54 protein-coding genes (1 of these 54 running past the window's edge) are annotated in these 57671 nt (G+C 42.6%); 48 read left to right on the top strand and 6 right to left on the bottom strand.

The window, feature by feature from the left end; all coding sequences use genetic code 11:
* The 3 genes from IJE10_08140 to IJE10_08130 form a co-directional block, all read right to left on the bottom strand.
* Window positions 1-748, bottom strand: the beginning of a protein-coding gene (locus tag IJE10_08140) for a DNA translocase FtsK 4TM domain-containing protein (protein ID MBQ2968069.1). It extends 1673 nt beyond the left edge of the window; 748 of the gene's 2421 nt are visible here — the first part of the coding sequence; its start codon is at window positions 746-748; the stop codon falls past the left edge of the window.
* Window positions 749-818: 70 nt separating this feature from the next.
* Window positions 819-1004 carry a hypothetical protein gene (locus IJE10_08135; protein MBQ2968068.1) on the bottom strand — a complete coding sequence of 62 codons (186 nt, stop codon included), beginning with the start codon at window positions 1002-1004 and terminating at the stop codon, window positions 819-821.
* Window positions 998-1636: an ATP-dependent Clp protease proteolytic subunit gene (locus IJE10_08130; protein MBQ2968067.1), complete on the bottom strand. Its 639-nt coding sequence runs from the start codon at window positions 1634-1636 to the stop codon at window positions 998-1000. Before IJE10_08130 ends, IJE10_08135 begins: the two co-directional genes overlap by 7 nt.
* Window positions 1637-1754: 118 nt before the next feature.
* Between IJE10_08130 and metA the strand changes: the two genes are divergently transcribed.
* The 41 genes from metA to IJE10_07925 all read left to right on the top strand — a co-directional run bounded on the left by metA (window position 1755) and on the right by IJE10_07925 (window position 42658).
* Window positions 1755-2696, top strand: coding sequence for a homoserine O-succinyltransferase (gene metA / locus IJE10_08125; GenBank protein ID MBQ2968066.1), 942 nt, complete (start codon window positions 1755-1757; stop codon window positions 2694-2696).
* 68 nt (window positions 2697-2764) lie between these two features.
* Window positions 2765-3010, top strand: coding sequence for an AbrB/MazE/SpoVT family DNA-binding domain-containing protein (locus tag IJE10_08120; protein ID MBQ2968065.1), 246 nt, complete (start codon window positions 2765-2767; stop codon window positions 3008-3010).
* A gap of 101 nt (window positions 3011-3111) precedes the next feature.
* On the top strand, window positions 3112-3879 hold the full coding sequence (locus IJE10_08115; protein ID MBQ2968064.1) for a polysaccharide deacetylase family protein: 768 nt from the start codon (window positions 3112-3114) through the stop codon (window positions 3877-3879).
* Between the two features lie 2 nt (window positions 3880-3881).
* The gene (locus IJE10_08110; protein MBQ2968063.1) at window positions 3882-4607 is read left to right on the top strand and encodes a WecB/TagA/CpsF family glycosyltransferase; all 726 of its coding nucleotides are present in this window, start codon (window positions 3882-3884) and stop codon (window positions 4605-4607) included.
* A complete protein-coding gene (locus IJE10_08105; GenBank protein ID MBQ2968062.1) occupies window positions 4604-5368 on the top strand; it encodes an FAD-dependent thymidylate synthase in 765 nt (254 codons plus the stop codon). Before IJE10_08110 ends, IJE10_08105 begins: the two co-directional genes overlap by 4 nt.
* Window positions 5368-6039 carry a thymidylate kinase gene (locus tag IJE10_08100; GenBank protein MBQ2968061.1) on the top strand — a complete coding sequence of 224 codons (672 nt, stop codon included), beginning with the start codon at window positions 5368-5370 and terminating at the stop codon, window positions 6037-6039. Before IJE10_08105 ends, IJE10_08100 begins: the two co-directional genes overlap by 1 nt.
* A 20-nt stretch (window positions 6040-6059) precedes the next feature.
* The gene (locus IJE10_08095; GenBank protein MBQ2968060.1) at window positions 6060-6599 is read left to right on the top strand and encodes a DJ-1/PfpI family protein; all 540 of its coding nucleotides are present in this window, start codon (window positions 6060-6062) and stop codon (window positions 6597-6599) included.
* Window positions 6600-6615: 16 nt separating this feature from the next.
* On the top strand, window positions 6616-7125 hold the full coding sequence (locus IJE10_08090) for a 5-formyltetrahydrofolate cyclo-ligase (protein MBQ2968059.1): 510 nt from the start codon (window positions 6616-6618) through the stop codon (window positions 7123-7125).
* On the top strand, window positions 7112-8215 hold the full coding sequence (gene mltG, locus IJE10_08085; protein ID MBQ2968058.1) for an endolytic transglycosylase MltG: 1104 nt from the start codon (window positions 7112-7114) through the stop codon (window positions 8213-8215). The genes IJE10_08090 and mltG overlap by 14 nt, the downstream gene beginning before the upstream one ends.
* 102 nt (window positions 8216-8317) lie before the next feature.
* Window positions 8318-8878, top strand: a complete 561-nt coding sequence (locus IJE10_08080; protein ID MBQ2968057.1) for an O-methyltransferase — start codon at window positions 8318-8320, stop codon at window positions 8876-8878.
* Window positions 8879-8881: 3 nt separating this feature from the next.
* Window positions 8882-10096, top strand: coding sequence for a U32 family peptidase C-terminal domain-containing protein (locus tag IJE10_08075; GenBank protein MBQ2968056.1), 1215 nt, complete (start codon window positions 8882-8884; stop codon window positions 10094-10096).
* A gap of 49 nt (window positions 10097-10145) precedes the next feature.
* Window positions 10146-11753, top strand: coding sequence for a penicillin-binding protein 2 (locus IJE10_08070; GenBank protein MBQ2968055.1), 1608 nt, complete (start codon window positions 10146-10148; stop codon window positions 11751-11753).
* Between the two features lie 7 nt (window positions 11754-11760).
* Window positions 11761-12546, top strand: a complete 786-nt coding sequence (gene proB, locus IJE10_08065) for a glutamate 5-kinase (protein ID MBQ2968054.1) — start codon at window positions 11761-11763, stop codon at window positions 12544-12546.
* Window positions 12547-12560: 14 nt separating this feature from the next.
* Entirely contained in the window at window positions 12561-13793 is a 1233-nt protein-coding gene (locus tag IJE10_08060) for a glutamate-5-semialdehyde dehydrogenase (protein ID MBQ2968053.1), read from the top strand.
* A gap of 12 nt (window positions 13794-13805) precedes the next feature.
* A complete protein-coding gene (rmuC, locus tag IJE10_08055; GenBank protein MBQ2968052.1) occupies window positions 13806-15044 on the top strand; it encodes a DNA recombination protein RmuC in 1239 nt (412 codons plus the stop codon).
* Window positions 15045-15584, top strand: coding sequence for an NUDIX hydrolase (locus IJE10_08050; protein ID MBQ2968051.1), 540 nt, complete (start codon window positions 15045-15047; stop codon window positions 15582-15584). It begins immediately after the preceding gene.
* An 11-nt stretch (window positions 15585-15595) separates the two neighbouring features.
* Window positions 15596-15961 (top strand): cell division protein ZapA, encoded by a 366-nt coding sequence (gene zapA, locus IJE10_08045; protein ID MBQ2968050.1) that lies wholly within the window; start codon window positions 15596-15598, stop codon window positions 15959-15961.
* The gene (gene dut, locus IJE10_08040; protein ID MBQ2968049.1) at window positions 15958-16404 is read left to right on the top strand and encodes a dUTP diphosphatase; all 447 of its coding nucleotides are present in this window, start codon (window positions 15958-15960) and stop codon (window positions 16402-16404) included. The genes zapA and dut overlap by 4 nt, the downstream gene beginning before the upstream one ends.
* Complete coding sequence (locus IJE10_08035; GenBank protein ID MBQ2968048.1) at window positions 16401-16754, top strand: NusG domain II-containing protein; 354 nt, start codon at window positions 16401-16403, stop codon at window positions 16752-16754. Before dut ends, IJE10_08035 begins: the two co-directional genes overlap by 4 nt.
* A complete protein-coding gene (locus IJE10_08030) occupies window positions 16741-17265 on the top strand; it encodes a Gx transporter family protein (protein ID MBQ2968047.1) in 525 nt (174 codons plus the stop codon). Before IJE10_08035 ends, IJE10_08030 begins: the two co-directional genes overlap by 14 nt.
* Entirely contained in the window at window positions 17243-18061 is an 819-nt protein-coding gene (mreC, locus tag IJE10_08025) for a rod shape-determining protein MreC (protein ID MBQ2968046.1), read from the top strand. Before IJE10_08030 ends, mreC begins: the two co-directional genes overlap by 23 nt.
* Before the next feature lie 3 nt (window positions 18062-18064).
* A complete protein-coding gene (locus IJE10_08020; protein MBQ2968045.1) occupies window positions 18065-18568 on the top strand; it encodes a hypothetical protein in 504 nt (167 codons plus the stop codon).
* A complete protein-coding gene (locus tag IJE10_08015) occupies window positions 18568-20598 on the top strand; it encodes a hypothetical protein (protein ID MBQ2968044.1) in 2031 nt (676 codons plus the stop codon). Before IJE10_08020 ends, IJE10_08015 begins: the two co-directional genes overlap by 1 nt.
* A 12-nt stretch (window positions 20599-20610) precedes the next feature.
* Window positions 20611-21390, top strand: coding sequence for a septum site-determining protein MinD (minD, locus tag IJE10_08010; GenBank protein MBQ2968043.1), 780 nt, complete (start codon window positions 20611-20613; stop codon window positions 21388-21390).
* Window positions 21391-21866: 476 nt separating this feature from the next.
* Window positions 21867-22505: a site-2 protease family protein gene (locus IJE10_08005; GenBank protein MBQ2968042.1), complete on the top strand. Its 639-nt coding sequence runs from the start codon at window positions 21867-21869 to the stop codon at window positions 22503-22505.
* A 22-nt stretch (window positions 22506-22527) separates the two neighbouring features.
* On the top strand, window positions 22528-24363 hold the full coding sequence (locus IJE10_08000) for a TIGR03960 family B12-binding radical SAM protein (protein ID MBQ2968041.1): 1836 nt from the start codon (window positions 22528-22530) through the stop codon (window positions 24361-24363).
* Window positions 24356-25015 carry a DUF2344 domain-containing protein gene (locus IJE10_07995; GenBank protein ID MBQ2968040.1) on the top strand — a complete coding sequence of 220 codons (660 nt, stop codon included), beginning with the start codon at window positions 24356-24358 and terminating at the stop codon, window positions 25013-25015. Before IJE10_08000 ends, IJE10_07995 begins: the two co-directional genes overlap by 8 nt.
* Window positions 25016-25083: 68 nt before the next feature.
* Window positions 25084-28188: an isoleucine--tRNA ligase gene (locus IJE10_07990; protein MBQ2968039.1), complete on the top strand. Its 3105-nt coding sequence runs from the start codon at window positions 25084-25086 to the stop codon at window positions 28186-28188.
* A 10-nt stretch (window positions 28189-28198) separates the two neighbouring features.
* A complete protein-coding gene (locus tag IJE10_07985; GenBank protein ID MBQ2968038.1) occupies window positions 28199-28702 on the top strand; it encodes a Fe-S-containing hydro-lyase in 504 nt (167 codons plus the stop codon).
* A 25-nt stretch (window positions 28703-28727) separates the two neighbouring features.
* On the top strand, window positions 28728-28937 hold the full coding sequence (locus IJE10_07980) for a DUF1858 domain-containing protein (protein MBQ2968037.1): 210 nt from the start codon (window positions 28728-28730) through the stop codon (window positions 28935-28937).
* Window positions 28937-29863 carry a tRNA dihydrouridine synthase DusB gene (gene dusB / locus IJE10_07975; GenBank protein ID MBQ2968036.1) on the top strand — a complete coding sequence of 309 codons (927 nt, stop codon included), beginning with the start codon at window positions 28937-28939 and terminating at the stop codon, window positions 29861-29863. The genes IJE10_07980 and dusB overlap by 1 nt, the downstream gene beginning before the upstream one ends.
* Window positions 29864-29899: 36 nt before the next feature.
* A complete protein-coding gene (locus IJE10_07970; GenBank protein MBQ2968035.1) occupies window positions 29900-30619 on the top strand; it encodes a UMP kinase in 720 nt (239 codons plus the stop codon).
* Between the two features lie 21 nt (window positions 30620-30640).
* Window positions 30641-31195: a ribosome recycling factor gene (gene frr / locus IJE10_07965; GenBank protein ID MBQ2968034.1), complete on the top strand. Its 555-nt coding sequence runs from the start codon at window positions 30641-30643 to the stop codon at window positions 31193-31195.
* The gene (locus IJE10_07960; protein MBQ2968033.1) at window positions 31176-31907 is read left to right on the top strand and encodes an isoprenyl transferase; all 732 of its coding nucleotides are present in this window, start codon (window positions 31176-31178) and stop codon (window positions 31905-31907) included. The genes frr and IJE10_07960 overlap by 20 nt, the downstream gene beginning before the upstream one ends.
* 18 nt (window positions 31908-31925) lie before the next feature.
* Complete coding sequence (locus tag IJE10_07955; protein ID MBQ2968032.1) at window positions 31926-32729, top strand: phosphatidate cytidylyltransferase; 804 nt, start codon at window positions 31926-31928, stop codon at window positions 32727-32729.
* 9 nt (window positions 32730-32738) lie between these two features.
* On the top strand, window positions 32739-33884 hold the full coding sequence (locus IJE10_07950) for a 1-deoxy-D-xylulose-5-phosphate reductoisomerase (protein MBQ2968031.1): 1146 nt from the start codon (window positions 32739-32741) through the stop codon (window positions 33882-33884).
* Between the two features lie 3 nt (window positions 33885-33887).
* Window positions 33888-34892 carry an RIP metalloprotease RseP gene (gene rseP, locus IJE10_07945; protein MBQ2968030.1) on the top strand — a complete coding sequence of 335 codons (1005 nt, stop codon included), beginning with the start codon at window positions 33888-33890 and terminating at the stop codon, window positions 34890-34892.
* 11 nt (window positions 34893-34903) lie between these two features.
* Window positions 34904-35941, top strand: coding sequence for a flavodoxin-dependent (E)-4-hydroxy-3-methylbut-2-enyl-diphosphate synthase (gene ispG / locus IJE10_07940; GenBank protein ID MBQ2968029.1), 1038 nt, complete (start codon window positions 34904-34906; stop codon window positions 35939-35941).
* A 14-nt stretch (window positions 35942-35955) separates the two neighbouring features.
* Window positions 35956-39933, top strand: a complete 3978-nt coding sequence (locus IJE10_07935; protein MBQ2968028.1) for a PolC-type DNA polymerase III — start codon at window positions 35956-35958, stop codon at window positions 39931-39933.
* Window positions 39934-40036: 103 nt separating this feature from the next.
* Window positions 40037-40654 (top strand): single-stranded DNA-binding protein, encoded by a 618-nt coding sequence (locus IJE10_07930; GenBank protein ID MBQ2968027.1) that lies wholly within the window; start codon window positions 40037-40039, stop codon window positions 40652-40654.
* Window positions 40655-40816: 162 nt separating this feature from the next.
* On the top strand, window positions 40817-42658 hold the full coding sequence (locus tag IJE10_07925) for a DUF4234 domain-containing protein (GenBank protein MBQ2968026.1): 1842 nt from the start codon (window positions 40817-40819) through the stop codon (window positions 42656-42658).
* Between the two features lie 48 nt (window positions 42659-42706).
* Here IJE10_07925 and IJE10_07920 read toward each other — a convergent pair whose 3' ends face one another.
* Both IJE10_07920 and IJE10_07915 read right to left on the bottom strand, forming a co-directional pair.
* Window positions 42707-43708 carry a hypothetical protein gene (locus IJE10_07920; GenBank protein ID MBQ2968025.1) on the bottom strand — a complete coding sequence of 334 codons (1002 nt, stop codon included), beginning with the start codon at window positions 43706-43708 and terminating at the stop codon, window positions 42707-42709.
* Between the two features lie 194 nt (window positions 43709-43902).
* Window positions 43903-45036 carry a glycoside hydrolase family 27 protein gene (locus IJE10_07915; protein MBQ2968024.1) on the bottom strand — a complete coding sequence of 378 codons (1134 nt, stop codon included), beginning with the start codon at window positions 45034-45036 and terminating at the stop codon, window positions 43903-43905.
* Window positions 45037-45199: 163 nt separating this feature from the next.
* Here IJE10_07915 and IJE10_07910 point away from each other — a divergent pair, with 163 nt between their 5' ends.
* Window positions 45200-47527 (top strand): glycoside hydrolase N-terminal domain-containing protein, encoded by a 2328-nt coding sequence (locus IJE10_07910; protein MBQ2968023.1) that lies wholly within the window; start codon window positions 45200-45202, stop codon window positions 47525-47527.
* Between the two features lie 27 nt (window positions 47528-47554).
* On the opposite strand, the gene IJE10_07905 is transcribed toward IJE10_07910, so the two are convergent.
* On the bottom strand, window positions 47555-48298 hold the full coding sequence (locus IJE10_07905; protein ID MBQ2968022.1) for a helix-turn-helix transcriptional regulator: 744 nt from the start codon (window positions 48296-48298) through the stop codon (window positions 47555-47557).
* A 153-nt stretch (window positions 48299-48451) separates the two neighbouring features.
* Between IJE10_07905 and IJE10_07900 the strand changes: the two genes are divergently transcribed.
* The 6 genes from IJE10_07900 (at window position 48452) to IJE10_07875 (ending at window position 57448) form a co-directional block, all read left to right on the top strand.
* Entirely contained in the window at window positions 48452-53239 is a 4788-nt protein-coding gene (locus IJE10_07900) for a hypothetical protein (protein MBQ2968021.1), read from the top strand.
* Window positions 53240-53364: 125 nt separating this feature from the next.
* Entirely contained in the window at window positions 53365-54204 is an 840-nt protein-coding gene (locus IJE10_07895; GenBank protein MBQ2968020.1) for a YitT family protein, read from the top strand.
* Window positions 54205-54346: 142 nt separating this feature from the next.
* Window positions 54347-55522 (top strand): aminopeptidase P family protein, encoded by a 1176-nt coding sequence (locus tag IJE10_07890; GenBank protein MBQ2968019.1) that lies wholly within the window; start codon window positions 54347-54349, stop codon window positions 55520-55522.
* Complete coding sequence (locus IJE10_07885; GenBank protein MBQ2968018.1) at window positions 55515-55889, top strand: hypothetical protein; 375 nt, start codon at window positions 55515-55517, stop codon at window positions 55887-55889. The genes IJE10_07890 and IJE10_07885 overlap by 8 nt, the downstream gene beginning before the upstream one ends.
* A 9-nt stretch (window positions 55890-55898) precedes the next feature.
* Entirely contained in the window at window positions 55899-56699 is an 801-nt protein-coding gene (locus IJE10_07880) for an AAC(3) family N-acetyltransferase (GenBank protein MBQ2968017.1), read from the top strand.
* A 14-nt stretch (window positions 56700-56713) separates the two neighbouring features.
* Window positions 56714-57448, top strand: a complete 735-nt coding sequence (locus tag IJE10_07875) for a creatininase family protein (GenBank protein MBQ2968016.1) — start codon at window positions 56714-56716, stop codon at window positions 57446-57448.
* Window positions 57449-57671 lie beyond the last annotated feature (223 nt).

Raw genomic sequence — 57671 nt, 5'->3', positions numbered from 1 at the left:
AGTCAGAGTCATCCTCGTCGCTCAGCTCAGGAACGGCAACAAAAGTGTTTTCGTCTGTTTCGGTTAAAATGCGACCGGCATACTCGCGAGGCTTTTTGCGTTCTTTTTCCTGTTGCTCCTGCACTTTTCGTTCAGCGTGCTTTGCACGGGCTTCTTTTAAATAGGATGCCGCATTTTCCAGAAGATCCTTTACCGAAATATGGAACAGTAAAATGCTGAGAATGGAAATAACACAAATGTATACAATGGCGGTGCCGACTCTGCCGATGCTTAAGGTTTCGGCGAAGAAACGGTAAAGAATACCACCGATGATGCCACCACCGGTAAGCTCGGTTCCCGCTGTAAAAAAGCCGGGAATTGCCTTTATGTAGGAATCATAATCAGGAATTTTCGAACTGAAAAAGTGTATGGTGGCAGAAAGCATAATCATAAGTCCGAGTGTGTAAATGAACTTGCTTTTATGCTTCTTAATTTCCTTTTCAAATAAAAGATTGGTTGCAAGTGCTAGCATATAGAAAGGGCAAAGGTATGCAGTAAAGCCAAAAAATCCAAAGAACAGATTTTTGAAAAATTCACCTACTGCCCCCGTTCCGTCTCCTGCAAAAAATGACGCCAGCAGAAAAAGACCGACCGCTACAATACATATAGCGGTAATCTCAGGCGAAAAAGGAATGGATCGCGGTGCTTTCTGCTTTCCTTTTTTGTTGTTATTATTGTTGCTCGTTTGTGAACGTTTTTTGCGTGCCATATGAATTCCTTTCCGGTTTGTAACCGTTTGTAAATAGATATATCCAGTATAGCACAGAAACGAAAAAAAATCAAGATTTTTCCGCTAAATCGCCGATGTTGTAGTCTAAATATTTTTTCAGGTCTGTAGAGATGATTCTTTGGATTTTGTTTTCGCTGTCCAGTTCTAAAATACCGCCACGGACAGGTCGGAAAGTTTTGGGTGTCCGCTCGGGCGGGAAAATAGTGTCCATCGGCATAATACTGTAAATCAGCATTTGTGCTTACCCCCAATCATTTCGTGTAATTTGCAAAGGGCATCCCGAATGTTGCCGACAGAATCCATAATGCCGTGCTTTACGGTTTCTTCGCCGAATAAAACCGTACCCACATCGTTTGCAATATCCTTGGTTTCGAACATCAGTTTTTTAAAATCTGCTTCTTTTATTTTTGAGTTTTCAGCGATAAAAGAGATAATACGGTCCTGCATCTTATCAAAATAGTCAAACACCTGCGGAACACCGATAATCATGCCGTTCATACGGACAGGATGGATGGTCATGGTGGCAGAGCGGGCGATAAATGAAAAGTCTGCTGCAACCGCCAGGGGTACACCGATGGAATGTCCGCCACCCAAAACCAGCGAGACGGTAGGCTTGCTCATGCCGGCAATCACTTCTGCGATGGCAAGACCTGCCTCTACATCTCCGCCAACCGTGTTTAATAATATCAGAAGTCCTTCGATTTCTTCATCTTCTTCAATGGCAACTAATTGTGGAATGACATGTTCATATTTGGTGGTTTTGTTCTGAGAGGGAAGTATGGTGTGTCCCTCAATCTGTCCGATGATGTTCAGACAATGAATTTTTCCTTTCAAGTCGGTGATACCGTTATCTTTGTTCTGGCTCATATTTGACTCCTTTTTGTAATTTATATACTTATTTTTTTCGCTTTTTATGTAAAAACACTTGAAATTTTTAGCAAAATGAGTATAATGAAAGAAACAGACATAAAAAAGGAGATTGTTTATGCCTATTAAAATTCCGGACAAATTACCGGCAGTGAAAGTACTGCGTGAAGAAAATATTTTTGTTATGACCGAGAAACGGGCATCCAAACAGGATATCCGTCCGCTTAAGGTGCTGATTTTAAACATCATGCCCACCAAGATTGTGACCGAAACACAGCTTTTGCGTTTGTTAGGGAATACACCCATTCAGGTGGAGTTTGATTTGATTCAGACCGCCTCGCACCAGTCCAAAAATACACCGCCCGAGCATTTGGAGCGCTTTTACAAAACCTTTGCGGATGTGAAAAATCAAAACTATGACGGTATGATTATCACCGGTGCACCGGTGGAAAACTTAGAATATAACGAAGTAACCTATTGGGATGAAATTTGCGAAATCATGGAGTGGAGCAAGCATCATGTGACCTCTACATTGCATATTTGCTGGGGTGCACAGGCAGGTATGTACTACCATTACGGTATACAAAAGCAGGCTCTGCCGAAAAAGCTTTCGGGTGTGTACAAGCATAAAACACGCGCCAAAAACGTTAAGCTTCTTCGAGGCTTTGACGATAGCTTTATGGCACCGCATTCCCGTTATACAACCATTCCGAAAGAAGATATCGAAGCATGTTCTGAATTGAAAATTCTTGCAGATTCCAAAGAGGCAGGTGTGTATCTTGTGATTGCCAAAAACGGCAAGCAGGTATTTGTATTCGGTCATTGTGAGTATGATGCAGACACGCTTTCTAAAGAGTATTTCCGCGATTTAGATAAGGGGATTAATCCGGATATTCCCGAAAATTATTTCCCGGATGACAACCCGTCAAAAACACCCAAAATGACCTGGAGAGCACATGCGGCACTTTTGTTTAACAATTGGGTGAACTATTATCTGTACCAGGAGACACCTTATGACTTAAGCCGTATCAACGAGTCGAACGGAAAAGGAAAAAAGTAAATCTTGACAGTTTTTGCCGGATATGGTAAAATATTCCTGTACTTTAAGAGAAAGGGAGGAATGGGAAAATGAAACCGACCGGCATCGTAAGACCAATTGATGAACTGGGCAGATTGGTTCTTCCGAAAGAATTGCGTAAAAAATTCAATATTTCTCCTAAAGACAGTGTAGAATTCTGGGTGGACGGAGATTGTGTTGTGCTGAAAAAATATGAGCCTGCCTGCATCTTTTGCGGAGAAGGTAAAAATATGGTGCAGTACGAAAATCGCAACATTTGTTCTGCATGCCTGAAAAAAATAACCAAAATCAAATAAAATGCTTTTTTTCGAAAGAAAAAAGGCATTTTTTGTTGCAAAATTCTTATGTTTATGTTATACTGAATTTGTATGTATTTTAAATAAAGATGTGGTGAAAAATGAGAAAAATTCTTGCACTTTTATTGATGGTGCTTTGCCTGCCTCCTGTAGTGGTGCAGGCTGAAACCGTCGTGCCCGTACTGATGTATCACAATCTCAACGAAACCTATGCACCTGAAAACGCAAATATTGAAATGAAGCCTTCTGAATTTGAAGAGCAGATGGTTGCACTTTTAAATGCAGGCTATACACCGATTTCGCTTTATCAGTACGCGCGTTTTGAAGCCGGGGAGGAAACACTTCCCGAAAAGCCGGTTATCATAACCTTTGATGACGGATATCTGAATAACTACACCCATGCGTTTCCGATTGTCAAAAAGTACAATATTCCCATTACGATATTTGTGATTACCCAGTACATGGGGATGCGGGACGGTGTAACCTATCCGCATTTTACCTGGGAGCAGGCAAAAGAAATGCAGGAATCGGGCTTGGTTGAAATTGAAAGCCATACCTGTGCACACAGCGATTTTATGTTGGCAGACCGGGAAACGATTTTAAAAGAGCTTCGCTTGTCCAAATATTTAATTTACAAGCATATCGGAAAAGAAGCAAAGTTTTTAGCATATCCTTATGGAAACTACACACCTGAAGTACAGAAAGAAGCTCGGAATGCCGGATATCTCGGTTGTGTGAAGGTCAAAGCCGTAACGCCGGGTGTGAACCGTAAGGGTGATGATATCTATGCGCTAAAGCGCATTACGGCAAGCGGTGGCGTAAGCGGTGCCGAACTGATTCGGTGCATTGAAGAAAATAAGAGGTGGTAAACATGAAAACAAATATTTTTGGTGTTTTATTTGATAATTTTACAATTTCCGAAACGGTAGAAAAAGCGGTTTCATTTGAAAATGCTCCGTTTGTACTGTATACTCCGAACCCGGAGATTGTGCAGATTGCAAAAAAAGAGCCGGAGTTTTGTGAAGTGTTAAATACTGCAAACGTAGTAACGCCCGATGGTATCGGTATTGTGTATGCTTCCAAAATTTTAGGCGGACATATTAAAGAACGCGCGGCAGGCTTTGATATTTGTTGCGGTATACTGGAAAAACTTGCACAAAAGGGCGGATCGGTCTACTTGTTTGGTGGAAAGCCCGGTGTGGCAGAGCAGGCAAAGGCAAAGGTGGAAGAAAGCTACAAAGGCATTACGGTTTGCGGTGTGGCAGACGGCTATTTTGATGCTGAAAAGGAAAAACAAATTGTTGCTGACATCTCTGAAAAGGCACCCGACTTATTGCTGGTATGCCTTGGGGCGCCCAAGCAGGAAAAATGGATTGCACAAAATAAAGATATTTTGAATGCGAAAATTTTAGTGGGTGCGGGCGGAACGATTGACGTGCTTTCGGGTAACACAAAGCGTGCACCTGAAATCTTTATCAAGCTTGGTCTGGAGTGGTTTTACCGTTTGCTTTGTGAACCCAAGCGCATCGGCAGAATGATGCAGTTACCGCTGTTTTTACTGGAAGTTGTTTTTAAGAGAGGAAAGTTGAGAAAATGAGAGTTGAACTTTTACAATATACACCCAATTGTGAAAAATTGATTGCGGCAAGTGCAAAGCTTTGCTATTCCAGTGCAGGCATTGATGGGTTGCTGGACAATCTGGAAAAAGATAACACAGAGAAATTTTTGAAAATGCTGGTTTCTATCGGACACGAAAGTCCGATTGAGCACGCCAGCTTCACCTTTGGGGTAGAGGGTGTTTCCAGATCTCTGACCCATCAGTTGGTGCGCCACAGAATCGCAAGCTACACACAAAAATCCCAGAGATATGTAAAAGAGGGACAGTTTGAATATGTGATTCCGCCTGAAATTGCGCAGGATGAAGAAGCCAAAAGGGTGTTTATTCAAACTATGGAACAGGAACAGCAGGCTTATGATGAACTGACAACAATTTTGCAAAAAAAACATAAAGCAACCTTCATTGCAGAAGGCTTAGACGAAAAGGAAGCGGAGAAAAAGGCTGAAAAAAAGGCGATTGAAGATGCAAGATATGTATTGCCGAATGCCTGCACAACCGCAATCATTATGACCTTTAATGCAAGAAGTCTTTATAATTTCTTCGAACATCGTTGCTGTGAGCGCGCCCAGTGGGAAATCCGCGAAATGGCAAACGAAATGCTTCGTCTGGTAAAAGAGGTAGCGCCTATTCTGTTTGAAAAAAGCGGACCGCCGTGCCTGAAAAAAGCATGTCCCGAGGGGAAAATGTCCTGTGGGAAAATGCTTGAAAAACGCGCAATGTACTTAAAGGAGACGAAGTAATGGGCAAACTGATTGTAATTGAAGGGTTAGACTCCAGCGGGAAGCAAACCCAGACCGAGCTTTTGGTTAAAGCGCTTTTGCAAGAAGGGAAAAAAGTAAAAAAAGTTTCTTTCCCTTGCTATGACGAGCCATCTTCTGCACTGGTAAAAATGTATCTGGCAGGAGAGTTCGGGCAGGATGCGGAAAGTGTCAATCCGTATGCTGCTTCTTCCTTTTACGCGGTAGATCGTTTTGCATCCTTCAAAAAGGATTGGGAAGCATTTTATAATGACGGCGGAATTGTGGTTGCGGACCGCTATACTACCTCCAATATGATTCATCAGGCAGGAAAAATCAAAGATACAGCAGAGCGGGACGCGTATTTGCATTGGCTGTTTGAATACGAGTTTTCGTATCTGAAATTACCCGAGCCGGATGTGGTTCTGTTTCTGGAGATGGAGCCATCCTTTTCGGAAAAGCTTATGGCAGAGCGTGCCAATAAGATTACCGGAAGCATGGAAAAGGATATTCATGAAAATGATAAGAATCACCTGCGCAACAGCTATGAAAGCGCAATCTATGTGGCACAGAAATTCGGTTGGCAGCGGGTGCAGTGTGTGAAGCAGGATGCGCTTCGCACCATTGAAGATATACACGTTGAAATTTTGAAAAATGCTTTAAAGTATTGCTGACAGAAAGGCGGTCAAAGGGAATGGTATATACAGTTTTGGCAGAAGGCTTTGAAGAAATCGAAGCGCTTACGGTGGTGGATATTTTACGCCGTGCTAATGTTGAGGTGAAAATGGCATCTGCAGACGGCACCATGATTGTACAGGGGGCGCACGGCATTGAAGTGAAGGCGGACTGTGCCTTAGAGGATGCAGAGGTTTCTGAACTTTTGTTTCTGCCCGGCGGAATGCCCGGTGTGTTGAATTTACAGAAAACAGATGCTGTGATTGAATTGATTGAAAAATATGCAAAAAGTGAAAACGGATATATAGCAGCGATTTGTGCGGCACCAAAAATTTTAGGAGAAATGGGTCTTTTGAAGGACAAGCATGCGGTTTGCTATCCGGGCTTTGAAGAAACTCTGCTGGGGGCAACCGTTCTGAAGGATGCAGTTGTACAAGAAGACAGAATCATTACTTCGCGCGGTGCAGGTACTGCGGCGGCACTGGCTTTTCACCTGGTTTCGCTTCTTAAGGATGATGAAACGGCTGAACAACTGAGAAACGGTATGATTTATGCGTAAAGCGGAACTCAGGGCCTTGATGAAGGCGAAGCGTAACAGTCTCAGCGATGCAGAGGTGCAAAGTAAAAGCCTTGCCGTGTGTGAAACGGTTAAGCAAATGTACCCGAATCGAGATATGTACGTATGTGCTTACGCATCCATACAGAATGAAGTGGATATTTCTGCACTTTTTACGTTTTATAAAAACGTTTTTCTGCCGGTAACCGAGGGGGATACAATTTCTTTTTACCGATTGAGTGAAACATTAACAAAAGGCTTGTTCGGGGTGCCCGAGCCCGAACGGGATGCGATGCTTACCTGTGAGCCGGATGTTGTGCTGGTTCCCGGTGTTGCATTTGATGAGCAACAAAACAGGACGGGCTATGGAAAAGGCTATTACGACCGCTTCTTGAAAAACAAAGCCTGCGATGCTGTGGGCATCGCATACGATTTTCAGGTGGTCGGAAGAATAGAAGATGTTCATGAATCTGATATGAAGATGAACAAAATTATAACAGAGAGAAGGGTGATTGATGGAACAGAATAAGAATTTACCGGAAGAACATATTAGTGAACAACCGGAAGAAATGGTAAACGACCCAATTATGGAAAAGTACCTTTCCAGAAAGAAGAAGAAAAAGAAGAAATTTCAGCATTTGAAAAACATACTCCTGATTGTTTTGATTTTGGCGATAATACTGTTGGTTATTGAGTTTTCCGGCATCGGCAGAAAAAGAAATACGACTGTTGAAATCCCGGAGGGGGTTGGAACGCGGTATATTGCACAGCTTTTAAAAGAGAACGACTACATTGGAAATGATGTTCTGTTTACAGTCTATTCCGTGTTGACCGGCAGAACATACAAGGAAGGACCGCATTTTATTGCAGACACCGGGTATGCCAATATTGCAGATGCCTTAGAAACCGACACCTTTGTGGAAACAGTAAACATGACCTTTTATGAGGGTATGGAGCTTCGTGAAATTAAAGCAAATTTAGTGGAAAAGGGGCTTTGTACAGCGGAAGAGTTTGATACTTATGCAGATAAAGCCTATTACGAATTTGAATTCTTAAAGGAAATACCTGACAGAGAAAATGAATTGGAGGGCTATTTGTTCCCGGATACCTATAATTTCTCTTTTGAAGAGGGTGCGAAAAGCATCATCAACAAAATGCTTGCAAACTTTGATAAGAAAGTATATCAGCCCTATAAACAAGATATTAAAAATCAACATCTTTCTTTGGATAATGTAATTATTATGGCATCCGTGGTGGAAAGAGAAGCAGCAGACAAAAATGAGCTGGATCTTGTCAGCGGTGTGTTCTACAACCGTTTAAATAAAAAAGGTGAAGGGTACGGCAAGCTGGAATCCTGTGCTACTGTGCAGTACATCTTGCAGGAACGTAAGGATGTGCTCACCATAGAGGATACAGAGATAGATTCTCCGTATAACACCTATAAATATTCCGGGCTGCCGGTAGGCCCGATTGCTTCTCCGGGATTGGGTGCAATTGAGGCAGCAATTTTCCCGGCGAACACCGACTACTTGTTTTTTGTGGCAGACGGAAACGGAACCCATTATTTTGCAGAAACATTTGCAGAACATCAAGAAAATACGAGAAAGGCCGGATTGTAATTGGCAGGAGAGAAAATCAATTTAGATTACATAACCGAATATCTGCATACGCTTTTTCCGCCGAAGGATGATTTTCTGGCGGAACTCGAAGCGTATGCAAAAATGCACGATGTACCGATTATTCATCCTGAGGTGCGGGCGCTTTTGCAGTTTTTGTGCAAGCTTTCAAAGCCGTGCCGTATTCTGGAAGTGGGTACAGCTATCGGTTATTCTGCCATTGTGTTTGCAAGAGAACTTCCTGAAAACGGACGGCTGATTACCGTTGAACGCGAACCGGAAATGACTTCTCTCGCGCTTTCAAATATTGAAAAGGCAAATCTGAACGAAAAGATTCGTGTGATTGAAGGGGAAGCGTTAGAAGTGCTTTCTTGTCTTAACAGCAAGTTTGACTTGGTGTTTATTGATGCGGCTAAAGGTTATTATCACGAATTTTTTGAACTGATTTTACCGCTTATGAATGACGGCGGACTGATTGTATCGGACAACGTTTTGTACAAAGGCATGACCGCATCGGATGATTTGGTGAAAAGACGGCAGAAAACTATTGTAGGCAGAATGCGGGAGTATCTGGAAATGCTGTGCAATCATCCTAAACTGACTACTTCGGTTTTACCATTAGGCGACGGTGTGGCATTGTCTTATTATGCAGAGAAAGGGAAATAAACCATGAAGCGACCTGAAATTTTAGCTCCTGCAGGGAGTCTTTCAAAATTAAAATTTGCATTTACTTACGGTGCCGATGCGGTGTATGTGGGTGGCGAAGCCTTTTCGTTGCGCGAAGCTGCTGAGAATTTTACCATGGAAGAACTGGCTGAAGGAATACAGTATGCCCATGAACGGGGAAAAAAGGTGTATATTACAGCCAACATCTTACCGCATAATAAGGATTTAGAACCGTTCAAGCAGTACATTAAAGAAGTGGCGGACATGGGTGCCGATGCGGCAATCATCAGCGATTTGGGACTTTTTGATCTGGCAAGAACCATTGCGCCGGAGTTAGATATTCATATCAGTACCCAGGCAAACAACGTAAACTATGCTTCGGCAAATGCCTGGTATAAAATGGGTGCAAAACGCATTATTGTTGCCCGTGAACTTTCAATTGAAGAAATTAAAGAATTCCGTGCCAACGTGCCGGAGGATTTGGAATTGGAATGCTTTGTACATGGTGCAATGTGTATTTCTTACTCGGGCAGGTGTTTGCTTTCCAACTACATGACCGGCCGTGACAGTAACCAGGGTGCCTGTGCGCATCCCTGCCGTTGGAAGTATTATTTGATGGAGGAACAACGTCCCGGAGAATACATGCCTGTTTTTGAAAATGAACGGGGTACTTTTATTTACAACTCCAAGGATTTGTGTATGATTCACCATTTGAAAGAGCTTGTGGATGCGGGTATATCCAGCCTGAAGATTGAAGGCAGAGTTAAGACTGAATACTATGTAGCGACCGTTACCAAAGCCTATAAGGATGCTTTAGACGATGCTGTAAACGATAAGCCATTTAATGAAAACCATTATAAAGAACTGGAAAAAATCAGTCATCGGGAATATACAACCGGATTCTTTTTCGGAAAGCCTGACGGCAATCAGCAGATTTATACCAGCAGTTCTTATAAACGGTTGTATGATTTGGTGGGAATCGTAGAGGAATATGACGAAAAAGAGCAGATGCTGTATGTGCAACAACGCAACAAGTTTAAAGTAGGGGACGTGCTTGAAATTCTGCGTCCCGAGGGTGAAGCTTTGTCTTTTACGGTGAAAGAAATGTTCAACGAAAAAGGGGAGTCAATTGAATCTTGCCCCCATGCTATGATGAAGCTTAAGATTCCCTGTGGCGTTTCATGCCCAAAAGATTCCATATTGAGAAAAGAAAAATAAAGGATAGCCTTCTGTGTTTTGTTAAAAATAAAACACGGAGGGCTTTTTTATGAAACGAATATGGTGGATGTTTTGTGTTGCACTATTCTGTTTTGTCGGATTGGGAATCCGTCTTTACGGTCTTATGATTACCGAAGGTGCAATTTATAAAAGTATGGCAGAAAAGCAACAAAGCTATCAGATAGAATTGAATCGCGGAAGAGGCAATATTTATGACAGAAATTTGCTGAGCTTTACAGCGGTAGGCAAGAAAAAAGTTCTGGTTGTGGTAGAAAGCGGAAACGAAGTTCGCGACTTTAATTTGCTTTCGGAGATAGACCGCGAAAAGGCGCCGCAATATTTTAAAATGCTTCAGAAAGACGGAATTGTGTATATAGATGTGCAGTGGGACTTTGATAACGACAGGATTGAAAACCATCCGAATGTATGCGTAATTGAGGACACCAAGCGGTACGCAGATGAAGGTAATGGTGCGGTAACAATCGGTTACCTGCAGGATACAAAAGGTGCCAGTGGAATTGAGTTTGCCTGCGAAGAATATCTTGAAAATGGTGACGGATATACGGTAAATGTCTGTAAGGATGCATTCGGCGGTTTATTGCCCGGACTTAGCTTTGCAATGGAGAAAACAGATGGTAAGCTGTTAAAGACAACCTTAAACAAAAAATACACCAGAATTTGTCAGGATGCACTGGAAAATGTTTCGGGAGCGGCGGTGCTTTTGGATGTGCAGACGTTTGATCTGATAGCAATGGTTTCTTCGCCTACATTTAATCCGAATTTTCTAGAGGGATATTTGCAGGATGAAGCTTTACCGTTACTGAATCGGGCGACTGCCATGTATGATATGGGGTCCATTTTCAAGATTGTGGTACTTGCCGCGGCACTGGAAGAAAACGCAGTCTCTCCTAAGGATATTTTTGATTGCAATAGCGAAAAAATGGTGGGTGATGTGCGATTTTCGTGCAAAAATCACCCAAATTTGAAAAAAATGTCTGTAGAGCAGGCGTTCCTGCATTCTTGTAACTCAGTTTTTATTGACATTGGGCAAAAAACGGAGTATAATAATATATTGGATATGGCTAAATCTTTTGGACTTGGAGAGAATTTAATTCATCCGGTTGACTTTCCGCAAAACAAAGGTGTTTTGCCGGATGAAACAGAATATTATGCGGCGGATTTAGCAAATATTTCCATCGGACAGGGGAAATTACTCGGAACAGCAGTACACGGTGCGGTTTTAAGTGCTGTTATCGCAAACGGTGGTGTACGCAGGCAGATAAACTTAACGGACAGCCTTCTGAATGCAGATTTAAGTTTTTATAAAAGCCTAAGAAAATCAGGAGAGATCCGTGTACTTTCCGAAAAAAATGCCAATATCATAAAAAACATGATGATTAAAACCGTAAAAGACGGAACGGGGCAGAATGCATATTCGGAAAAGGTAAGCTGTGGCGGAAAAACCGGAAGTGCACAGACGGGAATCCGCATTGGTGATACCGAATATGTTCATGGCTGGTTTACCGGCTTCTTTCCGGCAGAAAAACCAAAGTATGCCCTTTGTATATTTGTAGAAAACGGACGATCGGGCGCGCAAAGCGCAGCACCGATTTTTAAAGAAATTCAGCAAAAAATAGCACAGACGGAGGATTTATAACAAAATGATTCGTAAGGCATTAAAAGAAACAAAGCGTGTAGTGGTAAAGGTAGGCACCTCTACACTTACATATGAAAACGGAAAACTGAATTTAAGACGTATTGAACAGCTGGTACGCGTGCTCTCTGATTTAAAAAACAGAGGCATGGAGGTTATTCTGGTTTCCTCGGGTGCAATCGGTGTCGGCGTTGGAAAGCTTGGTCTTAAGCACAAGCCGACCATTACAATGGAAAAGCAGGCAGCAGCAGCTGTGGGACAGTGCGAGTTGATGTATTTGTATGATAAAATCTTTTCAGAATACGGTTATTCTACTGCGCAGGTTCTTTTAACCAAGGATGTTATTGAAAACAAAGAACGAAAACAGAATGTTGTGAACACATTTATTACATTACTCCGGATGGATGTGGTGCCGGTTGTGAATGAAAATGATGCCATTTCGGTTGAAGAAATTGAGTTTGGCGATAACGATACTTTATCTGCGGTTGTTGCGTGCCTTACCGACTCCGAAACGCTGGTTATTCTGACGGATATTGACGGCTTGTATTCCGAAAATCCGAAGGAAAATCCGGATGCGGAACTGATTTCGGATGTATACGAAATTAATGAGGATTTGAAGAAGATAGCAGGTGGTGCAGGCAGTAACCGCGGTACGGGCGGAATGATCACTAAGGTAATGGCTGCTGAAATTGCCACAAAATCCGGTATACATACGGTGGTTTGTAACGGTGCCGACCCCGGCATTTTGTACAGCTTATTTGACGGTGAAAATGTAGGTACCGTCTTTCATGCATAATTTGGAGGTAGAATATGGAAAAAATCGGACAACTGGCAAAAAGTGCATCAAAATCAGTGGGCAGAGCATCTACTGTGCTCAAAAATGAAGCTTTAACCAAAATTGCAGAAGCGTTGCTAAAAAATGAGCATGATATAATCATTGAAAACGCTAAAGATGTTATTCAGGCGAGAATCAACGGTATGAAGGATTCTTTGATTGACCGTCTGGCGCTGAATCATGACCGCATTCAGGCAATCGCAGATTCTGTACTGGATATCGTAAAGCTGGATGACCCGGTAGGAGAAGTGCTTTCTATGACCAAACGTCCCAACGGCTTGCTGATTGGTAAAAAGCGCGTACCGATGGGGGTTATCGGCATTATATTTGAAGCGCGTCCCAATGTAACGGTGGATGCGGCGGCGCTTTGCTTAAAAGCCGGCAGTGCCGTGATTTTGAAAGGTGGCAGCGATGCTATTTTTTCCAACAAAGCCATTGTGCAGGTGATGCGGGATGCTATAAAGGATATTTTAGACCCGAATTGCATCCAGCTGATTGAAGATACATCCCGGGAAAGCACCATGAAGCTTATGAAAATGAATGCTTTTGTGGATTTGCTGATTCCTAGAGGTGGAGCAGGACTTATCCGTGCGGTTGTGGAGAATGCTACGGTGCCTGTCATTGAAACCGGCACGGGCAATTGTCACATTTATGTGGATGAATCTGCAAATACAGACATGGCACTTGAAATTTTAATGAATGCCAAAACCCAGCGAACAGGGGTATGTAATGCGGCAGAAAGTCTTTTGGTGCATGAAAAAATTGCAGATGTATTTTTGCCGAAAGCAATTACGGCTTTAACCGATGCAGGCTGTGAAATCCGCGGTTGCGCACAGACACAAAAATATTCAGATGTGGTTTTGCCTGCAACCGAAGAGGATTATGCAACCGAATATCTGGATTTGGTGATATCCTGTAAGGTAGTACCGGATTTAGAATGTGCAATTGACCACATTAATGCAAACAGCACAGGACATTCTGAATGTATTGTAACCAATAATTACGACAACGCAAACCGTTTCTTGGATGAAATTGATTCCGCGGCGGTTTATGTAAATGCGTCCACACGTTTTACTGACGGAGGTGAATTCGGATTTGGTGCGGAAATGGGCATTTCAACCCAGAAAATGCACGCACGCGGACCGATGGGCTTAAAGGAAATCACCACAACTAAGTATATTATTTACGGAAACGGACAAACCCGTTAAGGAGAAAGAAAAATGGAGATTGCAATTTTAGCGGCATTACTGCTTTTGATAGTCCTGGTGCTTGTTCTGCTTTTGAAAAACAGCAAAAAAGAGGATTATAAGACAGAAATCAATGCTATCCGAAAAGAAACAGTGGGTGAGGTAAACTCGTCCATGCAAACCTTTTCGACCCTTATGACCAATACAAATTTGCAAAACGCATCGGCACAGACAGAACTTTTAAAGCAGATGGACAAGCGGATTTCTGATTTTGTGCTGGAAAATGAGCAAAAACTCGAAAACATCCGTCGTACCATGGAAAGCCGATTAACTGTTTTGCAGGAAGAAAACAATAAACGTCTTGATAAAATGAATGAGACGGTGAACGAAAAACTGCAGAAAACCCTGGAGGACCGCATTGGTCAATCCTTTAAAATGGTTAGCGAGCGGTTGGAGCAGGTATATAAAACTTTAGGCGAAATGCAGTCTTTGGCAACCGGTGTCGGCGACTTGAAAAAAGTGCTTTCCAATGTTAAAACCCGTGGTATTTTAGGAGAAATTCAGCTTGGAAGTATTTTAGAGCAGATTATGCCTCCTGAACAGTATGCGACTAACGTGGCAACCAAAAAAGGCGAGAAAAACGTGGTGGAATATGCGGTGATTTTACCGGGCGACGGGGATCACACGGTGTATCTGCCCATTGATGCAAAGTTTCCTGCAGACGCGTATTCTAATCTGATGGATGCATATGATTCCGCGGATTCTACCCGAATTAATGAAGCGGCGGTTATGCTGGAAAGACGTATTAAAAGCTTTGCAAAGGATATTTCAGATAAATATATTGCACCCCCTGAAACTACGGATTTTGCGATTATGTTTCTGCCTACGGAAGGATTGTATGCAGAGGTTTTGCGCAGAAACCTTTCGGAAGTGCTTCAGCGGGACTATAAAGTTATTGTAGCAGGCCCCACAAATATGGCGGCAATTCTGAACAGCTTACAGATGGGCTTTCGTACTCTTGCTATTCAGAAACGCTCGGGTGAAGTGTGGGATGTGCTTGGTGCGGTCAAGACGGAATTTGATAAATTTGCGACGGTGCTTGAGTCGGCTCAAAAACGTATTGAAATGGCAAACAATGATTTGGACAAACTTGTGGGCACGCGTACCCGCGTTATTCAAAGAAAGCTTAAGTCTGTAACTGCATTACCCGAGTCGGAAACTGTAGAGCTGCTGGGCAAAGATGTGTTTACAGATTCGGAAGAGGTGGAATAAATGGAATTATTTGAAAAAATACAGGCTTCTGATACCAAATACAAGGGGAAAGTTTTAACCCTCCGTGTTGACCGTGTCGAGCTTCCGAACGGAGACAATGCCTGCCGTGAGGTGGTTGAGCACAATGGTGCTGTTGGTGTTGTACCCATAACCGAGGATGGAGAAATCATTCTGGTGCGTCAGTTCCGGGCGGCATCCCGCAAGGTTATGCTGGAGATTCCTGCAGGAAAGCTTGAAAAAGGCGAAGACCCTTTGGCGTGCGGTCTACGTGAACTGGAAGAAGAAACCGGTTTTAAGGCAGGCAATATTGAAAAACTTATCACATACTATTCTTCGCCGGCGATTCTTGAGGAGGTGCTTCATCTTTATATTGCGACGGACCTTATTCCCGGCAAGGTTCACTTAGATGAAGATGAGTTCTTAGAGTGTATCAAAATACCTGTTGATGAAATGAAACAAAAGATAATTAATGGTGAAATTCAGGATGCAAAAACGGTTATCGGCGTGTTACTTGCATCGGAAATTTTATGTAAAAAGTAGGAGAGAAAGCTATGAAGGATACGATGAAAACCACAATTCGTTTACTGGGTAACGACTATACCATTACCTGCACCGATAGTGAAGAATATGTGCACAGAGTGGCATTTTATGTAGACAAAAAGCTGACTGAAATCACGGGACGCAATTCCAGACTCAGTACCAATATGGCGGCAGTTTTAGCATCTGTTAATATTGCAGATGAACTTTTCAAGGTGCGTGAGGAGCTGGAAAAATTACAAAATGCACACGAAACCCTTCTTGAAAAAAACAAAGATAATGAGAAAATGATTACCGCTCAAAAACGGGACAATGAAGTTTTGAGACAGGAAATTCAGAGACTTAAAATAGAAATTGCGAAGCTTGAGGTGAGACAATGAGTAAAATCACGGTCAGAATCAAACGTCTCAGAGACAATGCGGAATTACCTTTTTATGCGACAGAAGGCAGTGCCGGGATGGATTTAAAAGCTGCATTGGAAGAGCCTTTGTTGCTGAAAAAGGGTGAAACGCAGTTTGTACCGACAGGAATCGCCATTTCTATTCCTGATGCCTCTTACGGTGCGTTCATTTTTGCCAGAAGCGGTCTTGCGTGCAAAAACGGCATTGCACTTGCAAACAGTGTAGGTGTTATTGACAGCGATTATCGCGGAGAAATCAAGTGTGCACTGATTAATCTCGGCACATCTGATTTTACGATTTATCCCGGTGACCGAATAGCACAAATGGTATTTATGCCTGTTTCGCAGGTGAATCTGCAGGAAGTTTCCGATTTAGATGAAACAGAGCGGGGAATCGGCGGATTCGGATCTACCGGCGTATGAAAAAATGGGATTTTTTTGTATGCGGTCTGGTTTTGTTTGTTGGTATCGGTCTGCTGTTTTCACTTGGTGGAAAGCAAAGCGGTTCTAAAATTGAAATTTATGTAAACGGAGAGCTGAACAGTGTATATAGCCTGTCCAAAGACGCTGTGGTAAACATTCAATCCGAATTCGGAGAAAACACCGTAAAAATTGAAAACGGACAAGCAAGCGTTGTTAACACCACTTGCAAAGACAAGCTTGAAATGGATGCCGGTGCGATTTCCAAATGTGGAGAGAGTTTGATTTGCTTGCCCAATCGTTTGGTTATCACGGTTTCAGGGGAAGGAGCGGTGGACGGTGTCAGCTACTAAGAAAAATCTGACTTGTGCCTGCCTTGTTACGGTTGGTTTGATTTTAGGATACATAGAAAGCACCTTTTTTCCTGTTATACCGCTTTACGGATTGAAAATCGGTTTTTCCAACCTTGCTGTTTTAGTGGCGCTATTTGCTTTCGGAGCAAAATATGCCTTAGGGGTAGGTTTGTTAAAGGCGGTACTCAGCGGATTTTTGTTCTCGGGAGCCATGAGCATTTTTTACGGTGCTGTTGGCATTTCTTTTGCGGTGCTTGGCATGTGTATGCTAATGAAAACAGGTAAATGCAGTATTTTGGGCATCAGTGTTTTGGGCAGCAGTTTGTTTCAGGTGGGACAGATTGCGGTGGCATGTTGTTTTTTGCAGTCTTCAGCTCCGCTGTATTATCTATCATATCTGTTAATCGGAAGTGTTCCGTGCGGTTTGCTTTGTGGAGGTATTGCTTGGCTGATTGGACGGAAAACACGACTTTTGAAGGAGTTTATATATGAAAAGAAAGATGAATGTTAAAAAGAAAAGATTGCTTTGTATTATATTAGCGGTTGTATTACTTGTTGCATTGATTCCGCCGCTTCGTAATTTTGTTCTGAATATCGGGGGTACAATCATCTCACCGTTTACATCTGCCATGAACAGCGGAAGCAAAGGTGTTTCCGGGTTGGTTTATTCCATAACCCATGCCGGGGGTGTACACAAACAGAATCAAAAGCTTCAATTACAGCTTTCTACATTGGAAAATGAGCTTGCCGCGTATGAAGGCTTAAAGCGTGAGAATGAACGTCTGAATAAGTTGCTTGCACTTCGGGAGGCGTATACTAAGCTGGATACTGTGGCGGCAGAAATTATTGCAAAGGAAGACGGGAACTGGTTCAGTACCTTTACCATCAATAAAGGTAAAGGGGATGGTATTAAATCTAACCAACCGGTCATTTCCGGCAACGGTCTTGTAGGACGTACTGCCGAAGTTGGACCGAATTGGGCTAAGGTTGTGGCGGTTATTGATACCGAGCATGCGGTAAGCGGTAAGGTGGCAAGAAACGGCGACTATGTTCTGGTTGAAGGGCATATTACCCTGATGCATGACGGAAAATGCCGGATGACAAACATTACCGAGGATGCCGATATTGTTGCAGGTGATACCATTATCAGTTCCGGCATGGGCGGTGTGTATCCGGAAGGGATCGTAATCGGAACTGTTGAATCCTTTGAAAAGTCCGAAACCGGGTCCGGAAGCTACGCTATCATAAAGCCTGCGGTGGATTTCCAACGGGTACAAGAGGTGCTTGTCCTCAAAACGGAGGCATAAGGTATGAAAAAAATAATTGTGATTGCCTTTACGATTTTTCTGACTCTTTTGCAGGTTACGTTTACCCATCACATTTGCTTTGGATGGTATAATTATGGTTTGATGCTCACTGCGATCATAGTACTGACCTCTTTTGATTATGTCTTAGGTTATATCGGTGCGGCGGTCTGCGGTTTTTTCATGGATTGCCTGTTGGGCGGGGTTGATTTTGTGTATCTTATCATTTCTCTTGCATCGGCATTGGCGGTTCATTTGGCAACCAAATATGCATTCAGACAAACTTTGCTTACCGTACTGATTTTTACGTTTGTGTTAACCTTTGCAACAGAACTGGTTCAGTACTGGATTTTTATTGTAGGCGAGCAAACCGGTGCAGTTGCGTATGCACTGACAAAATTGATTTTTCCGCAGGCATTTATAAATACATTTTGTGCTGTATTTGTGTATGTTCTCTATGCGTGGCTGTTCAGAAAACTGAATTATGACAAAGGAGGCTTAGGACGCTGATGTATAACAAAAACGATACAAGTCGGGCATATGTGCTGCTTTTTATTGCAGGTATTATGTGTTTATTATGTGTCCTCAAGCTGTTTCAACTGCAAATTATAGAAGGAAAACGGTATCGGGAAGAAGCGGAACAAAAAAAATATCTGACCATGACGGTGGAAGCTCCGCGCGGTGAAATACTTGACCGCTACGGTAATGTTCTGGTTGGAAACCGAACCTGTTTTTCGGTGCAGATAAAGCCGTCCGGCTTGTCATCAGATGAACGGGCGGATGTGATTGCGCGTGTAATTCGTTTGATTGACAAGGAAGGCGGAACCGTACGAGATTCGTTGCCTATTACAAAGGAAGCGCCTTTTTCTTTTACCATGACAGGGAAGGGTGCAAAAAAGCGATTGAAGGAATGGAAAGCAGAATACGGTATCGACCCGAATGCCACGGCGCAGGAGGCGATATTGTTTTTGGCAGATAAATACGATGTAAAGCCCGGTCTGAGTCTTGATTTGAAAAGAAAAACCGTTGGTGTAATTTATGAAATTCGCCTTCGTGGCTATTCAGAAGAAAATCCTTATACGATTGCGTCGGATGTTTCCATGAATACCGTTGCGATTGTAAAGGAAAATAACTGGGAGTATCCTTCTATTGTGGTGGCGCAGGAACAAATCCGATATTATCCGAATCAGGAGCTGGCGGCACATATTTTGGGCAATGTTGGGCTGATTTATCAGGAGGAATACGAAAAACTCAAGGATGAAGGCTATTCCATGGATGCGATTATCGGCAAGCAGGGTATAGAATACACCTATGAGTCTGATTTGCGTGGTTTTGACGGCATGCGCAGTGTAGCACGCATGAGCGGTGAAGGGGAACAGATTGTAGAATCCAGAGAACCGATACCCGGCAATGAAGTGTTGCTGACTTTGGATGTGGAAGTGCAATCGGTTATGGAGAAAACCTTAAAAGCTACCATTGAAAGTGCGCAGCAAAGCGGTTATATCGATTGTAATGCAGGCTCTGCGGTTTGTCTGGATGTAAATAGCGGTGAAATTTTGGCAATTACGTCTTATCCGGGTTTTAATCCTGCAGAGTACAATGCCAAATACGAAGAATTTTTAAACAATCCTGCAAATCCTTTATGGAACAGAGCTTTAGCAGGTACCTATTCTCCCGGCTCTACTTTTAAACCTCTGACGGCTATTGCGGCACTGGAGGAAGATAAAATCGAAGCGGATGACCTGATTGAGGATAAAGGAAAATATACCTATTATAAAGATTATCAGCCGTCCTGTTTAGAATGGCGGAACACCGGCGAAGGACACGGTTATGTAAATACAGCGCTGGCCTTACAGGATTCCTGTAACTATTACTTTTTTGAGGTAGGCAGACGTCTTGGTATTGACAGTCTTGCTGATTATGCGAAAAGATTCGGGTTGGGTCAGATAACAGGTATTGAAATCGGAGGAGAAGCAGAAGGACTTGTTGCATCCCGGGAAGCCCGTGAAGCAAACGACGGAATCTGGTATGCCGGCGATACTCTGCAGGCGGCCATCGGTCAGTCGGATAATCTGTTTACACCGATTCAGATGGCAAATTATACGGCGACCATCGCCAATGGCGGAACGCGTTATCGTCCACATTTACTCAAAGCGGTAAAGAAAACAGGCACAGGTGAGATTTTGCGACAAACCTCGATAGAGGTTGTGGATAAAATAGATATATCCGACGAAAACTTAAATGCTGTAAAAAACGGTATGAAAAAAGTTACAGAAGAGGGAACCGCTAAAAGCGTGTTTAAGGATTTTGAGATTGCGGTTGGCGGTAAAACAGGTACCGCGGAAGTGCTAAACGGCTCGAGTAACGGTATTTTCATAGCATTTGCACCTTTTGATAAGCCGGAAATCGCGATTGCAATTGTTCTGGATCATGGTGGTCACGGTTCGACTGCGGCACCCATTGCAAGAGCGGTTTTTGAAACGTATTTTGAAAATCAGAAAGTCAGCGACACATATGAACCGCATATGCTGTTGCAATAAGGAGAGATTTTTTTGGGAAAAATCATAGCGGCCGTCTCCGGGAAAGGCGGCACAGGTAAAACGACTACAGTTGCAAATCTTGGATTGTCCTTTGCAAAATTACAAAAGAATACTTTGGTTGTGGATCTGGATATCGGACTTCGCAATTTAGATCTGGCGCTGGGACTTCAGAATGAGGTTGTGTATGATGTGCTGGATGTTGTAAGCGGAGCGTGCGAAGTGGAGGATGCGTTGGTGCAGAGCGATAAATATCCTTTGCTTTCTTTTCTTGCGGCTGCGCAATTTAAAGAAAAGAATGCGGTTTCTGATGCGGAAATGCAATTCTTTGCAGAACAGGTTCGTGAAAAATTTGATTATATTATTTTAGATTGTCCTGCAGGCATCGGCGAAAATGTGTGTGCGGCGATAGCGGTATCGGATACAGTCCTGATTGTTGCCAATCATGACCCGTTTTCCTTGCGCGACGGGGACAGAATCGCAAGTGTTGTTTGTGATGAATATGATGCAGAATTAAAGCTTCTGGTCAATCGGTTTAAAACGGAACTGGTGCGTCGTGGGAAAATGCCGAACATTTTACAGGTTGTGGAAAATATGGCGGTACAGCTTGTGGGTGCGGTGCCGGACAGTGATTCGGTGCTTTTGTCCGGTTACAACGGTCAGCCGATTGCTTTGAATGAAAAGGATTCGGCAAGCAAAGCGTATTTAGAGGCGGCAAAACGTCTGAACGGAGAACATATTCCGCTCGTGGATATACCTGTGAAAAAAAGATTTCTGCGTAAAAAGAAAATCTGAATAAACAATACTGTTTCGCATATATTGATAACAGGAACGGAGGCTTTTGCGATGCGGAACAGACACAGAAGGTATACAACTAAAAGAGGGGCAAAAAACGAACAGGCATTTGCGGTGAAAACCGTTGTACAAAGTATAACAGCATTGCTTATATTTCTTGTGATATGGGGAATATCTGTGAGTGAGCACCCGCGGGTGCAGATGGTGTGTGATAAGATTAAACATTATCTGACCTATACAGTGGATGTGCGGTCTGTTTTTCAGCCGATTACTGAAAATAACAAAGGGGATTGATGCGTATGTACATGAATCCTCTTTTTTTATGCCTGCTTTTTTTAAGCTTCTGCATGGGTATCGGAGTTGAAGTTTGTTTGGTTTTTGCCGTAGCATTTTTACATGAATGCGGACATATTCTGGCAGCACATCTTACGGGTACAGCCGTTTTGAGAGTCAGCTTTATGCCCTGGGGCGTTTGTATGGAAGCAGAACCTTTTAAAAATGAACGGGCTGAATGCCTGACGGCGTTGGCAGGACCTTTGACAAATCTTTTGTTGCTTGGTGTGCAGTTTTTTTGGCAAAATGAGCTGTTTATGTTGTCCAATTTATTTATGTTTCTCATCAATCTATTGCCGGTTTTGCCATTAGATGGGGGAAGGATACTTAAAGCTATTCTCACAGAAGAGGTGGGAAAAGAAAAAGCCATCCGCATCATGCATGTAACAGCATTGATTTTAACAGTTCTATTGTTTGGTATTGGGGTAGTACTGTTTTATAAAACAGGTGTGAATTTTTCTGTTCTTATCATTGCGATCTTTTTGGCATGTAGTGAAAAAGAACCGCGAATTTTATCTTTTGGTAGCCGTCGTGAAATTCAAAAAATCACCCATTACGCGGTTTTTGCGGAAACTAAAGCAAACCGTGTATTGAAATTCAATTCCAAAGCAGGAGAGGTTATGTTCGATATACTGGATGGAAAATGTGCCTTTTTAGGGTCTGTGACATTGCGTCAGGTTATGGAAGCGATGGCGAATTTCGGCTATGAAATTAATTTTGCTGAAATTTTACAAAAACAATTGCAAAATGATACGTTTTGTAGTACAATAGATACTGTATAATAGTGTATGACCGGAGGTACAAATGCGAATCGAAGATATAGAAAAATTTTTACTGGATGTACAAAAGCCTGCCCGCTATATCGGCGGCGAAATGGGAAGCATAGTAAAGGATTTTGATAAAGCTTCCTGCAAAGTGGCTTTTTGTTTTCCGGATACTTACGAAATCGGTATGTCTCATTTGGGTATGAAGATTTTATACCATATGATTAATGAACGGGAGGATAGTCTTTGTGAACGTGTGTTTGCACCATGGATTGACATGGAAGAAAAGATGCGTTCGCATAATATTCCGCTGTATTCTCTTGAAAATAAAAAAGCGGTTTCCGATTTTGATCTGGTGGGCTTTACACTGCAGTACGAAATGTGCTACACCAATGTTTTGAATATGCTGGATTTAGCAAATATTCCGCTTCTTTCAAAGGAGCGAACAGACGGCCCCTTTGTTTGTGTGGGCGGTCCCTGCTCATATAATTCTGAGCCGTTAGCAGATTTTGTGGATTTTGTCATGCTCGGTGAGGGCGAAGAAATTTTCAATGAAGTCATTGACCAATACGTTGAATGGAAAAACAATGGCGAAGAACGTGAAACTTTTTTGGAACGTATTGCAAAGCTTGACGGTATCTATGTACCAAAATATTATGACGTGACTTATCATGCGGACGGAACGGTGGAAAAAATTGCAAAGAACCGTGATTTTGCGGCAGATAGACCGCAAAAGCGTATCATTCACGACATGTCAAAGGCATATTATCCCGAAACGCTTGTAGTTCCGTTTACAGAGATTGTGCACGACAGAATCATGCTTGAAATTTTCCGTGGCTGTACCCGTGGGTGTCGCTTCTGTCAGGCAGGCATGATTTACAGACCCGTTCGGGAAAAATCGGTTGACCGTATCACAGAGCTTGCGGAAAAGCTTATAAAAAATACAGGATATGATGAAATGTCCCTTTCATCATTGAGTACAAGTGATTATTCGAAGCTGGAAGAAATGATGTCCCGTCTTTTAGAAGTGACACAGGAAAAAAAGGTAAGCCTTTCCTTGCCGTCTCTTCGGGTGGACAACTTCTCTATGGACTTAATGAAAAAGGTGCAGGCGGTTCGCAAAACAGGTCTTACCTTTGCACCGGAAGCCGGTACACAGCGTTTGAGAGATGTTATTAACAAAGGCGTTACCGAAAACGACCTGATGAATTCCTCAGCCTTGGCATTTTCCAATGGTTGGAATACGGTAAAGCTTTATTTTATGATGGGTTTGCCTACTGAAACTATGGAAGATGTTATGGGCATCGGAGAACTTGCAGAAAAGGTTGTGGATTGTTATTATAATTGCGTGCCAAAGGGCAAAAACCGTGGTGTGAAAGTTACGGTTTCCACGTCTGTTTTTGTACCGAAGCCCTTTACGCCTTTCCAGTGGGATCCTCAGGAGAAAATAGCATCTGTTGTGGAAAAACAGCAGAATTTAAAGCACTCTATCCGTAAGCGTCAGATTGTATACAACTGGCATGAAAGCAAAGTGTCTTATCTGGAAGCGGTGTTTGCACGCGGTGACAGAAATCTTTGCAAAGTGCTTTTAAAGGCACATGAAATGGGTTGTAAATTTGATGGTTGGGATGAAACCTTTAGCTTTGAACGATGGATGGATGTGTTTAAGGCTTGTGGTGTTGACCCTGATTTTTATGCAACCCGTAAGCGTGAATTTGATGAAATTTTGCCCTGGTCACATATTGATGTAGGCGTAAGTGAAGCGTTTTTAAAACGGGAAAGAGAAAAGGCAGAGCAGGGAATTACAACTCCCGATTGCCGAAAGGGCTGTACCGGATGCGGTGCAATTGCGCTGGGAGGTGGACACTGTGTATAAATACCGATTGACTTTTTCTAAAACAGGCTACGCAAAATATGTGTCACACCTGGATTTGATGCGCATGTTTCAGCGAGCGTTTAAACGCGCAGAACTTCCGATATCCTATTCCCAGGGCTTTAATCCGCACCAGAAGATATCTATCGGTTTTCCGTTGCCTTTAGGGGTCACGGGTACAAAAGAATACATGGATATTGAACTGGATGAGAAGCTTTCGTTTGCAGAGCTTTGCGGACGGTTGAACGAAGCGCTGCCGCCTGATATACGAATTTCCGAAGCTTCCGAACCGCAACAGAAAACCAGTTGCTTACAGCTTGCAGCCTATACGGTTTATGTGGAACTGAAGAAGGAAATTCCGGAGCTTAAGAAAAAGATTGAAGCCGTTTTGAATCAATCCGAAATTTTGGTGGACAAGAAAACCAAAAAGGGAATTGCGGAAACGGACATCAAGCCCTCTATTGCAAATGCAGAGGCTTCTGTAAACGGCAAGATTTTGGACATGCTTCTTGTTTTGTCCTGTGCAGACGGCGCAAGCTTAAAAGCGACGGTTGTGCTGGATGCACTTAAAAAATACATCCCTGATTTTGAGATGGAATGTGTCCGGATAAACCGCGACGGTTTATTTTTAGAAAATATGACAGAAATTTGCTAAAAAACCTTTACAAATGAGCAAAAATAGAGTAAAATAGAATGAATAACAATTTAACGGAGGTAAAAATCGTGTATAAAAAAGTACCAACCGGTTTGAACTTTGAAGAGAGAGAACATGATATTATTAAATTCTGGCAGGATAAAAAGGTTTTCCAGCGCAGTACCCGTCCCGAGGGTGCACCTGTGTTTACCTTCTATGACGGACCCCCGACCGCAAACGGTAAACCGCATATCGGCCACATTTTAACCCGCGTTATGAAGGATATCGTACCACGCTATAAAACCATGAAAGGGTACCGTGTATTGCGTAAAGCGGGCTGGGATACCCATGGCTTGCCGGTTGAACTGGAGGTCGAAAAGCTTCTCGGTATTGACGGCAAACCGCAGATTGAAAAATACGGCGTTGAGCCTTTTGTAGAAGAATGCAAAAAAAGCGTTTGGAAATACGAAAGTCTCTGGAAGGAAATGAGTGACCGTGTAGGCTTCTGGGCGGACATGGATGACCCGTATGTAACCTATCACAACGAATACATCGAATCCGTATGGTGGGCATTAAAGCAAATCTGGGATAAAGACCTGCTTTATAAAGGTCATAAGATTGTTCCGTATTGCCCCCGTTGCGGTACTGCACTTTCCAGCCACGAAGTAGCACAGGGCTATAAGGATGTCGAAGAGGTGTCTGTATTCGCACGCTTTAAAATTAAAGACCAGGATGCATATTTCTTAGCGTGGACAACCACACCCTGGACACTTCCGTCTAACGTAGCACTTGCTGTAAATCCTGACGAAACCTATGTAAAGGTTAAGTTTGAAGGTTTAACTTATATTATGGCAAAGGTACTTGTACCGTCCGTTCTGGGTTCTGAAGTGGAAATTTTAGAAGAAATGACAGGTACAGACCTCAAAGGCGTGGAATATGAACCGCTCTTTGATTTTGCGAAGACCAAACAAAAATGCCATTTCATTGTGGCAGATAACTATGTAACCACCACCGACGGCTCGGGTATCGTACATATCGCACCTGCATTTGGTGAAGATGACGCCCGTGTGGGTCGTGATAACGATTTGCCTTTTGTACAGCTTGTAAACACAGAAGGTAAGTTTGTGGAAGGTACCGGTAAATATGAGGGTATGTTCGTAAAGGATGCTGACCCCTTGGTAATCGAAGAACTCAAAGAAAGAGGTCTTTTGTATCAGGCAGTTCCGTTTACACACTCTTATCCGTTCTGCTGGAGATGCGATACACCGCTTCTTTACTATGCAAGAGAATCCTGGTTTATTAAAATGACGGCTGTTCGTGAGCAGCTTCTGAAAAACAACCAGACGGTTAACTGGATGCCGGACAACATCAAAAACGGTAGATTCGGTAACTTCCTTGAAAATGTAATTGACTGGAGTATTTCCCGTGAGCGTTACTGGGGTACACCGCTTCCGATCTGGGAATGTGAATGCGGTCACAGACATACCATCGGCAGTATCGAAGAATTAAAGGCTATGTCGGATGACTGCCCGGATGAAATTGAACTGCACCGTCCCTACATTGATGCGGTACATCTGAATTGTCCCGAATGCGGTGGCAAGATGACCCGTGTAACCGAAGTAATTGACTGCTGGTTTGACTCAGGCTCCATGCCTTTTGCACAGTGGCACTATCCCTTTGAAAACAAAGAAATTTTTGACCAGAACTTCCCGGCTGACTTCATCTCTGAAGCCATTGACCAGACCCGTGGCTGGTTCTACACACTTATGGCAATTTCTACTTTATTGTTTGATAAGTCGCCTTATAAGAATGTTATCGTTTTAGGTCACGTTCAGGATAAGTATGGTCAGAAGATGAGTAAGCACAAGGGCAACGTTGTTGACCCCTGGGTTGTTCTTAGCAATCAGGGTGCTGATGCGGTTCGCTGGTACTTCTATACCTCCAGCTTCCCGTGGATTCCGAACCGTTTCCATGAAGATGCGGTAAACGAAGGACAGAGAAAGTTCATGGGTACACTTTGGAACACCTATGCATTCTATATTCTTTATGCAGATATTGATAACTTTGATCCGACCAAGTATTCCCTTGAATATGATAAGCTTGCGGTTATGGATAAATGGATTTTGTCTAAATTGCATACCTTAATCAACAAGGTGGATACCGATTTGGAAAACTATCGTATTACCGAATCTGCCCGTTCCATTCAGGCGTTTGCAGATGAACTTTCCAACTGGTATGTTCGTCGTTGCCGTGAACGTTTCTGGCAAAAGGATATGCCTCAGGATAAGATTAATGCATACATGACTTTGTATACCGTACTTGCTGAGCTTTGCAAGCTGTGTGCACCTTATGTTCCGTTTATGACAGAAGAAATTTATCAGAATCTGGTTCGTACAAACGATGCAGCTGCTCCCGAGAGCATTCATTTCTGTGATTATCCTGTATACAACGCGGATTTCGTAGACGAAAAGCTGGAAGCAAACATGGATTTGGTATTAAAGCTGGTTGTTGCAGGTCGTGCGGCAAGAAATACCGCAAACTCCAAAAACCGTCAGCCTTTGCCGAAAATGTATGCGCAGGCACCCGAAGCTCTGGATGCAGAGTACTTTGACATTGTTTTAGAAGAATTAAATGTTAAGGAACTGGAATTTGTGGATTCTGTAGACTCTCTGGTTGCTTATAAGTTTAAGCCGCAGCTTAGAACTTTAGGTCCGAAATATGGTAAAATCTTGGGTAAAATCAGTGCATACCTTGCATCTTGCGATACCGCAGCTGCAATGGAAAAATTGAATGCGGATGAATTATTCACTTTTGAAATTGACGGCGCACCGGTAGCTCTTTCCAAAGAGGATTTGCTTATCGAAACCGTTCAAAAAGAAGGCTTGTATTCTGAAACTGACAGAGATGTAACTGTAATTTTGGATACAAATCTCACACCTGAGCTGATTGAAGAGGGCTTTGTTCGTGAAATTATCAGCAAAATCCAGACCATGCGTAAGGAAGCTGATTTTGACGTACAGAATCACATTAAGCTTTATGCAGAAGGCTCTGAAAAGATTTTAGGTATCATTGAAAGCAACAAAGAAGAAATCTCTTCAGAAACCCTTTGTGATGCAATGGAAGCTTGCAAGGGTTATACCAAGGACTGGAATATCAACGGTGAAGCAGTGACCATCACCATTGAAAGACTTTAAAGGAAGCATCATGAAAACAGTAAAGCTTAATACCCCGATTACAAAGGAAGACATCAAGGGGCTTAAATACGGTATGAAAGTTCTGATTACCGGGTATATTTATATGGCAAGAGATGCAGCGCACAAACGGATGATTGAAGCACTTCAAAAGGGAGATAATCTCCCTTTTGAGGTGAAAAATCAGACGATTTATTATGCAGGTCCATGTCCGAACAAGCCGGGACAGGTTATCGGCTCGTGCGGACCGACCACAAGCTGTCGTATGGACGCTTACGCACCAACTCTTTTAGATTTGGGGTTAAGCTGCATGATTGGGAAAGGGGAGCGCTCCGAAGAGGTGCTCGCATCCATTTCCAATAACGGTGCGGTTTATCTTGGTGCAACAGGCGGTACAGGTGCTCTGCTTGCCAAATCTATTAAATCGCAGGAAATCATTGCCTACGAGGATTTAGGCGCGGAAGCGTTAAGAAAACTGTATGTGGAAGATTTCCCTGCAATTGTACTTGTAAAATAATATTTTATATAAGGAGTTGTTTATTATGGCAAAAGTAACAAAAGACACAATTATCATGGATGTTTTAAAAATTGATCCCGGCACGGCACCGTTCTTCTTAAACATCGGTATGCATTGCCTGGGTTGCCCCTCTGCAAGCGGTGAAAGCATTGAACAGGCTTGCGCAGTTCACGGTGTAGATTGCGATAAATTGGTTAATGCAATCAATGAGTATCTTGAAACCATTGGTGAATAATGCTCAAAATTAAAAATTTAACACTTGCCTCGGACGTGATTTTAGCGCCCATGGCAGGTGTTACCGATTTGCCCTTTCGCAGAATTTGTGTGGAGCTTGGCTGTAAAAACACAACCAGCGAAATGATTTCGGCGCGCGCTATGCACTATCAGGATAAAAAAACGGTGACTCTGCTTCCAAAACATGAAACGGAAAAATGTTTTACTGTCCAGATTTTTGGTAATGAGCCGGAAATCATGGCAGAGGCGGCAAAGCGCATCACCGACATGGAAATTGCGGATATTTTAGATATCAACATGGGATGTCCGGCACCTAAAATCGTAAAAAATGGAGATGGCTCTGCGCTTATGCAGGACGAAACAAAGGCTTCAAAGGTCATTGAAGCGGTGCGTAAGGCGACAGAATTGCCTCTTACGGTGAAGTTTCGTTCCGGTTGGAGTGCAGAAACCAAAAACGCTCTCTCTTTTGCAAAAATGGCAGAGGAAAGCGGTGCAGATGCAGTTACGGTGCATGGCAGAACTAGGGAACAGTTTTATGCAGGTGTTGCAGACTGGGATATTGTCCGTCAGGTGAAGGAAACCCTTGGAATTCCCGTAATCTTAAGCGGAGATATCTGGGATAAGGAAGCAATAGAACGTGCAAAAAACGAGACCGGCTGTGATGGAGTCATGGTAGCCCGCGGTGCGCAAGGGAATCCGTTCATTTTTTCGGACAGAGAATATACAAAAGACGAAATTTTGGATACAGCAATTCGGCATTTAGCCTATATTGTAGAACATAAAAGCGAAGCAATTGCAGTTCGTGAAGCGAGAAAGCACATGTGCTGGTATATAAAAGGTATGTACGGTGCGGCACAGGCAAAGGTTGCAATCAATGCGTGTAACACCGAAAAAGAGATGCAACGGGCTTTAAACGATCTGCGCTAAATAATCAGCTTTTTGAAGCGGAAACGGAGTATTAAAATGGATAAACCAAAGTATAAGAGAGTCATTCTAAAAGTCAGTGGCGAAGCTTTAGCCGGCGAAACCGGTTTCGGTTTAAATCAGGATGTAATCAGTTCCATTTGTGAACAGATAAAAAATTGCATGGAAATGGGCGTTGAGGTTGGTGTCGTTGTTGGTGGCGGTAACTTCTGGCGTGGCAGAACCGGCAAAAACAAGGGTATGGATCAGACAAGAGCCGACCATATGGGGATGCTTGCAACTGTAATCAATGCGTTGGCGCTCGCGGATTCTCTGGAAAGCAAAGGCGTGGAAGTTCGCGTACAGTCTGCCATTGAAATGCGTCAGATTGCAGAACCTTATATCAGAGGACGTGCAATGCGTCATTTGGAAAAAGGCAGAGTGGTTATCTTTGCATGTGGCAGCGGTAATCCGTTCTTCTCTACAGATACAGCCGCAGCTCTTCGTGCCGCTGAAATTGAAGCTGAAATCATTCTTCTGGCGAAGAAGGTGGATGGCGTATATGACAGCGACCCGAATGTAAATCCTGATGCAAAGCGCTATGATGCACTTTCCTTTATCGATGTTTTAAATCACAGACTGCAGGTTATGGATTCTACCGCAACCTCTCTTTGCATGGACAACAATATTCCGATTCACGTGTTCGGACTGGAAGATACATACAATATTATCAGAGCTGCAAAAGGCGAAAAAATCGGTACAATTGTTACCAATTCTTAAATTTTAAGGGGGAAATGAATTATGAAAGGTAATTACCAGGAAATTCAGACAAAAATGGACAAGAGCATTAATGTGCTCAAAAATGAATTCGCGGCTATCCGCGCAGGCAGAGCAAATCCTGCTGTATTAAACAAAATCACTGTTGATTATTACGGTGCGGCAACACCTGTTCCGCAGATTGGTACTGTTTCTGTTCCCGAACCGAGAACACTTATGATTCAGCCGTGGGATGTTTCTATTTTAAAAGATCTTGAAAAGGCAATCTTAGCTTCCGATATCGGTATTACGCCTACCAACGATGGTAAGGTTATCCGCTTATCTTTCCCGCCGCTCACCGAAGAAAGAAGAAAAGAAATCGTAAAAGGTCTTTCCAAGACAGGTGAAGAGACCAAGGTTGCAATTCGTTCTATCCGCCGTGATGCGCTGGAAGGCTTTAAAAAACAGCAGAAGAACAGCGAAATTACAGAAGATGATTTGAAAAATATCGAAAAAGACGTTCAGGAACTGACCGACAATGCAATCAAAGAGATTGATAAAATTGTAAAAGCAAAGGAAGCTGAAATTCTTGAAATATGATATCGATACTTTAAATATTCCCAACCATATTGGCATCATTATGGATGGGAATGGTCGTTATGCTCAGAAAAAGGGGCTTCCCCGTACTATGGGTCATAAAGAGGGTGCAGAAAATTTAAAAACCATTTCCAAGTTTGCCAGTGATATAGGCGTAAAGCATATGACGGTTTACGCCTTTTCCACCGAAAACTGGAAGCGGCCCACATTAGAGGTTTCGGGTATTATGAAGCTTTTGAGCTTCTATTTGGGCGACTGGAAAAACCAGATTGGCGATAATGACCTGCGCATCCGTGTAATCGGCGACCTCTCCGGATTTGACGAAGCATTGCGCAAAAAAATGGCTGTCATCGAAGAGGAAACAAAGAATGCAACCTTCGAGCTTAACATCGCACTTGGTTATGGCGGAAGAGATGAAATTGTAAAGGCGACCCGTAAAGCGGCAGAGCTTTGTGCAAAGGGGGAACTGAAGGCAGAAGACATTACTGAAGAATTTATGTCTTCTCTTATGTATACCTCCTATGTGGATGACCCTGAACTGATTATCCGCACCGGTGGTGAGCTTCGTACCAGCAATTTCCTGCTTTGGCAGTCTGCATATTCTGAGTACTATTTTACCGATGTGCTTTGGCCGGAATTTTCAACCGACGATTTGCTTCAGGCGATTGCGTCTTATCAGAAGCGCGACAGAAGATACGGCGGATTGAACAAGTAATTTAGGAGAGTTTTTGTTATGAAACAGAGAATCATAACCGGTGTGATTGGTGCACTTGTAGTTATTCTACTGCTTTTGTCACCGGTGAATGTACTGCATGTTGCAGTGGGGCTTGTTACACTTTACGGCTTGTTTGAAATGTACAAGGCGCTTGACTTACATAAGAATATTTCTTTGATGGTGCTAAACTTTATTTACGCTGTTACAATTTTTGCATACAAGTGGATTCCGGTTGAATGGATGCCGGCATTACTGTTTTTGTATGTAGTATTACTGTTTTTGGCAATGCTTAAATCAGACAATACAATAGCGTTTTCCAAAGTGACACTTTCCGCATTCATGTTGGTTTACATTGTGTTTACCATGCTCCATATCGTGCTTGTAAGGAAGTTACCCTTTGGACAGTACCTGATTTTCCTGGTGCTTTTAGGGGCGTGCGGTACAGACATTTTTGCTTATTTTGTCGGTGTATTTACGGGTAAGCACAAGCTTTGCCCGAACATCAGCCCAAAAAAGACCGTTGAGGGCGCTGTGGGTGGCTTCTTAGGTGCAATTTTATGCTTTGCAGGCTTCGGTCTTGTGATGCAGTTTGCTTTTTCCGCGCAGGTAAACTATGTAAATCTTGTGATTTTAGGTGCTGTTTCGGGCATTCTTTCCGAAATTGGTGACCTTGCGGCTTCTATGATTAAGCGCCAGTATGAAATCAAGGATTACGGACATCTTTTGCCCGGTCACGGTGGCATTATGGATCGCTTAGACAGCATTATTTTCATTGCACCGCTGGTTTATTATTTTGTAAAACATTTACCTATTTTGGGATAAGGTGATTTTGTGAAGAATATAACTGTATTGGGGTCTACCGGTTCAATCGGTACCCAGACATTAGAGGTTATTGCCCGGAATAAAGATAAATTTCGGGTTAATGCCATTACAGGTCACAGCAATATAAAACTTTTAGAGGAGCAAACGAGATGTTTTGCTCCTAAATTTGTTGCGGTGGCAAACGAATCTAAATATAACGCTTTAAAAGTTGCACTTTCTGATACCGATACAAAGGTGCTTTGTGGTGTGGAAGGCATGTGCGAGGTGGCAGCAATGCCCGAAAATGACATTGTGGTTTCCTCAACAGTTGGTATCTCCGGCTTAAAGCCGACTTTAGCTGCCATTGAAGCAGGGAATGATATTGCGCTTGCCAACAAAGAAACTTTAGTAACGGCAGGGCAGTATGTAACTGATCGTATTCGGGAAAAGGGCGTAAAGCTTTTACCTGTGGACAGTGAGCACAGCGCGATTTTTCAATGCTTAGAATGTGGACACAAACCCCGTCGGTTGATTTTAACAGCTTCGGGCGGTCCGTTTTTCGGCAGAAAAAAGGAACAACTTAAAGACGTATCTTTGCAGGATGCATTAAAACATCCGAACTGGTCTATGGGACAAAAAATTACCATTGATTCTGCAACCATGATGAACAAGGGGTTAGAGATTATCGAAGCCAAATGGTTATTTGATATGGATGTGGAAAAAATAGATGTGGTGGTGCATAGGGAGAGCATTATCCATTCCTTGATTGAGCTTACCGACGGCTCTGTGCTTGCACAGATGGGTGAGCCGGATATGAAGCTTCCTATTTCGGTTGCTCTGTTTTACCCCGAAAGAGAAACGGTAAACGAGGCACCGTTTGATTTTTTAAAGCATCCGAATCTTTCGTTTTATCAGCCGGATGAAGAGGCTTTTCCGTGTCTGCGCCTTGCAAAAGAAGCACTTAAAGCCGGTGGTACAATGCCATGCTTTATGAACGGCGCAAACGAGGCAGCGGTGGATTTGTTTTTACATGAAAAAATCGGATTTTTGGATATTCCTGCATTGATTGAAAACGCAATGCAGATGTATAAATCAGTTAAAAACTACACATTATCTGATATTGAAGAGGCAGACTGGGCAGCCAGAGAAGCTGTAATCCGTCAAATTGGAGGTTAAAAAGTGACAATTCTTATAGCATTGATAGTTTTTGGCGTGATGATTGGCGTGCACGAGGCAGGGCATCTTGTGGCGGCAAAGGCAAGCGGTATACTTGTGCATGAGTTTGCTATCGGCATGGGGCCAAAGCTTTTATCTTGGCAGGGCAAGGAAACAAAATATTCTTTGCGCTTGCTTCCCATTGGCGGTTTTTGTAATCTGGAAGGGGAAAACGGTGAAAGCACTGACGAAAGAGCCTTTTGTAACGCAAAAAACTGGCAAAAGCTCTGGGTTTTGGCGTCGGGCGCCATTATGAATCTGGTGTTGGGATTTGTGGTGTTGCTTTGCTTTTACGGCGGTCAGGACAAAGTTGCGGAGCCTGTTGTGCATGAGGTGCTTGAAAATACGCCCGCGTACTCTGCAAACCTTCAGCCCGGTGACCGCGTTGTGAAAATGAACAGCACAAAAATCAATATTTATCCAGATTTGAAATTTTTCTTTCTGAAAAACGGAAATAAGCCCTTTGATTTAACGGTTGAACGGGATGGAAAAGAGATTGTAATTCAGAATTTTAAGCCCTACGAAAGCGAAGGGCAGGCGTATTTAGGGTTTACGGCAGCTGCTCCTGACAACACGTTTCTAACGACAGTTAAAAATTCTTTTTATATGGAATTTTTTATGGGTAAAATTGTACTGGATGGCTTGTGGCAGCTTATTTCAGGCGGTGCATCCCTCGAAGATGCTTCAGGTCCTGTTGGCATTGTAAATGAGGTGGGTAAAGCGGCAAAAAGCGGTTTTACGGACTTGCTTTATATTGTGGCGCTGATTACCATCAACCTCGGGCTTTTTAATTTGTTACCCATTCCTGCTTTAGACGGCGGACGCATTTTGTTCGTGCTGATTTCTATGATTATCCGCAGAAAAGTGCCTGAAAATATTGAAGCAGGCTTTCATGCGACAGGTATGTTTTTATTGTTATTGCTGATGTTGATTGTTACCTTTAACGATGTAGGCAGAATTTTCGGATAGGAGAAGTAAAAATGACCAGAAAAGTTTCCATTGGTAACCGCGTAATAGGTGGCGGAAATCCGGTACTTGTTCAATCTATGACCACCACAAAGACGGCAGATGTATCGGCAACGGTTGAACAAATTAAAGCATTGCAGACTGCAGGCTGTGATATCGTGCGTGTAACCGTTCCTGATATGGAAGCAGCGCGCGTAATTGATAAAATTAAAGAACAGATAGTTATTCCTCTGGTGGCTGACATTCATTTTGATTATCGTGTTGCAATTGAATGCATGGAGCGTGGTGTGGATAAGGTGCGCATTAATCCCGGAAATATTGGAGATGAAGCACGCGTGAAAGCAGTTGCGGAAAAAGCGATCCAAAAAAACATACCTATTCGCATCGGGGTAAACGGCGGTTCTTTAGACAAAGAAATTTTAGCAAAATATGGAGCGCCTTGTGCCGATGCAATGGTAGAGAGCGGTTTGAAAGAAATAAAAACCTTAGAAAAATACGGCATGGAAAATATCGTGATTTCTCTTAAATCCTCTTCGGTTATGCAAACGGTTGAAGCATACAGAAAAATTCACGCACTCACAGACTGTCCATTACATATCGGTGTAACAGAAGCAGGAACTGAATACGGCGGTCTGATTAAATCCAGTGTAGGACTCGGAACGCTTTTAAACGAAGGAATTGGTGATACCATGCGTGTTTCACTAACCGCTGACTCGGTTCGGGAAATCTATGCGGCGAAAGAAATTTTAAAGGCGTGTGGCAGATTAGAGGGAGGCGTAACCTTAATTTCCTGTCCGACCTGCGGAAGATGCTGTTATCCCTTGATTGACATTGTTAATGCGTTGGAACCCAAGCTTAAAGCAATCAATAAGGATATTACGGTTGCAGTTATGGGATGTGTAGTCAACGGCCCCGGCGAGGCAAAGGAAGCCGATATTGGTGTTGCCGGTGGTAAAGAAGAGTGCATTCTCTTCAAAAAAGGCGAAATTGTAGGACGTGTTTCGTTCGACAAAGTTATCGAAACATTACTTAAGGAAATCGAAAAAATGTAAACATAGGAGATAAAATGAAATTTTTAGATGTATTTAAAGCGATTATACCCAATGCCGAATTTGTGGCGGCGGAAATCGAAAACGTTGTTATGAAACGCGGAGAAAACTATCTCTCTGCGGATATTGTGTTGCCTTTTCGCATTTCGGAAGAGGTACAGCAAGCGTTTTCAGATGAAGTTCGTTCGGTTTACGGCATTGAAAATATAGATTTTTCTTTTAAGTTCACAGCACCTGAACCGATTGTTGTGGAAATGCCGGCAGTAACTGCAAAACCTGCAGGCAATGCACCAAGCGGAGAAGAAAAACCTAAAACGGATTTGATATACGGCAAAAAAGCACCGGATGGTCCGATTGAGAAAATTGCAAATATTGATGAATATTACGGCAGGGTTACGGTCGAAGGAACTGTATTCGGCACCGATTCCATGGAAACCAAGACAGGAAAAATCATTTTCCGTTTTGATATGACTGATAAAACCTCGTCTATTACCGTTAAAATGTTCTTAGATCCAAAAAAGAACAATTTAGATGTGATGGACAGAGTGAAAAAAGGTGTGTCGGTGCGTGTATTCGGGGATGCCCGTTACGACCAGTTTGACCATGAAGTAACCATGATGGCAACCGCGATTCAGGAAATAAAATTGCCTGAAAAGAAAGATGATGCGCCTGAAAAACGTGTGGAACTGCACTTACATACCAAGATGAGTGCCATGGATGCGGTCATTGAAGCAGAGGATGCGGTAAAACGCGCGGCAAAATGGGGACATAAGGCAATCGCTATTACTGACCACGGTGTTGCCCAGTCTTTCCCGGATGCGTATGATGCAGGCGGAAAATACGGAATTAAAATCATATACGGCATGGAATGCTATCTGATTGATGACAGCATAAAAATCGTAGACGGGGAGTGCGATCAGATTTTTGATGGCACATTTGTTGCCTTTGATATTGAAACCACGGGATTAAGTCCCTTAAATTCCGAAATCATTGAAATCGGCGCTGTGAAAATCGAAAACGGTGCTGTGGTTGATGAGTTTGATATGTTTGTAGACCCGGGCTTTGAAATTTCCGAGTTTACCACCAATTTAACAGGCATTACCAATGAAATGCTGGCAGGACAGCCTTCTCTGGACGAGGTGTTACCTAAGTTCTTAGATTTTATCGGTAACCATCCTTTGATTGCACATAACGCACCCTTTGATTGCGGGTTTATTTCCTACGCCTGCAATAAACGGAATCTGAAGTTTGAAAATGCATCTATTGATACACTGGTTATGGCAAGATGCATGGATAAACAGCATACGAAATATACGTTGGATGCAGTTGCCGGCAGATATAAAATCGACATGGGAAGCCACCATCGCGCAAATGATGATGCCAACACCTGTGGTCAGATTTTCTTAAAATTCTGCGAACAGCTTAAAAATGAAAATATCAAGCGTGTCAGTGAACTAAATGAGCGCATCGCTTCTTTTGATTACACCAAAGAAAAAACATATCATGCCATTATTCTGGTTAAAAATCAGGATGGTATGAAAAATCTGTTCCGTATCATCTCGGAATCACACATCAATTATTTCCATCGCCGTCCGCGAGTGCCCAGAAGTATTTTAGAGCGCAACCGGGAAGGCTTGATTTTAGGCTCTGCCTGCGAAGCAGGTGAGTTATACCGTGCGATTTTAGACGGAAAGCCCAAAGAACAACTGAAAAAAATTGCTGATTTTTATGATTATCTGGAAATTCAGCCCCTTGGCAATAACCGTTTTATGCTGGATAAGGGAATTGTGAACAGCATCGAAGAATTAATGGGACACAACAAACTAATTGTAGACCTTGCAAAAGAGCTTGGTAAGCCCTATGTTGCAACCTGTGACGCTCATTTCTTAGACCCCGAGGACAGCATTTACCGCTCCATTATTCAGGCAGGTCAAGGGTATGATGACGCGGACAATCAGGCACCGCTATTCTTCAGAAACACCAACGAAATGCTGGACGAATTTACTTATCTTGACGATGAAACCCGTTACAAAGCAGTTATTGAATATCCGAATATGATTGCGGATATGGTGGAGGATGACTTGCATCCGATTCCGAAGAATACTTATGCACCGAGCATTGAAGGGGCAGAGGATGATGTTCGAAACATTTCAGAGGCACGCGCCAAAGAAATTTACGGTGAGGATTTGCCACCATTGGTTCGCGAAAGAATGGAAAAGGAATTCCATTCCATCATTGACAACGGTTTTTCGGTGATGTATGTTATTGCGCAGAAGCTGGTGTGGGATTCGTTAGATCATGGCTATCTGGTAGGTTCAAGAGGCTCTGTTGGTTCTTCTTTTGTTGCATTCTTAATGAAAATCACCGAAGTAAATTCGCTGATTCCGCATTATATCTGTCCGAATTGTAAAAATGTTGAGTGGATTGAGGACGGCTCTGTGGGGTGCGGTATGGACTTGCCCGATAAGGCTTGCCCGAAATGCGGAACACAGTTTTATAAAGACGGACACGATATCCCGTTTGAAACCTTTCTTGGATTTTATGGGGATAAGGACCCTGATATTGACTTGAACTTCTCGGGTGAGTATCAATCGGAATCCCACAGATATACCGAAAAAATATTTGGTGAAGACCATGTGTTTAAAGCAGGTACCATTTCCGGCCTTGCGGAAAAAACTGCATACGGGTATGTTTTAAAATACCTGGAAGAGCGCAAGAAAACCGCAAGTAACGCTGAGAAGAACCGGCTGAAAATGGGGTGCGAAGGCGTTAAGAAAACCACCGGTCAGCATCCCGGGGGCATGGTTGTTGTACCTGCAGACATGGATATTTTGGACTTTTGTCCCATTAACCGTCCGGCGGATAAAAAGGATTGTAATTTTATCACAACCCATTTCGATTACGGTAAGATGAAGGGTACGTTGCTAAAATTTGATATTTTAGGTCGTGATGACCCGACCGTGCTTCGTATGTTGTCCGACTTAACGGGCGTTGATGTTACAACCATTCCATTGGATGACCCGGGTGTTATGAGCTTGTTTACTTCTACGGAGGCATTAAAGTACAAACCTGAATTCTTAGAAGGCGACCATATGCTTGACGTGGTTGGTACTTATGCAATCCCCGAATTTGGTACAAACTTTGTTCGTCAGATGCTTGTGGATACAAAACCCACAACTTTTTCGGAATTGGTTCGTATTTCAGGTTTGTCACACGGTACAAATGTGTGGCTGAATAACGCACAGGATTTGGTTAAAGCAGGAACAGCTTCTCTGAAAGAGGTTATCTGTACCCGTGACGATATTATGACCGAGCTGATTCGATGGGGTGTGGAAAATAAGACTGCGTTTGATATTATGGAATTTACCCGTAAGGGTAAGCTGAAACAGCATATGGATATGATTCCGCATATGGAAGAGGCAGGCGTGCCGCAGTGGTATATCGATTCCTGTCTTAAAATCAGTTACATGTTCCCCAAAGCCCATGCGGCGGCATATGTAACCATGGCGTACCGAATTGCGTGGTTTAAAGTGCATAGACCTGAAGCGTTTTATCAGGCATATTTTACAGTTCGTGCGGATGAATTTGATGCTTCCATTATGACAAAAGGCGTTGAAAAGGTCAGAGAGACCATGTATAATATGCGTCACAGCGAAACAAAGCTTTCGGCAAAGGATAATAACACGTTAACCATTCTGGAAGTTTGTAACGAAATGTACAGCCGTGGTTACACCTTCGTGCCTATAGACCTTTATAAATCGGATGCGAAGAAATTCCTAAAGACTGACGAAGGTATTCTGCCTCCGTTAAATGCGCTGGCAGGTCTTGGTGAATCGGCGGCAATTGCAATTGTAGAAGCCAGACAGCAGGGTGAATTTATGACCATTGACGATTTAAGAGTGCGCGCAGGCGTAAACAAAACAGCCATCGAGGTGCTTAAAGCAGAAGGCTGTCTTGACGGTATGCGCGAATCCAATCAGCTGACATTTTTCTAAAATCTGTATATTCCCGATATTGTTTGCATACATATAGTATAGAACAAAGCGGCGGCAAACCGAATGTTTGCCGCCGTATTTTTTAAAACAATGGGGGATCGTTATGGAATGCATTGACACAAATAATCTGGTTCAGCTGGAGGGGAAAGTTTTAAGCGGCTTAATGCTAAGCCACGAGATTTACGGGGAACAGTTTTTTAAGTTTGAATTGCTTGTACCGCGCCTGAGCGAAAGCGCGGATACTATAATTGTTACAGCATCGGAACGGCTTTTAAACGAAATGAATATTTCGCCCGGAAAAATGGTACAGGTGGAAGGACAGTACCGCTCTTATAATAACTACAGCGGGCAGGGCAGTAAGCTTGTTTTAACGGTTTTTGCGAAGAATCTGTATCCCATGACTGCCGATTTTGCTTCGCCAAACTTTGTGTACTTAAATGGCTTTGTTTGCAAAGCACCAACATACCGTACCACACCCTTCGGCAGAGAAATTGCGGACATTTTACTGGCTGTGAACCGTCAGTACGGCAAATCGGACTATATTCCGTGCATTGCCTGGGGCAGAAATGCAAAGTTTTGCGCAACTTTAGAGGTTGGAACCAATCTGAAAATATGGGGCAGAATTCAGAGTCGTGTTTACAAAAAGAAGCTGGATGAAGAAACCTATGAAGAAAGAACCGCCTTTGAAGTGTCGGTCTCCAAGCTTGAAATTGTTAAATAACGATATTTATATTTGAAAAATGAGCATGATAAATATTATGCTCATTTTTTTGGAAATTTTTGTCGAAATAGATTGACTTTTAGTACAATCGGGCGTATAATTGATGTATACAGAAGTTACATGATGTAACAATTTCTAAAAAAACAAAAAGGAGAATGTTTTATGAACAAAAAAACACTTGGTATCAGCACAATTGTGCTGGCGGCGCTGACGTTAATCCTGTCGGCAATGGATTATTTTATTGACATCAATCTTTTTAGAAGTATCGCGCCGGTTTTCTTTATCGCAACGATTGTTTGCGGTTATCTTGCCTTTCATGAAGACACGGCTTTTGCCGGCAAATGGACATGGGTTGTGATAATTGTTTTACTCTCAGAAATGATATTTGTTCCATTTTTACGAATTCTTGATTTTGATAATCATGGGTTAAATATTCTGGGAATGATTGTAACCTTATTGTTTGTGTTATCCTGGGCATGTGTATTGGCGTCAGTATTGTTTAAAAAGCTGTTTAAGCTTATGCCGATTGGATTTGCTGCTTTAGCACTTGTTTCTGTTGTTTCGGCAATTGCAAACAAGTACTTTGACTTCTTTACATTTTTGCATATTGCAACCTATGTGTTGTTTGCACTCATTTCCTTCGGTATTTTGCCAAAATTGAATACATATTTCAGATGGGCAGTTATTGTTTTACTTTTGTTATCCTTCCTGGATTCCTTGTTCCTGTTCATCGCTTTACTTACATTGGTCATTCTTTTGGTGCCCTTCAAACGTTTTGGTTTTGCTGTCAGAAAGCTTTTAGCGCTTCTTCTCGTTGTTGTTGCTGTTCTTACAATTTTGACAACCTTTGCATCCAATCCCTTTGGTACAGCTATTCGTGAGGAAATCAAAGAGAACGAAGCAGAGATTGCTTCTCTTGAAGAGAAAATTGAAGCCTTTGATAAATTTACACACTTTGAACATGATTACAGTTACTACTGGGGTTCTTCTGACATATTGGAATGGAACGATTACAAGGATGAAATGAAGAGGACGGAGTTTGACAAAGCGATTGAGCTTGTTGAACAAGCTATGGAAGACGAAGGTATGACAGTTTATTCTACTTCACACTCTCTGGAGTTAGATGAAGACGATTTTTATTCTGTAAGAGAAGAACTTCCAGGAAATCTTGCGTATTGTATAGCCAATCAAAAGCAACTTTCTGACATGTATACATCAACAGTTGTTGAAGGTGTTTTGGCTTTGATTATGATGCTTATCGTTGTGGCAGGATTGATTTGTCTTGCGGTTTGCCTTTTCAAAAATAAGTACGGAATGCTTGCTATGCTTTCCTGTGCTATGATGGGCTTTGCAACCTTGCTTTACATGTTTATCAGCACTGATAGTCGTGCATATTTCAGCTTTGATATATTGAATTATACTATTTTCGATTTCCTGGCAAGCCCGTATCTCTGGAGCGGTGTGGTTATTGCGATGTTTGCAGTCATTTTTGCCGGCAAGTATCAAAAGCTTATTAAATTCAGAGTTATTGCAATTATTGCGGCTGTTATCACGGTGTTAATCGGTGTTTCCGGTTTTTCTTCCAATCCTTTGTCGCACGTTGCTTTATCACTTTATGCTGTAACCATGATTTGTATTTCCTTTATTCTTGTTCCTTGCGTATTTACAGAATATAACGGCATTGGAAAACACATTTTCTTCAGTATTATTACTTTGGGCATTTGGAATCTGATCTGGACCTATAATGTAACAAAGAATCTGAACAAGGTTGCTTCTGTTGAAGACAGAAAGCCTGTTAAGGAATTGTTGCTTTGCATTTTCCTCCCGCTTTATAATGTTTACTGGATTTATAAGACAGCAGAAAATGTTGAAGCATATGGTGAAGAAAACAGCAAATCGTTTAAGATTTCTGTTCTATGCCTTGTCTTCGCCATCTTTATGCCTCTTCTGTCTACAGTTTTGATTCAGGATAAGATTAACAAAATCGTAGGCAAACCCGAATAAAACAATTAATAAAAGCCCGGAAATCCGGGCTTTTTTTGTATGCATTATTTAGATAAAGGGGCGTCTGTCTAATACAAGTTTAAGAGGCTTTTCGGAGCGGATTTCACCAGGCAGTGCCTGCTGAAGCTCAGCTAAGCAACACAAAACGCCAAACAGACGGTGTAGGTCGTTGATACCATCGTGGGTTTTCCAGTCTAAGCTGTTTAAAAACGCCAGATGCTTTTCTGCAAAATCCCGCATAACTGCTTTGGCTTCTTCTGTGCGGTGTCCGCATTGGCGGAGTGCGCGGTTTAAGCAGTAAATAAAGTCTACTGCGAGGAAATCGCAGGCTTCATGAAAACCGCTTCCCATTTTTTTGTTATTATAAAGCCAAAGGCAGGTGTCAATCATCTTTTCGGGATAACGGATAGGCATTTTGGCATATTCATGATTAAAAAGATAATGGAAAGTACCTGCTAAGTGGTAGTAAAGAGGTTTATTACCCTTGTCCACATAGCCCTTTCGCCAGAATCCTGTGTCGGGGTCAGCTTCTTCAAAAAACCATTTAAAATAGGCTTCCTGCCAATTTAAATCCACTTCGCCGTTCAGCACCAAAGCTGCATAAATACCGGCACCTTCGTGCGAGCCGTCCCAGGCATTGTTGGCATAATCTATGCTTTCTAACAGCTGATACAAGCCCGAAACTGTGGTATATTGCTTTAAATCGTGCATTTTGTAAAGAGGCTTTGCTTCAAAAAGCTCCAGCGCTGCCGCACAATGGGCAGTGGTATGAATGAAATGATGGGTTTCCTCGGTGAAAAGTCCCGTTTTTTCATCCTGCAAGCTCTGTAACGCACGCACAGAGGCTTCGCGTTCGGCAGCATCTGCTGGGAAAGCACCAATGGTGTAGAGAATATTTGCCGCATCCGCACATCCGTATTCGTTAATGCCAAGTCTTCGGCTCCCTTTTTCGTCCTGCCAAAGCCAACGGCAGTAAACGCCCGGCTCTAATTTATGGGAACGAACGACTTCCATGCTTTGTTTTATCAGATTATCAATATTCATATGCATACCTCACTAAAATAAAGTACAACCAATTTCTTTGAAAAAATCAATTTTTTCCTGCAGAGCTTTTTCCGAAACCTTAAAATAGTCAGCAAGACAGGACAGGCAAAGAAAAGTCTCTGCCTGTCTGTTAATCATTTTTCTGTATAATGCTTTTTCATCGTGTGAAAGTTTTCTTTCACATTGCTTGCAGGTTTGAATCAAAATGCAAATGTTCCTTTCAGAACTGCACAGCCGTGTGCAGGAATTGTTTTGGTGTAGCTGTCCTTGATAATACCCAAATCTTCGCCGGTAAACACATCTTTCAACTTAAGACCAATGCCGGTATAATAGGGAAGACCTGCGTTTGCAAAATTTGCGGTTACTTCCTTATCGCCATCCGAGAAGTTGAACATGCCGATTGCAAATTCGTTGTTTGCAAGATGTTTGAAGAAAATATGGGTTTCGTAGGTGTTAAAGTAAAGGTTATTGATTTCGTGCGGCGGTCTGCCTTCAATATCCTGGTTGATTGCAATTAAATCCTTGTTGAGCAGAAGTGCTTTGTTTTCGGGGCTGAGCTTGCGAAGGTCTGCACCAATCATCAAAGGCGCATGGAACATTGCCCAAAGTGCAAAGTGGGTTTTGTATTCTTCATCTGTGCAGCCGTTTTCAATACCTACATGACCTTTGCCGTGCATGCCAACGATAAGCATATCCGGGTCATTAAAGCAGTAGGGTGCAGACATGGAAAGATTCGGAATCTGGCTTTCTGCAATATCCTTAAAGGATACGAAATTATCTAAGATATCTCTGGTGGAACGGTACATATGTACACCAATCGAACGCATCCAGTTCCAAGGCTCGCCTGTACCCCAGTTACAAGCAGAGAACAGAATTTCGCGTCCGCTTGATTTAAGAGCCATGCTCATGGTTGCATAAGCCAACTGGTTGTCTGCGTTTGCAGGGAAGTTGCAGAAATCGTATTTTAAGAAGTCAACACCCCATTCTGCAAACAGCTTTGCATCCTGGTATTCGTGACCGAAGCTTCCGGGATAGTCTGCACAGGTACGAACACCGGCGCAGGAGTAAATACCGAATTTCAAGCCCTTGCTGTGTACATAGTCCGCAACAGCCTTAATGCCGGAGGGGAATTTTTCGTGGCTGGGAACTAAATTTCCGTCAGCATCACGCTGCTTTTCAGCCCAGCAGTCATCAATAACCAGATATTCATAGCCTGCATCCTTATAACCTTCGGATACAAGATAATCCGCCATTTCTTTGATTAAATTTTCGTCAATATCACGTGCAAAAGTGTTCCAGGAATTCCATCCCATAGGTGGTGTTTTTGCTAACATAATAATCGCTCCTTTTTTCTCTTTTTTGATACTCTTATTATACATAGCAGAAAGTGTTTTGTCAATGTATATTTCGAAACCCCCAACAAAAAGACAAATAAAAATGAATTGACAAATAAGAAACTGTGTTGTATAATGCAATTAATTTCGGGGAGGTTTGATTATGCGAAACCAATTGATTATGAAATATCCGGCATCCTGCTATAAAGATGCCTGGCGCGAGGCGTTTCCTGTTGGTAACGGTGAGATTGGTGCGCTGGTGTATGGCGGTGTAGGGCATGAAATAATTGCTTTGAATCACAGCCGTCTCTGGCGCGATAAAAAAATTGCACCACTTCCGGATGTGCACGAAGCATTGACAAAAATGCGGACACTTCTGGCGGAAAACAAGGTCAAAGAAGCAGAAAATGTTTTGTCGGAGGCACTGAAGGAAAAGGGGTTTAAGGGTGAAACCTTTGGAAAACCGCTTCCGCTCTGCGACATAGATATAGTGACCGACTGTCATGCTCCCTTTAAGCATTACAGACGTTTTTTAAACATGGATACTGCCGAGACGGTTGTGTGCTGGCATGAAGAGGATACCTTTTTTAAGCGCAGAGCTTTTGTATCGAGGGAAAATGATGTTTTCTATTGCAAAATTACGGCAGAAGGAACGAAAAAATATAACGCACTCTTTGATTTGAAGGTGCACGACCTGCAAACCATCGGTGATTTAACGCCTCCTGAAGGTGTTACCGACTATAAGGAAAATACGGTATTCTTTCATTCTGAGTGGGATGAACCGTATGGTGCGGTTTTGCAGATTTCGCATGACGGTAAGTCTATGGTAGAACAAAACGGCATTCGCGTAACCGATGCAAGCCAAATTGAGCTTAAGCTCAAAGCATTTGTAGATGGCGATGCATTGGAACAATTTAAAGAAATTGAGCAGGATTTAAGCGATGCACCGGATTATGATACAGCTTTTAAAAGCAGCTCTGCGTTACATAACGAGATTTTTGGGAAAACCGTGTTTAAGCTTGGAAACGGCGTAGGCGATACTGCAAACGAACTACTGCTGATGGATGCGTATGATTCGGAAATGTCTGAGGAGCTTACGGAAAAACTCTGGTCCTTTGGCAGATATTTGCTTGTTTGCGCCAATAAAGAAGGCGGGCTTCCGTGCCATCTGTATGGGCTTTGGTGTGGTGACTACAATGGAATGTGGGCATATAACATGTTTAATGTCAACATTGAAATGATCTACTGGCAGGCGCTGAGCGGAAATATGCCTGAGCTTCTTCTAAATGTATTCAATTACGTGGAAAGTCATATGGACGATTACCGGGAAAATGCCAAAAAGCTTTTCGAATGTCGTGGAATTAACATCTGTTCCGTGAGCACGCCCGAGAGTGGTCTGCATAAGCTTTTGTATCCGCATATTTTGCATTGGACAGGCGGTGCAGGCTGGATTGCCCAGCATTATTTTGATTATTATCTGCATACAAGAGATGCAGAATTCTTAAAAACAAGAGCACTTCCGTTCATGTATGAAACTGCACTTTTCTATGAAGATTATCTTTCGGTGGGAGAGGATGGATATCTGGTTTCGTCACCTTCCAATTCACCTGAAAACGTACCCGGAAATGTGTTGCACGATTTAAAATGCAATTCAGAAGTCAATGTAAACGCAACCATGGATTTTGCAATTGTAAAAGAGCTTTTGTCCAATCTTTTGGAAGGTGCTCAGCTTTGTGGAATGTATGTGGAAAAAATGGAAAAATGGAGAGAGATGTTGAATAAAATTCCGCCGTATCAAGTGAATGAAGATGGTGCCTTGGCAGAATGGATGCATCCATTTTACAGAGACAATTACCAACACAGACATGAATCGCACTTATATCCCGTTTTCCCGGGCAAGGAAATTACAAGAAATAACAATCCTGAATTGCACAAAGCCGCAGAGGTTGCGGTTGAAAAACGAGAAGTTGTCGGCATAAAGGAACAGTCCGGTTGGTCTATGGCGTATATGGCAAATGTATATGCGAGACTGGGACAAGGCGATAAGGCATTAAACGCCATTGATATTCTTGCCAAATCTTGCGTGCTTTCTAACTTTTTTACGACACATAATGACTGGCGACGTATGGGTATTGTTTCGTGCATGGGAATGGAAACCAAAGCGCCTGTTCAGCTGGATGCCAACATGGGTATCACAAGCGCAATCCATGAAATGTTTGTTTTTTCTGCACAAAATGAGCTGTATTTGTTCCCGGCACTTCCCGAAAGATGGGGCAGTGGCACAATTGGTCCTTTGCTTACATCTACCAACACTGAAGTAACGTTAACATGGAACGAAAATAAAGCGGTTATACTTTTGAAACAGTTGCAGGAAGATGCTGATCTGATTTTGATTTTGCCGGAAAAGATGTATTTTGAATTAAACGGTAGTCAAGAAATGCAAATGGCTTTGTCTGCAGATGAAACAATCGAAATTACGGTTATGTTTTAAAAAATAGCAACAGCGTTTTCGCTGTTGCTATTTCTTTTTGGTTTTTTCAGGAGATTCATGAAAATGCTTTTTATACGCACGGCTGAACGTGTAGATATCATTGTATCCCACATCCTGCGCCACCTGACCGACACTTTTGCCGTCTTTTAACAGTATGTATGCACGGTTCATTCTTGCGTTTGTAATGTAACGGTATGGTGTAATACCAAGTTTTTTAACGAAAAGCTTATGCAGATAGACTTTGCTGATATGGCATTTTTCTGCAAGCACGTCCAGTGAGAGGGAAGTGTCGTTAAAATGTAGGGCAATATGTTCCAGTGCCGGTAAAAGAACGGCATCCTTTTCGTTTGTGGATTCCGGGAAAGCAAGACTCATGATTCTGTACAGAACAGAAAAGGATTTTGCATTATTTTTTGCCGAAGGGACAATACGCAGAAGATTTAGTTGATCGTGCGCGTTTTCCAATTCTCTGATTTCAACAGCAGATATGTGTTGTGGTGCATCCAATGGGTTTTGGTCATAAAAATTAAACAAATATGCATCTGTGTCGGCGGTTGCGTGATACACATAAGAAAGGTTACGCGGGATATACATCGGATGCTCGGCATCACATATAATTGTACCAAAATCGCCTTCAAAAACAAGAGTGCCTCGAATCGGGAAATAAAGGGATGAATCTACGCGGTTTTCAATTTGCCACTGAACACCTTTTTCCCAGTGACGGCGATAGCTTAATATGAATTTTTCAACAATGGGTATCTGATCTGTCATATCAATCACCTCTTTTTATAATTATAGCACATATTTTTAGCATTTTCAATGGCAAAAGTATAGTTTTTGTTAAATTTTGTATAGTTTATACAATTGCGAACAAATATACGATTTGTTAAAATTATATATAGATAAATAATCGGGAGGTATATTATGAAAAAGAGTATTTCTATGATGCTTGTTCTTTTGTTGGTTTTCTCTATGATGCCGTTCTCGGCATTTGCGAGCGAGCTGAAAAAGGACAACGTGTACATTGTATTAGGCCCTGAAGGTTTTACCGATTTGGGTAACTGGCAGGTGCAGACCGATCCTGCGACCGGTTACAAAATTATAATGGGCGCAACCAATAGTGTTCCAAGTCTTGATACACCTGCAACCATTAAGGTGTGTCTGCCGAAGGAAGGGACGTATAAGCTTTGGGTACTGTCTAAAGACTTTGCGACCATGCCCGGCACGCGTCCTTATACAGTTCAGCTTGGCAGTGTAATTACGCAACAATTCGGTGCACATTGCGTTGACGGCTTTTCCTGGGAAGCAACAGACCCGTTCATGGCTTTTGGCGGTGAGCAGGTTGTTTCTGTGATTGATTCCAAAGGCAACTGTGCAAGATGTGCTGCGATTGTCATTACAGATGATTTAGACTTTACGCCACCGACATCTAAAGAGGATGTAGAAGCTTTGATTTCTGCACATCAGTACAAAGAAGGGGATTATACTTTTTCTCCTGATGCGGACTTTTCCGGGAGACCTGACAGCGAAATTGCTGTGAAGCTGAACGGCGAGTGGATGACCTTTGATGTAGATCCGATTCTTTTGAACGACAGAACTATGGTTCCGTTCCGTGCGATTTTTGAAGCACTCGGTTGCGTGGTTTCCTGGGATGATGAGAATCAGACCGCGATGGGCAGACGAAACGGATTGGAAGTCAGCCTTCCCATTGACGATGTAAATGTAAAAGTAAACCGCAAGCCTCAAACCTTAGACCAACCTGCCGTTTTGTTAAACGACAGAACACTTGTACCGCTTCGTTTTGTATCCGAAGCGCTTGGTGCGCAGGTTTCCTGGGATGATACCACGCAGACCGTATCTATTCTGGCTAATGTTCCCGAAGAAATGGTTTTGTTTACCCAGGAATCCTATACTGATGTTGGTACATGGGTAATGGAACAAAATGCAGATGGGGCGTTCAACACTTCTGCCATGCGAGGTGCGGTACCTTCTGATATCAACGCAACCTTAGAGGATGCAGATGCCTCGAACAACAAGCCTGCAATCGCACCCTTTGAACTCAGTAAGGGCGGTACATACCGTATCTGGGTGCGTTCCAAAGACTTTGCGCAGAATCAGCAGGGACACAGATTCTTTAATCTGCAATTTAATGACCGGCCGATGTTAGAGCATAAATACGGCACCCACGGTGATACCGGCTACAAGTGGGCAACAGGTGGCACAATCGAACTACCTGCAGGCAAAAACACTATGTATGTACATGATACCTCAGGCTTCTATGCCCGTTATGATGCCATTTTGCTTTCTAAGGATTTAGATTATGTGCCGGCTGAAAATTATCAGACAGTAACGCGCAACGTAATGCCTTATAATAATGTGCCGGACTTTAACCTTTCTTTCCCGGCTTATGCCAACGAAGAAGGTACACCTACAGAAAGCACATCTATCGAAAACGAAGATACAAAGGTTGTATTCTATAAGGTTCCTACCTCTCGCGGACAGGTTGTACAGAACGAAATTTATGCAAAGCATAACGGTCAGTGGGTAAAAACCAAGAACAGAAATGAAGATTTAGGTTACCTTGTTTATCAGGCAACCGAAGCCGGTTACTCCGTTTCCCGTGACATTTACGGTATTTCCATGAAATACAATTATGACGGAAACACCTATGGCGGTCTTACGGAAGATCCCTACAAAGCAGGTGCACCGCACTATTTCATTCCCACCGATTATGTTGCAGATGCAAATGGCGTAACCTTAGTTTCCGAAAATGAAACTGGCGTATTAAAAGCAACCTGGAGAACCGATGCGGAAAGATATCCTTTGGTATCTATTGACTTTTCACCCAGCACAAACGGTTATTACAGCATCGCGGTATGGGAAGGAAAGGGTTTTGAACAGCAGGAATATTCCTTTGCTTTAGCACCGCTTCGCATTCAGTATAAGCGTGTGCCGGAAGAACCGCAGCTTCTGACCGAACAGTATCTGTATACCCCCATGGGCACACTTACCCTTTACGATAATAATGCCTACAGCAATGTTGCGGTTACCAAGGGCGTTGTGTTCGATCCGTCCTGGATTCCTCAAAGATGGGTTTATGATTACAACTCTATTTTGGGTATTACCATGCACGGCCTGAATGGTTTGCACAGAGGTACTGCTTTTGCACCTGTTATGGGTTCAAAGGAATCTAAAATGGATGCCGGTTCTACCTATAACCTTCGTGTGCGTATTGTCAGTGATGTGGCAGACTGGTTTGATAGCTATTCGGTTATCGCAGAAGATCTTTTTGATGTAGACAGTTACAGAAAGAACTATATCCGCTCACTGAACGATGTTATTTTTAACACCCGTGACCTGATTTTGGATGACAAATATGCAGGCTGGGATGTATACGACAAAGCACATTACAACATGGAAAGCAGTAACACCACCTCCATGGGTAACTCTATGCAGGCTTTGCAGGATTACTTGCTCTCTGAAGATGAAGAGATGCTTGAAAGACGTACCATTCCGACCATTGCCAATGCGCTAACCCGTAAAAACCTCCACTTTAACCGTATTGGTGAGGGTAACGGTCCGTATTTAAAGACAGATTCTATTTCGCCCATTGGCGAGCCTATCAAGGGCTTTAACGCAAACATTATGCTTGGTATGTATGAAATGAGCCAGGGCGCAATTCCGTTCCTTTATGATTACGGTGTTGAAAAGGGGAATACCGAGGTTGTAAATACCTACGGCTCCATTCCGCCTTTTGCAAATGATATTGCAATGTATCAGCATACAGGTGAACAAAAATATCTGGACAACGCTATTGCACTTGCAGATAAATATCTGGAAGAGGAAGTGTATAAAGAAAGCTACATTCAGCAGGACTGGAACACCTTTGTTTACATCTCCTGCGTGCCGAACATGTCTTCGCTCCTTGATATGTACGAGCTTACCGACGACAAAAAGTATCTGGACGCGGCAGAATATGTTGCGCAGGTTATGACCACATGTCTATGGGTTCCCGGTGTGGACGGTGACAAGAGAACCAATCTTGTGGAAGCGAATAACCTTGAAGAAATTCAGAAGAATTTTGTTTATAATTCCGAAGTAAACAGCACCATGTGGTGGGCAGGTCCTTCCCAGATGCGTATCGGCAGAGAAGGTGACCTTTCCAACACAAGCCACAACAATGATATCATTACAGGCCTTACCAAAAACGTAGAAGGATGGCTTCCGTCCCGTGTAAGCCTTGGTATTGAACAGCCCTCTACCTTTGTAAGAAGTGCACATATTGTGATGCAGTCCTTTGTGGGTGATTTCATGAAGCTTTCTGCATATACCGGCGAGGATTTTTATGCAAACCTTGCCCAAAACTCGATTCTGGGTCGTTATAACAGTTATGAAGGCTATTACAGAAGTGCATTCATGACCTATGAACAGGAAACCAACTATCCGGTTGACGGCCCGGATTACACAGGTATTTACTGGCACCATTTACCGCCTTACATTGCAATGCTGGAAGATTTCTTAATCAATCAGACCTATGCATTTTCGGGACAAAATATTGAATTCCCGGCACTTCGTCAGCAGGGTTATGCTTACTTTAACTCCAATCAGTACGGTCATAAGCCCGGCAAATTCTATGATGAAGCAGATATGTGGCCCTGGCTTGCCAAAGGCATCGTAGAGCCTGATTCCATTCAGATTGACTGGATGGCAGCAAGAAAAGACGGGGTAGTGGGTATTGCGTTTATGAACGAAGATTTTGACGCTGTAACCACAACCATTAAGCTTGGAGATAAAATTGAAGGCGGTGCAAATTATAACGGCACAGCAACACTTTATGATAAAACAGGCAAAATTGGCACAGTGGATGTGGTAAACGGTGCATTTACCTTAACTGTTCCGTCTAAATCCTTGCAGGCGGTTAAGCTGAATATTGATACTGTTAAAGCACCTTCCTTTGCGGCACTCCGTAATCAGATTCAGGATACACAAATCGGTGCAACCGTATCCCATCATAAAGCAGGTAAGGGCTATACCTTACAGATGTCTGCAGATCACTACTATGCGTATGTGTATACCACTCATACCCAGGCAGACATTCAGAGTGCAACCTTAACCTATCAGATTGACGGTGGTGAAAAGAAAACCGAAACAGCTACAGTTTATCCTTTTGAATTTATTATTAAGGTAGACAATCCGGATGCTGTATTTACCTATACGCTTTCCGAAACCATGAAGGATGGCAGTGTAGTTGATGCGGGTAGTGGCAAGCTGATGACTGCCCTTAAATCCAAGGCTGAAGGCATTGTGTATGAAAAACCGACCGCATCTGCACCTTCGACACCTTCTGCACCCTCTACGGGTTCTGATGCATCTGTATCGGACGAAGCAAAAGCACTAAAATTCAAGTCGACCGAGTTTGAAATTGTTCAGCAAGGCTCTCAAGCCTCCGAATTCAGATTTGTTATCGATACAAAGGTGCTTCCCTTTGAACTGACCGCAACCAATGCGTTGGGCCTTAAAGTTACGGCAGACCTTGTGGACAAGGGTGAAACCCAGAAAATGGATGGCTTCGTTTCTTCTGTTGAGCTTCGGGACGGTGGCAGAGCCGTGCTTGTGATTAAATCCAATATTAACGCAAGCAACTACGGCAGTGGCACAGGTCCTGGCATGACCCACAAATGGGAAAAAATTACTATTCATCCGTTTGAATAATTAAACTGAAAGAACCGCCATATGGCGGTTCTTTTTTGAAAAAGTCGTTTTTTTCATAAATAAATGGTTGAAAAAACTTAAGTTTTGTAGTATGATGTAAGCAAACGAAAAAAAGGAGATGCATTATGAAAAAATTCAAAAGCTTTTTTTGGATGACATTTGGTAGTTTTCTTCTTGCTGTGGGCGTGTATTTCTTTAAAATTCCCAACGGCTTTGCTACGGGTGGTGTGTCGGGTATTGGTACCTTGCTTGCTAAGGTTACACCCATTTCAGCAGGTGTTTATATCTGGTCGCTGAATATCGCGCTACTTGTACTTGGCTTTTTGTTACTTGGAAAACAAAATACCGTAAAGACCGTGTATTGCAGTATGCTGTATTCGGCAATTACCTATTTGTTTGAGCTTTTTATGCCACTTAATGCACCGTTATCCGACCAGCCCTTTTTAGAATTGATTTATGCCATGCTTTTAACCTCTATCGGCTCGGCTATGATTTTTAACAGCGACGGCTCTGCAGGCGGTACAGACATTATTGCGTTAATCCTGAAAAAATTTACAAGCCTTGATGTAGGCAAAGCGCTTCTGATTTCCGACTTTGTGGTTGCTGCAAGTTCGTTTTTCGTATTCGGTATTGAAGCAGGACTCTTTTCTATCTTAGGATTGTTTGCCAAAGCGTTTTTAGTGGATGCGGTTATTGAAAATTTAAATACCTTTAAATATTTTGTAGTTATCACGGATAAACGGGAAGAAATTTCTGAATTTATCATCAAAACGTTGCATCACGGTGTAACGGTAAGCAATGTAGTGGGTGAGTACACAAAAAATGAAAAAAACATGATTCATACCGTTTGCCGAAGAATCGAAGCCATAAAGCTACGCAACAAAATCAAAGAAATTGATCCGCACGCCTTTATCATTATTACCACCAGCAGTGAAATTATCGGTCGAGGCTTCAGAAGTGTATAAAAAAAGCTCTGCATTTTGCAGAGCTTTCATTGTCTTTTATAACATAAATTTAAGATTGTGCAAAAAAAGTTTATTATCGGTCAAATACAAAAGGGAATTCTTGATGTATAATAAAAGTAAATAAAAAAGGAGGAATGTAAAAATGAGTAAAAGAATTTGTATCCCCGAAAGCGAGTATAAGGACAGAATTGCAAAGGCGGCAAAATTAGTGCGCGATAAGGGCCTCGATGTTATGGTTGTATCCAGCACCGAATCGGATTATGCAAACGCAAGATATTTCAGCGGTTTCTGGCCGTTGTTTGAAAGAGCAGGCGTTGCAATTTCTGCAACCGGCGACGCAGCATTGATGGTAGGTCCCGAATCTGCAATCTTTGCAAAAGACGTTTCCAAGCTTGATAAAATCTTTGTTTTAAGAGAATTCAGAGAATCTGCTGACCCTGCATATCCTGAACTGCATGCTGACACATTTAAAGATGTGTTCAAAAGCATCGGTGTATCGGGCGAAAACATCAAAATTGGTCTGGGTAGCTATGTAGAATGTACGCTGCCGATTTTTGAAGGCTTGAAAGAAAGCTATCCCAATGCTGAAATTTCCAATTGCAATGATATTATGGTAACCTTACGTAAAATCAAGAGTATCAATGAATTAGCTTGCATTCAGGAAGGCTTCCGAATCATTGAACTTGCCACCGACGAAGTTATCCGTCAGCTTAAGCCCGGCGTTACCGAGCTTGAAATGGTTGGTGTTGCACAAAAAGTTATTTATGAAGAAGGCGCAGAATACGAAGGTCTTCCGATGTATGTATTCAGCGAAAAGTCCACAAGTCATGCAATTTCCCGTTCCAGTTACAAAACCATCAACAAGGGCGATATTGTTCAGTTGAACCTTTCTGCTAAAATTGACGGTTATTCTCCTGCAATCGGTCTGCCTGTCGTTATGGGTAAATTGGAAGGCAAGAGAAGAGAAACTGTTGAATTCTGCCTTCAGGCACACGACTGGACTGTGGAACAGTTAAAGGCAGGTAAAATGGCAAGCGATGTTGCAAAGGATTTCTACAAGCTTTATGTAGAGAACGGCTTTAAAGATAACTTTGTATACGGTCCCTGCCACGGCACGGGTATGATTGAAGTAGAAGCACCCTGGATGGAAACCACTTCCGATTATCCGCTGGAAGAAAACATGACCTTCCAGGTGGATACCTTTATTTCGGGCGACGGCTTTGGTGTAAGATGGGAAAAAGGTGTTGCAATCACAAAAGACGGCTGCCATTCCATGACCGACTACTTAAAGAAAGGAATCATTGAACTCGATGTGTAATCAAGGTGTAGGTAAAAAAACTTGGATTTTACCGGATTGCGAATTACCGCAGCCCGGGGAAGGTAAGGCAAAGGGGCATGAATCTGTAATCATTGTGAATGATAATGAACAGGATGTAAAAATCAAAGTTACCCTTTACTTTACTGATAAAGACTGCTATGAGGATATCGAATGGACAGTCGGCGCGAAAAAGGTACGTTGCTTCAGAATGAACAATCTTACCGATATGTGCAATTTTGAAGTGCCCTTTGAAACCCAGTATGCCATGAAGCTAGAAGCAAGCGGAAACATTGTTGTGCAGTATGGAAGACTGGATAACACACAGGCAAACCTTGCGTTTTACACAACTTTAGGCTACGCTGAATAAGGTGATTTTATGATTTGTAAACAAGATGTTGTTTCATCCCTGAATAAACTCGGTATTTTAAAAGGAGATTCTGTTCTGGTGCATTCCTCATTGAAAAGCTTTGGTGAAGTGGATGGCGGCGCAGATACGGTGATTGATGCATTTTTAGAAGCTGTAGGAAGCGAAGGCACGGTTGTCGTGCCGACGCTTTCCATGAAAAACTTTTCGGATGCATATGATACCTGGCATATGGATAAGCCTTCCGATACAGGTCTGATCACAGAAGTGTTCCGTCTAAGACCGGACGCTTTAAGAAGTAATCAGGCAACCCATTCGGTCGCTGCAATCGGCAAGAAAGCGCTTTACTACACCGAAACCCATGGCAATTCAGGTGAGCGGTACGGCATTTACGGTGCTACGCCCTTTGCAAAGGATTCTCCCTGGCAGAAAATGTTTGAGGACAATGTAAAAGTTGTTTTGGTTGGTGTGGATTTTGATAAGCTGACATTTCGGCACTTACTTGAATACACATTGGTAGATGAAGTGCTGGAGAATGCAAGAAAATGTGGTGTATATGATAAAGCCGTGCAAAGCATCTGCAGTTTTGAAGGCAGAAGCAAACGAAGCGACACCTATTTCTGGCCGTATATCAGCGATAAGCTTACAGACTTTGCAAAAGCTTATACATCTGAAGCTTATTGCGGAAATGCACTTTTAAAAGTGTTAAATATTCAACCGTTCGGCAAAGCGCTTTTAGAAGATGTTCGTCAAAACCCCGAAAATTGGTATGAAGGCAATATTTTGAAATGGTTTGAAGAAAACCGCGGATAAGGAGATGCTGCTATATGTATTTAGATAAAATTTTCCCGCGTGAAACTACAAAAGCGAAGGAAAACAATACACCGCTTGTCATTGTTGGCGGTACAGTTGAATACCACGGTGCGCATTGTGCGTACGGCTGTGACACTCTGGTTGCCCAGGGCTTGCTTGAAAAGCTTGCTGAGAAAAAGGAGCTTATCATTGCTCCTTCCATTAGCTACAGCCCGGCAAGCTATGCAGTAGGCGATGAGACCAGCGGAACAGTTCATGTGGAAGAAAACGCGTTTGAACAGTATGTGTATTATGTGTTCATGAGCCTCTTAAGCTCGGGCTTCAGAAACATTTATGTTCTGATTCACCACCAGTTTGAGCAGGAATCCTTAATGCCCATGACTCTTTCTTATATGAAAGCGGCAAAACGTGCAACCATGGCTTACCTTGAAAAAACAAAAGGACAGGGCTGGTGGGGCAGTGAAAGCTACAACACCTATTATGAAAACCTGGATAACGAAGACAATCCCTTTGGCTGGATTAAAGTTATCCCGACTATGAGCACAGAGGTGCAGAATGCAACCGGATACGACCATGCAGGTAAATTCGAGTCCTCTATTCTGATGTCTTTGTATCCCGATACCGTTCAGCTTGACAGACTTGGTGACGTAAATCACTGGTTCACCAAAAATGCGGTAGAAGCGAATAAAGAACTGGGCGACGAAATGGTTCGTCTTTCTCTTGAATACTTAGACAAAACAATTGTTTAATATAAAAACCGACTTTTTTATAAAAGTCGGTTCAGATTGTCGAAAAAGTCGTTCTACCGCAAGCAAAGAACTATTTGTTGTTCTGAGCGAAGCGAAGAATCTCCGGTTTGAACAGATGTTGAATGGAGCGGAATCCATCGAGGATTCCGCTCCATTGCTTGCTTTTTGTCAATTTGAACTCTACCGTACCTCTGTACGCCGACGAATTCAAATTGACAAAATA

This window comes from Clostridia bacterium, assembly GCA_017410375.1.
Lineage (GTDB): Bacteria > Bacillota > Clostridia > RGIG6154 > RGIG6154 > RGIG6154.
This window is presented reverse-complemented; position numbering and strand designations above follow the sequence as displayed.

What these genes read in the sequence shown, in the direction of transcription:
- frr (MBQ2968034.1), top strand. Translation starts at nt 30,641, where the DNA reads ATGAAAGGTAATTACCAGGAAATTCAGACAAAAATGGACAAGAGCATT.
- metA (MBQ2968066.1), top strand. Translation starts at nt 1,755, where the DNA reads ATGCCTATTAAAATTCCGGACAAATTACCGGCAGTGAAAGTACTGCGT.
- ispG (MBQ2968029.1), top strand. Translation starts at nt 34,904, where the DNA reads ATGACCAGAAAAGTTTCCATTGGTAACCGCGTAATAGGTGGCGGAAAT.
- IJE10_08115 (MBQ2968064.1), top strand. Translation starts at nt 3,112, where the DNA reads ATGAGAAAAATTCTTGCACTTTTATTGATGGTGCTTTGCCTGCCTCCT.
- IJE10_08060 (MBQ2968053.1), top strand. Translation starts at nt 12,561, where the DNA reads ATGGAAAAAATCGGACAACTGGCAAAAAGTGCATCAAAATCAGTGGGC.
- IJE10_08035 (MBQ2968048.1), top strand. Translation starts at nt 16,401, where the DNA reads ATGAAAAAATGGGATTTTTTTGTATGCGGTCTGGTTTTGTTTGTTGGT.
- IJE10_07895 (MBQ2968020.1), top strand. Translation starts at nt 53,365, where the DNA reads ATGAAAAAATTCAAAAGCTTTTTTTGGATGACATTTGGTAGTTTTCTT.
- IJE10_07935 (MBQ2968028.1), top strand. Translation starts at nt 35,956, where the DNA reads ATGAAATTTTTAGATGTATTTAAAGCGATTATACCCAATGCCGAATTT.
- IJE10_07905 (MBQ2968022.1), bottom strand. Translation starts at nt 48,298, where the DNA reads ATGACAGATCAGATACCCATTGTTGAAAAATTCATATTAAGCTATCGC.
- IJE10_07875 (MBQ2968016.1), top strand. Translation starts at nt 56,714, where the DNA reads ATGTATTTAGATAAAATTTTCCCGCGTGAAACTACAAAAGCGAAGGAA.
- IJE10_08100 (MBQ2968061.1), top strand. Translation starts at nt 5,368, where the DNA reads ATGGGCAAACTGATTGTAATTGAAGGGTTAGACTCCAGCGGGAAGCAA.
- IJE10_07900 (MBQ2968021.1), top strand. Translation starts at nt 48,452, where the DNA reads ATGAAAAAGAGTATTTCTATGATGCTTGTTCTTTTGTTGGTTTTCTCT.
- IJE10_08020 (MBQ2968045.1), top strand. Translation starts at nt 18,065, where the DNA reads ATGAAAAAAATAATTGTGATTGCCTTTACGATTTTTCTGACTCTTTTG.
- IJE10_07885 (MBQ2968018.1), top strand. Translation starts at nt 55,515, where the DNA reads ATGTGTAATCAAGGTGTAGGTAAAAAAACTTGGATTTTACCGGATTGC.
- IJE10_07890 (MBQ2968019.1), top strand. Translation starts at nt 54,347, where the DNA reads ATGAGTAAAAGAATTTGTATCCCCGAAAGCGAGTATAAGGACAGAATT.
- IJE10_07970 (MBQ2968035.1), top strand. Translation starts at nt 29,900, where the DNA reads ATGGATAAACCAAAGTATAAGAGAGTCATTCTAAAAGTCAGTGGCGAA.
- IJE10_08005 (MBQ2968042.1), top strand. Translation starts at nt 21,867, where the DNA reads ATGGAAGCAGAACCTTTTAAAAATGAACGGGCTGAATGCCTGACGGCG.
- IJE10_08120 (MBQ2968065.1), top strand. Translation starts at nt 2,765, where the DNA reads ATGAAACCGACCGGCATCGTAAGACCAATTGATGAACTGGGCAGATTG.
- IJE10_08075 (MBQ2968056.1), top strand. Translation starts at nt 8,882, where the DNA reads ATGAAGCGACCTGAAATTTTAGCTCCTGCAGGGAGTCTTTCAAAATTA.
- IJE10_07930 (MBQ2968027.1), top strand. Translation starts at nt 40,037, where the DNA reads ATGGAATGCATTGACACAAATAATCTGGTTCAGCTGGAGGGGAAAGTT.
- IJE10_08105 (MBQ2968062.1), top strand. Translation starts at nt 4,604, where the DNA reads ATGAGAGTTGAACTTTTACAATATACACCCAATTGTGAAAAATTGATT.
- rmuC (MBQ2968052.1), top strand. Translation starts at nt 13,806, where the DNA reads ATGGAGATTGCAATTTTAGCGGCATTACTGCTTTTGATAGTCCTGGTG.
- IJE10_08050 (MBQ2968051.1), top strand. Translation starts at nt 15,045, where the DNA reads ATGGAATTATTTGAAAAAATACAGGCTTCTGATACCAAATACAAGGGG.
- zapA (MBQ2968050.1), top strand. Translation starts at nt 15,596, where the DNA reads ATGAAGGATACGATGAAAACCACAATTCGTTTACTGGGTAACGACTAT.
- IJE10_08000 (MBQ2968041.1), top strand. Translation starts at nt 22,528, where the DNA reads ATGCGAATCGAAGATATAGAAAAATTTTTACTGGATGTACAAAAGCCT.
- IJE10_07985 (MBQ2968038.1), top strand. Translation starts at nt 28,199, where the DNA reads ATGAAAACAGTAAAGCTTAATACCCCGATTACAAAGGAAGACATCAAG.
- mltG (MBQ2968058.1), top strand. Translation starts at nt 7,112, where the DNA reads ATGGAACAGAATAAGAATTTACCGGAAGAACATATTAGTGAACAACCG.
- IJE10_08095 (MBQ2968060.1), top strand. Translation starts at nt 6,060, where the DNA reads ATGGTATATACAGTTTTGGCAGAAGGCTTTGAAGAAATCGAAGCGCTT.
- IJE10_08080 (MBQ2968057.1), top strand. Translation starts at nt 8,318, where the DNA reads ATGCACGATGTACCGATTATTCATCCTGAGGTGCGGGCGCTTTTGCAG.
- IJE10_07915 (MBQ2968024.1), bottom strand. Translation starts at nt 45,036, where the DNA reads ATGTTAGCAAAAACACCACCTATGGGATGGAATTCCTGGAACACTTTT.
- dusB (MBQ2968036.1), top strand. Translation starts at nt 28,937, where the DNA reads ATGCTCAAAATTAAAAATTTAACACTTGCCTCGGACGTGATTTTAGCG.
- IJE10_07920 (MBQ2968025.1), bottom strand. Translation starts at nt 43,708, where the DNA reads ATGCATATGAATATTGATAATCTGATAAAACAAAGCATGGAAGTCGTT.
- IJE10_08110 (MBQ2968063.1), top strand. Translation starts at nt 3,882, where the DNA reads ATGAAAACAAATATTTTTGGTGTTTTATTTGATAATTTTACAATTTCC.
- IJE10_07910 (MBQ2968023.1), top strand. Translation starts at nt 45,200, where the DNA reads ATGCGAAACCAATTGATTATGAAATATCCGGCATCCTGCTATAAAGAT.
- IJE10_07880 (MBQ2968017.1), top strand. Translation starts at nt 55,899, where the DNA reads ATGATTTGTAAACAAGATGTTGTTTCATCCCTGAATAAACTCGGTATT.
- IJE10_08130 (MBQ2968067.1), bottom strand. Translation starts at nt 1,636, where the DNA reads ATGAGCCAGAACAAAGATAACGGTATCACCGACTTGAAAGGAAAAATT.
- IJE10_07955 (MBQ2968032.1), top strand. Translation starts at nt 31,926, where the DNA reads ATGAAACAGAGAATCATAACCGGTGTGATTGGTGCACTTGTAGTTATT.
- dut (MBQ2968049.1), top strand. Translation starts at nt 15,958, where the DNA reads ATGAGTAAAATCACGGTCAGAATCAAACGTCTCAGAGACAATGCGGAA.
- IJE10_08015 (MBQ2968044.1), top strand. Translation starts at nt 18,568, where the DNA reads ATGTATAACAAAAACGATACAAGTCGGGCATATGTGCTGCTTTTTATT.
- IJE10_08070 (MBQ2968055.1), top strand. Translation starts at nt 10,146, where the DNA reads ATGAAACGAATATGGTGGATGTTTTGTGTTGCACTATTCTGTTTTGTC.
- IJE10_07925 (MBQ2968026.1), top strand. Translation starts at nt 40,817, where the DNA reads ATGAACAAAAAAACACTTGGTATCAGCACAATTGTGCTGGCGGCGCTG.
- mreC (MBQ2968046.1), top strand. Translation starts at nt 17,243, where the DNA reads ATGAAAAGAAAGATGAATGTTAAAAAGAAAAGATTGCTTTGTATTATA.
- IJE10_07980 (MBQ2968037.1), top strand. Translation starts at nt 28,728, where the DNA reads ATGGCAAAAGTAACAAAAGACACAATTATCATGGATGTTTTAAAAATT.
- IJE10_08135 (MBQ2968068.1), bottom strand. Translation starts at nt 1,004, where the DNA reads ATGCTGATTTACAGTATTATGCCGATGGACACTATTTTCCCGCCCGAG.